46 protein-coding genes, 1 tRNA gene and 3 pseudogenes (1 of these 50 running past the window's edge) are annotated in these 57,671 nt (G+C 63.1%); 26 read left to right on the top strand and 24 right to left on the bottom strand.

The window, feature by feature from the left end:
- The 4 genes from CK221_RS21090 to CK221_RS31105 all read right to left on the bottom strand — a co-directional run.
- Nucleotides 1–21, bottom strand: partial view of an HlyD family type I secretion periplasmic adaptor subunit gene (locus CK221_RS21090; protein ID WP_095779124.1) — the 5' end (the start) only. Its footprint begins 1,320 nt before the window's first position; only the first 21 of its 1,341 coding nucleotides appear in the window; its start codon is at nt 19–21; its stop codon lies off the left edge, out of view.
- Nucleotides 22–34: 13 nt separating this feature from the next.
- On the bottom strand, nt 35–2,224 hold the full coding sequence (locus CK221_RS21085) for a type I secretion system permease/ATPase (protein WP_245430700.1): 2,190 nt from the start codon (nt 2,222–2,224) through the stop codon (nt 35–37).
- 890 nt (nt 2,225–3,114) lie between these two features.
- On the bottom strand, nt 3,115–5,163 hold the full coding sequence (locus tag CK221_RS21080; RefSeq protein WP_141245441.1) for a type I secretion protein: 2,049 nt from the start codon (nt 5,161–5,163) through the stop codon (nt 3,115–3,117).
- A gap of 132 nt (nt 5,164–5,295) precedes the next feature.
- Complete coding sequence (locus CK221_RS31105) at nt 5,296–7,200, bottom strand: hypothetical protein (protein WP_095779122.1); 1,905 nt, start codon at nt 7,198–7,200, stop codon at nt 5,296–5,298.
- A gap of 604 nt (nt 7,201–7,804) precedes the next feature.
- On the opposite strand from CK221_RS31105, the gene CK221_RS21070 reads away from it, so the two are divergent.
- The gene (locus CK221_RS21070) at nt 7,805–8,593 is read left to right on the top strand and encodes a response regulator transcription factor (RefSeq protein WP_067001385.1); all 789 of its coding nucleotides are present in this window, start codon (nt 7,805–7,807) and stop codon (nt 8,591–8,593) included.
- Nucleotides 8,594–8,600: 7 nt separating this feature from the next.
- Nucleotides 8,601–9,083: a hypothetical protein gene (locus tag CK221_RS21065; protein WP_067001392.1), complete on the top strand. Its 483-nt coding sequence runs from the start codon at nt 8,601–8,603 to the stop codon at nt 9,081–9,083.
- 136 nt (nt 9,084–9,219) lie between these two features.
- Here CK221_RS21065 and CK221_RS21060 read toward each other — a convergent pair whose 3' ends face one another.
- The gene (locus CK221_RS21060; RefSeq protein ID WP_095779121.1) at nt 9,220–10,842 is read right to left on the bottom strand and encodes a GNAT family N-acetyltransferase; all 1,623 of its coding nucleotides are present in this window, start codon (nt 10,840–10,842) and stop codon (nt 9,220–9,222) included.
- A gap of 212 nt (nt 10,843–11,054) precedes the next feature.
- Entirely contained in the window at nt 11,055–11,558 is a 504-nt protein-coding gene (locus CK221_RS21055; protein ID WP_245418871.1) for a transglutaminase-like cysteine peptidase, read from the bottom strand.
- Between the two features lie 464 nt (nt 11,559–12,022).
- Between CK221_RS21055 and CK221_RS21050 the strand changes: the two genes are divergently transcribed.
- Both CK221_RS21050 and CK221_RS21045 read left to right on the top strand, forming a co-directional pair.
- Nucleotides 12,023–12,430, top strand: a complete 408-nt coding sequence (locus CK221_RS21050) for a hypothetical protein (RefSeq protein WP_179295178.1) — start codon at nt 12,023–12,025, stop codon at nt 12,428–12,430.
- Nucleotides 12,431–12,848: 418 nt separating this feature from the next.
- Nucleotides 12,849–13,097, top strand: a complete 249-nt coding sequence (locus CK221_RS21045) for a hypothetical protein (RefSeq protein WP_095779119.1) — start codon at nt 12,849–12,851, stop codon at nt 13,095–13,097.
- 56 nt (nt 13,098–13,153) lie between these two features.
- Here CK221_RS21045 and CK221_RS30360 read toward each other — a convergent pair whose 3' ends face one another.
- Together CK221_RS30360 and CK221_RS21035 are read right to left on the bottom strand one after the other, a co-directional pair.
- Nucleotides 13,154–13,330, bottom strand: coding sequence for a hypothetical protein (locus CK221_RS30360; RefSeq protein ID WP_170950440.1), 177 nt, complete (start codon nt 13,328–13,330; stop codon nt 13,154–13,156).
- Nucleotides 13,331–14,562: 1,232 nt separating this feature from the next.
- Nucleotides 14,563–15,423, bottom strand: coding sequence for a hypothetical protein (locus tag CK221_RS21035; protein ID WP_095779117.1), 861 nt, complete (start codon nt 15,421–15,423; stop codon nt 14,563–14,565).
- A 243-nt stretch (nt 15,424–15,666) separates the two neighbouring features.
- Between CK221_RS21035 and CK221_RS21030 the strand changes: the two genes are divergently transcribed.
- Nucleotides 15,667–16,395 (top strand): glycosyltransferase family 25 protein, encoded by a 729-nt coding sequence (locus CK221_RS21030; protein ID WP_067001318.1) that lies wholly within the window; start codon nt 15,667–15,669, stop codon nt 16,393–16,395.
- A gap of 59 nt (nt 16,396–16,454) precedes the next feature.
- Here the strand turns inward: CK221_RS21030 and CK221_RS21025 are convergent, their stop codons facing one another.
- Nucleotides 16,455–17,558 carry a glycosyltransferase gene (locus CK221_RS21025; protein ID WP_067001317.1) on the bottom strand — a complete coding sequence of 368 codons (1,104 nt, stop codon included), beginning with the start codon at nt 17,556–17,558 and terminating at the stop codon, nt 16,455–16,457.
- 90 nt (nt 17,559–17,648) lie between these two features.
- Entirely contained in the window at nt 17,649–21,401 is a 3,753-nt protein-coding gene (locus tag CK221_RS21020; protein ID WP_067001316.1) for a glycosyltransferase, read from the bottom strand.
- Nucleotides 21,402–22,474: 1,073 nt separating this feature from the next.
- On the opposite strand from CK221_RS21020, the gene CK221_RS21015 reads away from it, so the two are divergent.
- The 6 genes and pseudogenes from CK221_RS21015 (at nt 22,475) to CK221_RS20995 (ending at nt 34,170) form a co-directional block, all read left to right on the top strand.
- Nucleotides 22,475–22,789, top strand: a complete 315-nt coding sequence (locus tag CK221_RS21015) for a hypothetical protein (protein WP_143749081.1) — start codon at nt 22,475–22,477, stop codon at nt 22,787–22,789.
- 94 nt (nt 22,790–22,883) lie between these two features.
- Nucleotides 22,884–23,378 (top strand): annotated as a pseudogene (locus CK221_RS30815) (DUF4347 domain-containing protein); the annotation flags it as partial.
- A gap of 237 nt (nt 23,379–23,615) precedes the next feature.
- Complete coding sequence (locus tag CK221_RS21010; RefSeq protein ID WP_245430704.1) at nt 23,616–28,370, top strand: hypothetical protein; 4,755 nt, start codon at nt 23,616–23,618, stop codon at nt 28,368–28,370.
- A 77-nt stretch (nt 28,371–28,447) separates the two neighbouring features.
- On the top strand, nt 28,448–30,913 hold the full coding sequence (locus CK221_RS21005; RefSeq protein WP_245430693.1) for a peptidase domain-containing ABC transporter: 2,466 nt from the start codon (nt 28,448–28,450) through the stop codon (nt 30,911–30,913).
- 79 nt (nt 30,914–30,992) lie between these two features.
- Nucleotides 30,993–32,399, top strand: coding sequence for an HlyD family type I secretion periplasmic adaptor subunit (locus tag CK221_RS21000; protein ID WP_095779115.1), 1,407 nt, complete (start codon nt 30,993–30,995; stop codon nt 32,397–32,399).
- A gap of 43 nt (nt 32,400–32,442) precedes the next feature.
- Nucleotides 32,443–34,170 (top strand): SEL1-like repeat protein, encoded by a 1,728-nt coding sequence (locus CK221_RS20995; protein ID WP_095779114.1) that lies wholly within the window; start codon nt 32,443–32,445, stop codon nt 34,168–34,170.
- Nucleotides 34,171–34,214: 44 nt separating this feature from the next.
- Here the strand turns inward: CK221_RS20995 and CK221_RS20990 are convergent, their stop codons facing one another.
- On the bottom strand, nt 34,215–34,535 hold the full coding sequence (locus CK221_RS20990) for a hypothetical protein (RefSeq protein WP_143749080.1): 321 nt from the start codon (nt 34,533–34,535) through the stop codon (nt 34,215–34,217).
- A gap of 438 nt (nt 34,536–34,973) precedes the next feature.
- On the opposite strand from CK221_RS20990, the gene CK221_RS20985 reads away from it, so the two are divergent.
- Nucleotides 34,974–35,402: a hypothetical protein gene (locus CK221_RS20985; RefSeq protein ID WP_066999225.1), complete on the top strand. Its 429-nt coding sequence runs from the start codon at nt 34,974–34,976 to the stop codon at nt 35,400–35,402.
- Between the two features lie 67 nt (nt 35,403–35,469).
- Here CK221_RS20985 and CK221_RS20980 read toward each other — a convergent pair whose 3' ends face one another.
- The 3 genes from CK221_RS20980 to CK221_RS20970 all read right to left on the bottom strand — a co-directional run bounded on the left by CK221_RS20980 (nt 35,470) and on the right by CK221_RS20970 (nt 39,567).
- Nucleotides 35,470–36,972, bottom strand: a complete 1,503-nt coding sequence (locus tag CK221_RS20980; protein WP_179295177.1) for a PAS domain S-box protein — start codon at nt 36,970–36,972, stop codon at nt 35,470–35,472.
- A 322-nt stretch (nt 36,973–37,294) separates the two neighbouring features.
- Complete coding sequence (locus CK221_RS20975; protein WP_066999231.1) at nt 37,295–38,464, bottom strand: NAD(P)/FAD-dependent oxidoreductase; 1,170 nt, start codon at nt 38,462–38,464, stop codon at nt 37,295–37,297.
- Nucleotides 38,465–38,595: 131 nt separating this feature from the next.
- Complete coding sequence (locus tag CK221_RS20970; RefSeq protein WP_143749079.1) at nt 38,596–39,567, bottom strand: NAD(P)H-dependent oxidoreductase; 972 nt, start codon at nt 39,565–39,567, stop codon at nt 38,596–38,598.
- Between the two features lie 287 nt (nt 39,568–39,854).
- Between CK221_RS20970 and CK221_RS20965 the strand changes: the two genes are divergently transcribed.
- From CK221_RS20965 to CK221_RS20945, 5 genes and pseudogenes are all read left to right on the top strand, one after another.
- A complete protein-coding gene (locus tag CK221_RS20965) occupies nt 39,855–40,160 on the top strand; it encodes an ETC complex I subunit (protein WP_066999298.1) in 306 nt (101 codons plus the stop codon).
- A gap of 117 nt (nt 40,161–40,277) precedes the next feature.
- Nucleotides 40,278–40,354 (top strand) — tRNA-Arg (locus CK221_RS20960).
- 330 nt (nt 40,355–40,684) lie between these two features.
- Nucleotides 40,685–41,314, top strand: coding sequence for an FkbM family methyltransferase (locus tag CK221_RS20955; RefSeq protein WP_143749078.1), 630 nt, complete (start codon nt 40,685–40,687; stop codon nt 41,312–41,314).
- 330 nt (nt 41,315–41,644) lie between these two features.
- Nucleotides 41,645–41,896: pseudogene (locus CK221_RS31265) on the top strand (DapH/DapD/GlmU-related protein); the annotation flags it as partial.
- 95 nt (nt 41,897–41,991) lie between these two features.
- On the top strand, nt 41,992–42,957 hold the full coding sequence (locus CK221_RS20945) for a glycosyltransferase (protein ID WP_095779110.1): 966 nt from the start codon (nt 41,992–41,994) through the stop codon (nt 42,955–42,957).
- 445 nt (nt 42,958–43,402) lie between these two features.
- Here the strand turns inward: CK221_RS20945 and CK221_RS20940 are convergent, their stop codons facing one another.
- From CK221_RS20940 to CK221_RS20930, 3 genes are all read right to left on the bottom strand, one after another.
- On the bottom strand, nt 43,403–43,645 hold the full coding sequence (locus tag CK221_RS20940; protein ID WP_066999301.1) for a DUF982 domain-containing protein: 243 nt from the start codon (nt 43,643–43,645) through the stop codon (nt 43,403–43,405).
- A gap of 437 nt (nt 43,646–44,082) precedes the next feature.
- Complete coding sequence (locus tag CK221_RS20935) at nt 44,083–44,328, bottom strand: DUF982 domain-containing protein (RefSeq protein ID WP_066999246.1); 246 nt, start codon at nt 44,326–44,328, stop codon at nt 44,083–44,085.
- A gap of 115 nt (nt 44,329–44,443) precedes the next feature.
- Nucleotides 44,444–44,662, bottom strand: a complete 219-nt coding sequence (locus CK221_RS20930) for a hypothetical protein (protein ID WP_245299680.1) — start codon at nt 44,660–44,662, stop codon at nt 44,444–44,446.
- A 426-nt stretch (nt 44,663–45,088) separates the two neighbouring features.
- Here CK221_RS20930 and CK221_RS20925 point away from each other — a divergent pair, with 426 nt between their 5' ends.
- Nucleotides 45,089–45,448, top strand: a complete 360-nt coding sequence (locus CK221_RS20925; RefSeq protein WP_066999308.1) for a metalloregulator ArsR/SmtB family transcription factor — start codon at nt 45,089–45,091, stop codon at nt 45,446–45,448.
- A 74-nt stretch (nt 45,449–45,522) separates the two neighbouring features.
- On the top strand, nt 45,523–45,714 hold the full coding sequence (locus tag CK221_RS29895) for a hypothetical protein (protein WP_095784323.1): 192 nt from the start codon (nt 45,523–45,525) through the stop codon (nt 45,712–45,714).
- 247 nt (nt 45,715–45,961) lie between these two features.
- Here CK221_RS29895 and CK221_RS20920 read toward each other — a convergent pair whose 3' ends face one another.
- The 5 genes from CK221_RS20920 to CK221_RS20900 all read right to left on the bottom strand — a co-directional run bounded on the left by CK221_RS20920 (nt 45,962) and on the right by CK221_RS20900 (nt 51,184).
- The gene (locus CK221_RS20920) at nt 45,962–46,768 is read right to left on the bottom strand and encodes an ABC transporter permease (protein ID WP_095779109.1); all 807 of its coding nucleotides are present in this window, start codon (nt 46,766–46,768) and stop codon (nt 45,962–45,964) included.
- A gap of 4 nt (nt 46,769–46,772) precedes the next feature.
- On the bottom strand, nt 46,773–47,606 hold the full coding sequence (locus tag CK221_RS20915) for an ABC transporter permease (protein WP_066999251.1): 834 nt from the start codon (nt 47,604–47,606) through the stop codon (nt 46,773–46,775).
- Nucleotides 47,607–47,629: 23 nt separating this feature from the next.
- Nucleotides 47,630–48,742, bottom strand: coding sequence for an ABC transporter substrate-binding protein (locus tag CK221_RS20910; protein WP_095779108.1), 1,113 nt, complete (start codon nt 48,740–48,742; stop codon nt 47,630–47,632).
- 68 nt (nt 48,743–48,810) lie between these two features.
- Entirely contained in the window at nt 48,811–49,905 is a 1,095-nt protein-coding gene (locus tag CK221_RS20905) for an ABC transporter ATP-binding protein (RefSeq protein WP_095779107.1), read from the bottom strand.
- Between the two features lie 382 nt (nt 49,906–50,287).
- Nucleotides 50,288–51,184 carry a LysR substrate-binding domain-containing protein gene (locus tag CK221_RS20900; RefSeq protein WP_095779106.1) on the bottom strand — a complete coding sequence of 299 codons (897 nt, stop codon included), beginning with the start codon at nt 51,182–51,184 and terminating at the stop codon, nt 50,288–50,290.
- An 82-nt stretch (nt 51,185–51,266) separates the two neighbouring features.
- Here CK221_RS20900 and CK221_RS20895 point away from each other — a divergent pair, with 82 nt between their 5' ends.
- Together CK221_RS20895 and CK221_RS20890 are read left to right on the top strand one after the other, a co-directional pair.
- Nucleotides 51,267–52,853, top strand: coding sequence for an amidohydrolase (locus CK221_RS20895; protein WP_179295176.1), 1,587 nt, complete (start codon nt 51,267–51,269; stop codon nt 52,851–52,853).
- Nucleotides 52,854–52,885: 32 nt separating this feature from the next.
- On the top strand, nt 52,886–53,818 hold the full coding sequence (locus CK221_RS20890) for a dimethylarginine dimethylaminohydrolase family protein (protein ID WP_067330684.1): 933 nt from the start codon (nt 52,886–52,888) through the stop codon (nt 53,816–53,818).
- 104 nt (nt 53,819–53,922) lie between these two features.
- On the opposite strand, the gene CK221_RS20885 is transcribed toward CK221_RS20890, so the two are convergent.
- Nucleotides 53,923–54,252, bottom strand: coding sequence for a hypothetical protein (locus tag CK221_RS20885; protein ID WP_143749077.1), 330 nt, complete (start codon nt 54,250–54,252; stop codon nt 53,923–53,925).
- 220 nt (nt 54,253–54,472) lie between these two features.
- Here CK221_RS20885 and CK221_RS20880 point away from each other — a divergent pair.
- Nucleotides 54,473–55,910: pseudogene (locus tag CK221_RS20880) on the top strand (FAD-binding oxidoreductase).
- Nucleotides 55,911–55,924: 14 nt separating this feature from the next.
- Here CK221_RS20880 and CK221_RS20875 read toward each other — a convergent pair.
- Nucleotides 55,925–56,125 carry a hypothetical protein gene (locus CK221_RS20875; protein WP_095779104.1) on the bottom strand — a complete coding sequence of 67 codons (201 nt, stop codon included), beginning with the start codon at nt 56,123–56,125 and terminating at the stop codon, nt 55,925–55,927.
- A gap of 137 nt (nt 56,126–56,262) precedes the next feature.
- Between CK221_RS20875 and CK221_RS20870 the strand changes: the two genes are divergently transcribed.
- The 4 genes from CK221_RS20870 to CK221_RS20855 all read left to right on the top strand — a co-directional run.
- Nucleotides 56,263–56,523, top strand: coding sequence for a hypothetical protein (locus CK221_RS20870; RefSeq protein WP_141245850.1), 261 nt, complete (start codon nt 56,263–56,265; stop codon nt 56,521–56,523).
- Nucleotides 56,524–56,526: 3 nt separating this feature from the next.
- Nucleotides 56,527–56,787: a hypothetical protein gene (locus tag CK221_RS20865; RefSeq protein ID WP_143749076.1), complete on the top strand. Its 261-nt coding sequence runs from the start codon at nt 56,527–56,529 to the stop codon at nt 56,785–56,787.
- Between the two features lie 123 nt (nt 56,788–56,910).
- Complete coding sequence (locus CK221_RS20860; protein WP_095779101.1) at nt 56,911–57,390, top strand: class I SAM-dependent methyltransferase; 480 nt, start codon at nt 56,911–56,913, stop codon at nt 57,388–57,390.
- A gap of 71 nt (nt 57,391–57,461) precedes the next feature.
- Nucleotides 57,462–57,671 (top strand): hypothetical protein (locus CK221_RS20855; RefSeq protein ID WP_143749075.1); only part of this gene is annotated, 210 nt, incomplete at its 3' end.

The raw sequence follows: 57,671 nt of genomic DNA, 5'->3' as shown, positions 1-57,671 counted from the left end.
TTTTGCGATGTCGGTCGTCATCTTTTCGGCCCCGCTACTGGATCTGATGGCCGAACGAGCCGCCTTCGATGCTCAAGCCCCGGTTTGCAAGGGCCTGCAGCACTTCGTGTCGCATGCCGAACAGGGCGACGGTGCCGTTGACGAGCAGCAGTATCTTGTCGACGCTCTTCAGCAGCGATGGCCGCTGGGTGATGGTGATCACCGTTATCTTGTTTTCCTTGGCGTGCTGGAGGGCTCGTTCCAGTGCCGCGTCTCCGGCCGAATCCAGATTCGAATTCGGCTCATCGAGCACCACCAGGCGGGGATTGCCGAAGAACGCGCGCGCAAGCGCGACGCGCTGCTTCTGCCCGCCGGAAAGCGGCGCTCCGTCGGCGGCGACGAAGGTCTCGTAGCCGTGGGGCAAGGTCGAGATCATCTCATGAACGTCGGCCAGCGCCGCCGCTTGGTAGATCTCGGCGTCGGTCGCATCGTCACGCATACGGGCGATGTTGGCCTTGATCGACGCCGGGAACAGCTGAACATCCTGGGGCAGATAGCCGATATTCTCGCCGAACTGGCGTGGATCCCAGTTGCGAAGATCCATCAGATCCAGCCGTACGTTGCCTGACGTCGGCAGGATCGACCCGACCAGCATCTTGCCCAAGGTCGTCTTGCCGGCGCCCGAATTGCCAATGATGGCCAGCGAATCGCCCGGCGAGAGCGCGAACGAGATTCCGTTCAGCACAACCCGCTTCGTTCCCTGGGGCACGAACAGGAGCCGTTCGACGTCGAGACGGCCCTCGGGACGCGGCAGGTTCAACCGCTCGAAATTGAGCGGCGACGATTGCAGCAGCGATGCGATCCGGCCATAGGCGGCGCGGGCATGCACGACGTGGTTCCAGCCCTCGATGGCGCCTTCGATCGGGCCGAGCGCCCGGCCGGCGATGATCGATGCGGCGATGACCATGCCGCCGGTGAGATGCCCTTCGATCGCCAAATGAGCGCCCCAGCCAAGCATCGTCACCTGGGTCAGCAGCCGAACGGCCTTCGACATGGAGGCAAAGACGATGTTGCGGTCTTGTGCGATCACCTGCGCCCTGAGCGAGTTTGCGGTGTCCTTGCCCCAGATCTTCACGGCCTCGGGGATCATGGCCAGCGCGTTGATGATCTGCGAGTTGCGCGACATCGAATCGAGATGGATGTTGGCTTTGCTCTGGTGCGCGTTCGCCTCGCCGAAGGTCGCGGCCGTCGCGCGCTGGTTGAGAAGCGTGATGATCAACAGCAGCACCGCCGAGGTCATGACGATGAAGCCCTGATGCGGGTGGATCAGAAACACCACCAGCACCATCAATGGAGCCATCGGCGCATCGAGGAACGACAGCAGCGTGCCGGAGGTCAGGAAGGTCCTCAGTTGCTGCAGGTCGCCCAGGACCTGGTACTCCTTGCCGTTGCTGTGAAGCGAGGCTCTGGCCGCCGCGCTGAGGATCGGCGCACCCAATTGGGCCGCCATCTCGACGGCCGTGCGCATCAGGATGAAGCGGCGAAGCGCATCGAACATCGCCTGCAGCATCACCGCGCCGACGATCACCACCGTCAGCATCACCAGCGTGTCGGGGGAACGGCTGGTGAGAACGCGATCCGAGATCTGGAACAGATAGATCGGGATCGCCAGGACCAGTATGTTGCAGGCGACCGTGAACAGCATGACTATCAGCAGGTTTTTCCTGACCGCGCTCAATCCGGCCCTGAGCGAAGCGCCGAAATCGACCGGGCCGAGGCGCTTGTGGAAAGCGCCGCCTCCGCCGCCACCACCGCCGCGCCGGCCCTTGTCGTCCACACCTCCTGGGGGAGATCCGCCTTGCTGCGTCTTGATGGGACCAGTGTCGCCTTCGATGGTGATCATGCCGGGCGACTTTGCCGCGTCTTTCATCTCGGTTACCGACGGCTTGGCTGGCTCGTCGGGCGCGACCTTGGCCTGCGGTTCGGCCGGCCGTTGGGCCGCAGGCTGTGGCCTCGGCGGCGCTGCATTGGCCTGGATATTCTGCCTTTCGGCCGCTGGCATTGGCTTGAGCGTGGGTTCGGCCGGCCGTTGGGCCGCTGGCTGTGGCCTCGGCGGCGCTGCATTGGCCTGGATATTCTGCCTTTCGGCCGCTGGCATCGGCTTGGGCGTGGGTTCGGCTGGCCGTTGGGGCACAGGCTGTGGCCTCGGCGACGCCGCGTCCGCCGGGACATTCAGTTTGTCGATCGTCGGCGCTGTCGTCGCGGGAGGCTCGGTGGCCACCGGCTCACCTTTTGCAACGGCGGCTGAAGGCGGAGCAACAGGTTTCTTGGCCGTCAAAGCTGGCCCCTGCCACTCGGCCGGTCGCGTCTGGAATGTTGGCGTTGGCGGCAGCGGCTCAGGTGCGACAGCCGAACGCGCCCGTGTGGTGCCGAGGATGGAACTTTGGCTTGGCTGCGGAGCTGGCTCCGGCTTGCACAGTTGGCGCTGCGCCATGAAGTTCGGTATGTCAACGGTGGCTACGGGTTTGGGCGCTGCGGAAGAAGCCGGAGGATGCCCCGCATTGGCGCGCATCTCGTTGGTGAGGTTCGGTGGCCCGCCTGTCGTTTGCAGAACTGGATTTGCTCTTTCCTCGGGTCGCCCCTCCTGCAAGGCGGGTGCGATTTTGATGGGGCCGGCCGCGGCCGCCTTCGCTTCGCTGACCTGTGGACTCGTCGTTGTGGGAGGCGTGACGATTTGCCTGACCACGCCGCCCCCGTCCGCCTGCCCAGCCGGGCTGGTCGATGCAGGGGTTCTCGCTGGCTGGTGCGCAGGCAGGGGCGCTCTGGCCTGCTCTGGTTTCGGCTGACTGGTTACTGCGCTCCGGCCGTCGACCTGCGGCAAAGGTCGGTCCTGACCGGCCTTTACCTCGCGATGGGGGACTGCATCGTAAAACTGGCCGACGGCATTGTCGATTGTCTTGATGGTCCGGTCGATCGCCTGCTCATGCTGCCGCAGGGCGTTCGAAAGCGTCTTGCGAGGCACCGCGGAACTCGACGATCCCTGGTCGTCCTCCTGCATCGCCGCCTCTAGGTCTTCGGCAAACGTGTCCCAAGGCAGGTCGCGATCATCGGTCATTGTATCCCCCGGTTCCCGGATCAGCCCAATATTGTTTGCACGCCGTCCGCCTGAACATGATCCGGCGTCGGGACTATCAAATGGTCCATCTGCGTGTCGTCGGCGCCCGCATCGTCGGCCAGGAACGCGATCGCTTCGTTGACCAGCGCGTCTGGATTCTGTCCGCCGAGTTCAGGATCGCTCGAGATGATGTCGGCCTGGATCAGGATCTCCTGCGAATAGTGCTCGCCGCCGACATAGGTCTTGTCGGTTCCGTCGACGTCGATGATCCCCGCGAAGTTCGCCACCTGATTACCGCCGGTGGTGACAGTCCATTCCGCCTCGGGATGGGCGACGAACTGGTTCATCGCCAAGGCAACCTGATCGCTGTCGCCCAGCACGTTCGTCTGCGACACATACTGCACGTTGAGCAGGTCGCCGGAGATGTAGAGAACCCGCAAGGCGCCGATACCGGCGAAGGCTGGGTCGTTCAGTATGTCGCCAGGGCCGGCGTCCTTGCCGGCCGCGAAGTCCTGGGCCGCTTGAAGATAGGACGTCGGCAAGGCCTCATAGTGGTTCTGGCCGCCGACATTGATGATCGTCGCATCGTTCCAGAGCAGGTTGCCGGCGGTCGAGTAGGAGCCTTCTCCGGAAGTCTGGAAACCATCGACCGCGCCGATGAGATCGTTGTCGATCAGGAAATTCATCTGCTGGATGATGTTGGCGTCGTAGATGTTTCCGCCGATGATGATCAGGTCGTAGTAGTGACCGAGCTCGTTCAGCGACACGTCGTTGATCGCCGTGTTGTCGCCGGTGCTCACGCTGGTCCTGACACCCGACGAGGACATAACCGTGGTGTCGTTGTCGGTCATGAAGCAGTACTGCTGGATCCAGTTCGTGATGATGAGGTCGCCGGTGACCTGCGTCACCACCCAGGCGGCGGGGAAACCGTCCGCTGCGGTTGGCGCCACGCTGCCGGCCGACGGGTCGATGTGCTTGAACGCGGCGATGTTGAAGGCCTCGTCGGGGGCGTTGCCCAGCTTCCACCCATTCAGGGAGGAGCTTACGATATCCGTGTCGCAGCGTGCGTTGATCTGGATGATGGCATTGATTTCATAGCTGTTGCCGACAGTGGCGACGACCGATGTCGTCGTCCAGTTGTTGGTCAGCACGGCCGAATTGATCAGCGTGTTGGTGCCGGTGTCCAGTTCAACGCATGGGCTGAGCAGGCCGTTGCCCCAGCCCGACATGAAATCGGAGGAATCCGGCGGCGTGTTGTAGTCGTCCTTGTCGGGTCCAGCGCTGGCAACCTCGTCATCCTGGTGCTGTTCCTTGAGGAGATTGATGTGGTCCTCCGCCTTCGGCGCGTCGGCATCGTCGACCAGCTGGCCGTTGACATAGGTTCCCAAGATCGAGCCGGAAGTCGCGTCTGGGTGCAGGACGAAGACGTTCGCTTCGCCGCTCGGGTCCTCGGTGTAGGCGGCGATGCGTTCGCCCATGGTCACCACCGCGGCCGCCATGTCGTCGGGAGTGCCCAGCAACGTCACATCGTCGATCGGCGACACGTCCGCCGCCGCGTTCATCAGCGAGGCCAGATGGCTGCTGTCGTCGACCGCCGCGGGCGTGAAGATCAGCCCATGTCCGCCGGCGCCGACATAGTCGTTGTCGGACAGGCGGATTTCCTGGTTGATGTAGGCTGCGATCGCGCCTGGAGGTTCGATGTTTGGCAGGACCATGCCGCCACCGAAAGCCGGCAGATGCGGCAGATGGAAGTGATGATGGCCGGGGCTCAGATGGCCGTGCTGAACGATTTCGGGCGGCGTGTACCAGAAGCTCGAACTGACCGTGTTCAGCACCAGGTCCGGCTTGACCCCCATATACGGAACGTGTGGATCGAAGTCGTCGAGGGTATAAGGCGCCTTGACGTTGACATTCGTGTTTGGAAGGTCGGGAGTTTCTTCCTTGGTGGCCGCAGCAATTTTGAACTCGTCGTAGGTCTTTAGCTGCCGTGCCTCCTCGACCGAGATCTCGAACATGCCGATGAAATGCGAGATGACCTCGGTCATCTTGTCCAGCTGCATCGTGTACACGGTAGCCTCCGTATCTTGAGATCATTCGCGCTCGGTCGGGGCGGCATGTCTCCCGGATGGAAGGACTGCGCGGAAACTCCGCGCAGTCCCAAGCTGTCTGATTTCGTGACGAAATCAGTCGTGTGACATCGATCAGGTACCGGTATGGTCGCCGGCGTCCTCGCCAGTCAGCGTGTTGTGGTAGTCGCCGCCAACCACGGTCTGGTCGACCAGGTTTTCCTGAAGGTTGGCGCCCATCACTATCTGCTGATTGAAGGCGCTGACGTCGATCAGGCCGTCGGCCGAAGAGTGGCTCGTGCCGGTCACGTAGCCGTCATCGCCATTCTGCGAGCCCCACATCCCAGCGTCGCCGCCGGTGCCGCCGTCACCGTTGAAGGCTTGGCCGCCAGCGCCGCCGGCACCACCGTAGCCGGAAGCGGTGTATCCACCCGTGGCGTCGCCGCCGGTACCGTCAGCCCAGGCGCCGCTCAGCGCATGGCCACCGTCACCACCAAAGGCCGCTGCGAAGCCGCCGAGGCTGTCGCCGCCGTAAGCGTCGCCACTGGTGGCCGCGCCGCCGGTTCCGTCACCGCTGGATCCGTCACCGCCCGTGCCAGCACCGCCCGTGCCGCCGGCACCGCCGGTGCCGGAGCCCGAGCCCGAGCCCGTACCAGCGCCCCAGCCTGCGCCGAGGGCGTCACCGCCGTACGATTCGGAGTCGCCGCCGTTCGAATTGGCGTTGCCGCCATCCGAATTGGCATTGCCGCCATCAGCGTCGCCGCCGCCGCCGCCACCGCCGCCACCGCCGCCGCCACCACCACCGGTGGCGTCGCCGGCGAGGCTCTTGGCGTCGCCGCCTTCACCGTAGTTCAGCAGCGACAGCTTTCCGTCGACATCGAGGCCATCGCCGCCGTCCGACTTGGCATCGCCGCCGGTCACGTCGCCGCCATCACCGCCATTGCCGCCATTGCCGCCATCGGCCTTGGCATCGCCAGCATCCGCCTTGGCGTCGCCAGCATCCGACTTGGCGTCGCCGCCGTCGTCAGACTTGGCATCGCCGGCTTCCGCAGCGCCGATACCGAGGCCCAGTCCGAGGCCGAAACCGAGGCCGAGGCCATCGCCACCGTTGGCGTTGCCGCCGTCGCCGTAGCCGCCCTTGGCGTCGCCTGTGTCGACTTCGCCGCCCTTGGCGTCGCCGCTATCGCCGTCGCCGGCCTTGGCGTCGCCCGCGTCGGCCTTGTTGTCGCTCTTGGAGTCGCCGCCGATAGCCGCGCTGAGAGCCAGGCCGCCCTTGCCGTCGCCGGCTTCGACGTCGTCGGACTTGGCGTCCCCGCCATTGCCGCCTTCGCCGCCATTGGCCTTGGCGTCACTGCCGCCGTCCGCGGTCCCACCACCTGCCGAGATGCCGTCACCGGCTTCGGAGTGGCCGCCCTTGGCGTTCAGATCAAGCTTGAAATCGGCGTCGTTCTTGACGGTCGCGTTGTCGAGCTTGTCGTTGTCATACATGTTCAGGGTCTGGTTGATGATCGACGCGGTGTTGGTGCCGGCGCCGGTCATCGAATTGTTCAGGATGTCCTTGAAAGTGACGTCGTCGCCAGGATCATAAGTGACGTTGCCGTCCTTATTGTTGATCATGGTGTCGATCTTCATGTCGTCGTTGGCATAGATATCGGCGAAATCATCGTCGGAATTGCCGAGCTCACCTTCGAGCTTGACGCCAACGTCGACGTCGACGTCGACCTTGGTCTCGTTGACGTTCTTGTTCTCGTTCGAGTTTTCGTTCTTGGACTCGTTCGAGTTTTCGTTCTTGTTCTCGTTCGAGGCCTTGTTCTCGTTTTCGTTCTCGTTCGAGGACTTGTTCTCGTTCGAGTTGTCGTTGTCGCTCTTGTTTTCGTTCTCGTTCGAGGCCTTGTTCTCGTTTTCGTTCTCGTTCTTGGCGTCGTTGGTATTGTAGTTCTTGTTTTCGTTTTCGCCACCGCCGTCACCGATATCGAATTCGCTGTCGACGATCTGCAAACCGAATGCGTTGATGTTGTTCTTGTCGAGGTCGAGAGACATGGTCGTGTCCTCTGTTTGAAGGCCGCGACTGCCGAACCGCATTCTTCTCTTACGCGGCTATGGGCTGTACGCGGACGTTGCGTTTAATGCGGTGAATGGACTGCCGGACCGAGGGGACTGAGGTCCGCAATCCGAATTTCGTCATGACTTGCTTGAGTACCTCCCTTTGACTTCGGGAGAGGCGGCCGTCCCAAGGCAAAACCCGGGGGAGCGCCGGATCACCAAGGATCCGGTCGTTCAAACGGGAGAGTCCTGGATATGCCCCAATCCCACATGGAACCCGGGAAAGTCTGGAACCAGAGGGCGGTGATTGTAAGCTGACAGTTCGGGCTAGCCCGTTCGGCCGGACCGCTGCCCGGACGTGCTCCGGCCGCGCAAATGCCGAGATTCCTGCCCAGATCAGGTGGCGGCGACTCTGTCGAACGTCTCCAGTCGGCAGCGACGACGGAGAAAATTAGCTATAGCTCATCCGAACTATATCAGTCCGGTCTAATTTGGTGTATAAGTCGTTAAGGCTAGCTGTTTACGGGGGTGGCGGCCCCCGAAAATTTGAAGAAGGGAAAGAACTAAACCGACAGTATTCGTCTAGGGTGGGGTGGCAACCATGTCCAGAGTTAACGTGCACAGCACCGTAGGTAGCGGTGCCGGAGAGAGTTGGGCGGCGCGTAGAATTATCCTGACTGTTTCCTCTACTGACAGCTTTCCAGAATGTCTAGTATACGCCATCGAGAGGGAATTTCCCTCGATAGTCGTCGAGCAGGCTACAGGCATCGAAGCGGCCTGCGCGCCGTTCGAGCATCCCGTCTGCCTGGTCCTTATCGACACCGAGCTCCTGCATAAGATCGACGGCTATGCCGCCGAACTGATGCGGCATCATCCGGCAGCGCCGATCGTCCTGGTGCAGCACGACAGCCGAGCTTCCGTCTCAATGCACGACGTTCTCGATCTCAAGATCGTGCGCAGCGTCCTGCCCATGGATTTGAAGCTTGATGTCTGGCTTTCGGTCATCCGGCTTATGCTTCGCGGCGGCGAATATTTCCCCTTGGCGATGTTCCAGTCATACGCACGCAGCCTCTCGCAAAAGGCGTCGGATCATTCGACGCCTGCCGAACAACCAAGGCCGGACCGGTCCGGTTTCGAGGAGATGGGCGAACTGACCGACCGTGAGTTCCAGATCCTGGAAATGGTCGCTCGCGGATTGCAGAACAAGATCATAGCCGCGACCCTTCGCCTGTCGGAGCACACGGTCAAGATCCATCTGCACAACATCATAACCAAGCTGGGGGCTCACAACCGGACCGAGGCGGCCGCGGTGTTTCATGCGCGCAAGGATAGCTTTCACGGCGGCTTGGAACGATCCGGTTCGCCACAGTCCGTCCAATCTTCGCCGTGAGCCGATGATGCCTCGGTTTCAGGAGATACTGCTCCTCGTTGGCCAACTGAATTACACATGGACCAACACCGAGAGTCTGCTGATCTATCTGATTGCCGGTCTTGCGAAGGTCGACAAGGAAACGGCGATCATCATTTTCCTGACGCTGAACACGACCCGCGCGCGCATCGAGCTGGTAGAGCGGCTGGCGAAAATCCCGAAGACGCCGGCCGCCTGCCGTCGGGCGGTGCTGACAGTCACCGGCAAGCTCACGCGCCAGGCGAAGCTGCGAAACAAATACAGCCACTGCATCTACTCGTTCGACGAGGCGGGAACCCACGGAAGCACGCAGCTGATGCGTATCGTTGACGGCAAGGACGAGGTCAAATACGGAAAGATCGAAGCGCTCGATGACGAGGAGATGAGAAGAATCCACGGTTCCATCGAGGACATCAGAGAAATAAACAAGGATATCTGGTCGATCGTTATCGACAATTCGTTCCCGAGATAGGCCGCGGATCTCGTCCGGATTGGTTGCTCCCTGCTAATGCATGTCGCCCGGAAATGTGCGCAGTTCTACGACGATCACATGCATCAAAACAAAGACTTGAAGCAGGTCGCCGGAATCCGTTTCAGCGCGACGCGCTTCAAGCAACCGAGGCAGGGATCCGCCCGATGGCTTTCAGCGCCTCGGTGCGAAGCGCCAGGGCCTGGCTGTGGCCCGGCTCCAGCGCGATGCATTCGTCAAGGCTTGTGAGCGCGTCCTTTGTTCGGTCGAGCTTCATCAGCGCCAGGCCGCGATTGTAGTGCGCGGCTGCGATGTTCGGATTGATCTCGATCGCCTGGCTCACCTGCCGCTCCGCGTCGCCATAACGGTGCTGCTGCAGGCAAATCACGCCGAGAAGGTAGCGCACGTCAAAGCGCCCGGGTTCGACGTCCAGGATCTCGCGGTAGATCTTTTCCGCCTCGGCCAGGTTTCCGGCCTGGTGCAAACGGGCGGCAACGCTGAGCTTTTGCGGCAGAAGGGACTGTCGCGCGGCATCCAGTTGTCGAAGCAGCGATAGCGCCTCGGCATGGGCCGGATCGGCAGCCAGGATCTGCCGGCAACCACGCAGAGCCGCCTCAAGATCGCCAGCCTGATGAAGCGCTTTGGCGCGCGCGAGCACGACCGGCAGGCTCCGGCTCTCCAGGCGGTCGCGCAGATTGCGGCGGCTGGCCGTGCTGACGAGAAGGCATTCGACCCGGCGCTCGAGCCCGCCGAAATCATATTTGTAAGAGAAATCCCCGGTCTGCAGATCATAGACGGCAAAGCCGTTCTGAATGGCCCAGCGTATGCTGTAGAGATGAAGCGCGAAGCCGGGCGCGGGCTTCTTGACCGCGAGATCGCGCCCGTTGAGCATCCCGATTAGTGCCCGGTTCTTCCGGTCGATCAAGGTGGCCTGCACGCCGATCGGGTTGTCGTCCCGCCACAGGACCGGGAGATAGAGGGCGTCGTCCTCGAAGGCACAGCGCAGCATGTTACGGAAGTTGTTGATCATCGCCTGCGGCAGGCCTGGGTGATATCGCGCCGCCAGTTTCGCGCCCCACTGACTTTCCCAGAACCGGAGTAGCGTCTGCAGATCGCGCTCCAGCGTTGCGGCGGTCACGTTGGTGACGCGATACTCGGATGCGTCGTCGATTGCCCTTAGCGTGCGCCGCGCGGTCTTGCGGGTCGCCGCGCCAAGCCGGTCATTGAGAAAGTCCTCCCAGTCGCCCGGCAGGTTCACATAGACATAGATGTCGTGGTCGATGCCATCGCCGTCGTCGGGACGCCTCACCTTGCCGGTCACGAATTCCGGCGCGGAAAATTGCTCGAGGAACGTATTCAGCCGCGGCGGCGATGCAAATATGTTCTCAAGATGCAGCTTGGCCCAGTTCAACCGCTTCGTATGCTCGGCGAAGGCCCGGACAACGGCATCCTGAACCTCCGGTTTGCAAAGGAAGCCGGCATATCCGGCGAAGTAGCCGCCGCCCGTCCGCAATTCGTTTTGGAACGCACCGTCCCTGGCTCGTTCCGTTCGGAGCTGAAGCGGGAAGAAACCGACATAGCTGGCTGAATCGTCTTCCTTGGCGGCCAGGACGAGCCATTGGTAGCGAAGCCGCTTGAACCAGCCCGCCATCCATGGCCAGGACATGAAGTAGTGAGCCTCCGGGTCAGCAGCGTAGACGGCATCCCAATTGTCCCTCAGCTCAACGAGAGCATCGAAACTGTCGATGACATCCACACGCATGGCGTTGCCCTTTGCTCGTGGAGCGTCGGCAATAGTCGATGGTCCTTGTATCGGCTATTCCCCAATCCTTGGACAAAGCCAAGGAATGCCCCCGATGATGGTTCCACGGCGGAATTGGCCGTGCAAGCCGATCAAAGGATTGATGGATCTCTGCGCGGCGCGAAATTGCGCCGGCGGTCAAGGCGCGGCACTGCGCCGACGGGGACAATCGATCAGGAAGCGATCCGCAGCCACTTGCCGTTTTCGGACTGGGATTGCCGCGCAAAATAGCGATAGGAAGTCTGCGCCCAGTTCCTGACGGCGTCGGTTCGGTTGTCGAGGATCAGGTCGCCCTTGTCGGTGCGAACGGTAAGCACGGTGTGGCCCGCGCCGCCCGATGTAACGACCGTCAGCAGCAGGGCTGAAGCCGGCCAGCCGCGCTTCATGAACTCGCTCTTCTTCAGGATCGCGATATCCTCGCAATCGCCGGCGTTGGTCGGTACCCGCCAATCGTCGCCGAGGCCGGTGGAACGGTCGTCACGTTCGATGATCCTGGCATTGACGGAACTGTTGACCGCCTTCAACTCGGCCATGCGCCTTTCGGTGAGCTTCACCTGCTTGACGTGTCCGCCTGGGCTGCAGAGCCTTGGCTGCCTGGCGCAGAAGCCGCGGGCGGCCGGCGGGGCGAAAGCGTAACCCTTGGTGACCATCATGGACGCAGTGCCGGAAGTCTGCATGGTTTCGCTGCAGCCAGCCATAGCCATGACTGCGGCAACGAGCGCTGCCAAACGAATCACGTTCCATCCCCTCGGATCGATAGACCGAGATCATCTTCGCCGGTTTGGTAAATCAAGACTCGCTATTAGCGTTTGCACAGATTCTAAAACAATGTATGCTTAACAAATTGTTTCCGATGGTCGGAAACTTTGACATAGCGCCCAGTTTGGGGACGGGAGCGCCTTTTTTCCCTTCTTAGGAGGAAGAAATGCACCTGTACCCAAGGTGCGCGAGCAGCGCTCGCGCAATTCTGCTTGTCTCATCCGCCCTTATGGCGGTGAATTCGACGCTTCCGGCATCGGCACAGAGCAATGTTCGACCGCGTTTGACGGCCGCCCAATGCCAGCCGCTGACGGAATCCAACTACGCGCTTTGCTGCATCGCCAGCAACCGCGCAAGCATCCTCACGCGCGCACAAATCGCAATGTGCCCGCCAATCACAACGGCTCTCATCGCTTCCGTCCTTGCCAGCGACGGCGAGGGCGGCGGTTCCGGCGGCGGTAATGGGGGTTCCGGCGGCGGCAATGGGGGCTCCGGCGGCGGCAATGGTGGTTCCGGCGGCGGTGATGGCGGCGGTGATGGTGGCGGTGACTCCGGTGGTGGCGATGGCGGCGGGAGCGGTGGCTCCGGCGGCGGCGGAGGCTCGGGTGGCTCCGGCGGCAGTGGCGGATCCGGCGGCGGCGGATCAGGCGGGTCCGGCGGTGGCAGTGGCTCTGGCGGCGGCTCGGGCGGTTCCGGCGGCAGCGGCGGCTCGGGCGGTTCCGGCGGCAGCGGCGGCTCGGGCGGTTCCGGCGGCAGCGGCGGATCGGGTGGCTCCGGTGGTGGCGGCTAAGTTCGGCCCGCGTTCATGTCATGACGAGGTTGGATGGGCGTCCGCCTGGACGCCCATCCACTTCAGCCCATTCGCCCTTCCATCTGCCCGGGACGTGGCGACATCGAGCCTCGGTCCATCTGTCCGTGCCTGGAGGAACTTCGGGCGGCGAGCATCCGGCACAAACAGTGCTGAAAGCGCCTCCCGGGAAAGCAGAGCGATCCGTGACGTCGCAGGCCTACCTTGCCTGGCCGCCTTCTATTGCGATCACGACTTTCTGGTACAGTACTCCTCAGGAAAAACGTCGTTTCCACGGGAGGTGATTTACGAAGATTGTGGGATTCCCCGAAATGGGCTTCCCATTTCTGATCAATCGTGATTGGTTTTCAGCCACTTGTGTTGCGCAGATCGCCGGAGGGGGCTTGTGCGACTCATATCGATGATGGTCGAACTCGGCGTGATTGTTGGCGGTCTCGGTTTTGAAACCGATGCCAGGTGCCGTGATCTGGCCGCCATGGCTACCACTTCCATCTCTGATCCAGATGAAGCCCGGCGTCTGCAGGATGAACTGGCGCAACAGTTCTCTCTGCTGTCCTACGGCGCTGGTCTCGGCCTAGACCTTTCGCCCTACTGGGATGAACTTCTTAGCCTCGTAGAGTCGGTTCGCTGCGCATCTCGCCTGAATTGACCAGGCGATCAAGGCGCTCGCCGCAGCGGAACACAGCTGCCAATCAACGGCGCTAGCTACGAGCGCTGCGGTCTTGCCATCGCAAGGCCCCGTTCCAGCGCCTCCTTGAGGCTCGTGGTATAGTGCGCGGTGTCCTCCAGGCCGCCGAAGAAGTTTATGCGGTGGACATCGCCTTTCTTGCTTATGACGATTCCAGCTGCACGGAGGGTTTCCTGAACCGACTTGTATGTCATCTCCGATTACCTTAGCCACCCAGAGATTAAGGTTGCATCTTAATGTAACAAAAACGTGTCGCTGACTGTGAAAAAAACAACATAGGCTGCTGCCGGCTAGAGCGCATCGCGGCGAAATGGATCGAGAAATACGCTTTTAAGTCTTTGTTTTGTGCATGTCTTTTTCGAAAAACCGCTGCACAAGTTTGCGCGACATGCATCAAGTCCTTCTTTTGATGCATGTCTTCGCCCAACCCACTGCACTTTGGGGAGGCGACATGGTAATCTGATCGAGCTAAAGCCCATTGAGCTAATTGAGCGAGCGGCGAGAAAAGCGCACTGTTCTGTTTGCCGAGCCTCAGCATCAACGCCAGCTGAGATTGCCTCGGATAGTTTGTCGAACCCAGCCTTCTTCCCCGAAGCCCGTCGGCAGACAAGGCGGACCCGGTATTCCCTGGTCCGCCTTTTTGCGTCCTTCTAATGGCGAGTTCGCGGGTAAGCCTTACGTCTTCGTTTCGGGGGAGAAAATGGAAAAGCGAAACGAACGGCGTACTGCGGCAGGAATCGGTGCAGAAAGGCCCACGCAAAGTCCCCACACATCTTCGTCAGTCGCTCACTCCCCGGCGGGTGTGTACGCGCTGGCGACCTTGTTTGATATCGCCACCCCGCCGGACATCCGCTCGCCTTCCAACTCGGAATTCTCCTAGGAACACGTCATCCTCCAAGCTTTCGACCTGACGTTCCAGCGTCTTCCGTTACCGTGCTGCTCGAATGAGAAACTCGGTGCTGCGTCGAAATTGGTACAGATGGCGATACTTGCTCGATTACTAAAATAGTGAAATTTTCGCCTCGAGTGCCTGGAAGCAGGATTGGGGAGATGTACTTTCCTCAGTTTCTGGTCGGAATGCTTATCACGTCGAGCGTAGTCGGAACCTGGGCCTATGAGGCCACGAGGTCCGTGTGGATGAGCATTGCCTGGAGCCTCCTAGCCGCGCTTCTGTTGCAGGTCGGCTATCTCGCGATTGTGTTCAGGCTTGTATATGGTCGGCGACACTCCGAGCCGAAGGCGAAGGAGACCGATCCGGACGCTGCCAAGCAACAATCCCTTCCACATCAGCCACGACATACGGACGGCCGCTGACCAACTGCCGGCTTGGGCGTTCTCGTCCCTGCTTTTTTGGAGACCCGTAGCGTCCGCGCAGGCCCCGGTATGTGTCCGATCACAAGATTCCCGCCACATTGCCGAGCTTTGGTTAGCGTCGCTCCCGGGTGACATGCAACAATTGCTGGAGTCGGACCGGCAGGTGCGGCGAGGCCTGCAATTCGGTACAGCTCTTTTTCCATCGGCGGAGATATTCGGCGATTGGAACCCCGCTGCGGCCAGGCCAGCGGTTGAGCGCGCCCAGCGCCTCAATGCAATCGGGAACCTGTTCGTATTCTGCGAGAATGGTCAGGCACATTGCTTGCGCGAACGGATTGAGACCTGGAATTTCGATCTCGTTTCGGTGGTCGGCGAACCACCTCGCAGCATCTCGGGTAAGTCCCTGGCTGTCGGCGAGCGCGGTATAGCGTTTGATGATGTCCGCGCGATATTCGGCAATGGCATCGCCGAAACCGCTGTCACCTGCGAAAGGGGGGTCCTGTTTCCAGTCTTTCGCTAGGCGTCCCAGGCCTCGCAGCGAGAAGGCCTCCACCATGGCTTCCTCCAGCCATTGGCAAGGCGGTGCCGGCTTCGCATCGGCCTGCCAGCTGTTGGCAAGCACATGGCCGAGTTCATGGCCGAACTGGTAGGCAAGCTTCGACCAGTCCCGTTCGCCGATGTCGACAATGATCCAGGCCATACTGCTGCCGTCGGGATGCAGCCAGATCGCCGGCTGTCCGGTGCCATGGCGGTCGACGCGGAGCCTTGCCGGCTGGCGATCAGACAGCAGTCGGACGCCGTCCAGGCAGGCGCGCCGCGCCTTTTCAACGACCTGTTCTGCCGCTTGCGGGAGCATGCGGCCCCAATTGCCCGCGAGTTCGAGGGGGGCGGACAGAAGCGTCGCGGGTGTCTTATTCCGGGGGGATGGCATAGCTGCATAGCCCGGGTCCAGGATGGCCGAAAACTTTGCCATTGCGGTAGCCGATGCTGCCGCAACGATGATGCCAACCGCCAAATCTCGGCGCCTCATAGCCTCTCCAGTTGGCGGACGCAAATCCTCCAAAAGTTCGAATGCCTGGTCCAGGCCGTCTCGCCAGCTATCACCGATCCGGCTAGACTTGAAGTTCTCTCAAGTGGAGGCCGGGGCGCAAGCTGGTTCGCTCGATGCAAAGTGATTGAATGGACGAACCATCGCCAAAATGGGGCTAAAAGCGTCATGTCGGAGATTTATGTAATCAATCTCGATCGAAGTGTCGGGCGGCTGGATAAATTTCGCAAGTTGAACTCGCACCTGCCGGAAGTCCGGAGGTTCTCCGGATTTGACGGAAAATCCATCGACCGCGACAAGCTGATAGAGCGTGGGGTTATCAGTTCGGATTTGGAGTATGCGCCTGGGAGTCTGGGCTGCGCCATCTCGCACGTGACGCTCTGGAGAGAGGCCGTCGGTCGGCACAAGGTGATAACGGTTGCCGAAGATGATGCGATCTTCTCTCGCGAGTTCGAACGACATACGAACGCGCTCTTGGCGAACATCCCGGCCGATTGGGATTTCATCCTGTGGAGTGCAAGTCTGCGATGCTATGCTTGGCTAGATGCCCTTCCTGGCGGAACCGGTGCCAGGCTGGAGTTCTTTCCGGGCGAAGTCATGACGCATATTGCTGACTTCCAGGAGGCGGCAATCGAACCTGCTCTGCTTCGAGCGCGCTATCTGCTCGGCACGGTTTGTTACTCCGTCTCGCCACGTGGCGCGCGCGCGCTGTTGGAGTGGTGCCTTCCGATACGGCCGATGATCGTGGATTTTGCAGGCTTCGGCCTAAGGCTGAACAATGCAGGCATCGATTGCATCATGGCGGGCGTGATGCCCTCGCTCAAAGCCTATGTGTGCTTGCCGCCGCTTGTCATCAGTGACGAACGGCCGGAGGAATCGGTACGGATCAATACGTGAGCGAGAGGCTGGCGTTGACCGCAGTCGGCCAGTCCGTCCCATCAGGCAACCGATAGCCTTCACCGGACACCCACTTCGCCGAGCGGCGATGCTCGATCTTCGTGCCGGCGCCGAATGAAGAAATCGAGGTTGTTCCTGAGACGCTCATTGCCCGGGTCAAGCTCGAGCGCCATCTGCCCCCATTCCACAGCGCGGTCCATCGCATTCAGGTGCCATGAGGCGATGGCGCCCAGATCAAACAGCCGAAAGCCCCAGCAGTTCGGGTCATCGAGATAGCTTCCGGTGCGGCGAGTGTTTTCGATTCCGTTGCTGCACGCCCAGAACAGATTCAACCAGTCGGCCCTGCCGTGGAGTTCCTCCGCAAGGTCGGCCCAGATCTCGCGCCGATGCGGCGCTTCCATTCGCGCTTTGTCCAACCACACCAATCTCTGGTCCGGCATCATGCGTGCGATGTAGCGCATCGCTTCTGACCGTTCCTCGCCCCAGGTGCTTGTCGGCAAGCCAAGGTAGCGCTCAAGCAATTGAACGGCCTCGTCGGGCCGGTTGGCCCACATCAGGTCCCGCCCGAGCCAGAAACACATCTGTGCGTCGTCGGGATCTTCCTTGTAGGCAACCTCCATCAGAGGCAGGTAGCTGCTCCTGGTTGGCTTGGCCAGGTCCTGCACCTCGAACATGACCAGGTCGTTGCTGGTCGTGACCACCTCCCTTTCTCCGGTGAAGACGAGGGCCTCATGGACGGGGCGCTTGAAGCGATATCCCCAGCGATGGTGAAAATTCTTGGTGGCCCATTGCCGCAACGGTCTGGGGTCGTCGACACTCGCTCTATAGATCGTCTGACAATAGAGGGCTGTCGTTTCGGGTCTCCAGGCCGCCTCCAGCTTGGGGCGCCAGCCGGCCTCGAGGAAACGATCCATATCCATCGTGCAGCACACGTCGACGTCGGCGGGGATGAGCGCCAGGGCGGCATTTCGGGCGTCATCGAAGCGCCATGGGCGGACCGCGATCCGGTGCACGGTAACGCCGGCGTTGATCAGTCGCGATACCGTGTCGTCGGTGCTGCCGGTGTCGGCGACTATCCGATAGTCGGCGCCGACAGCCGAATTTGCCCACCTCTCGACATGTGCGGCTTCGTTCAACGCGATGGTGTAGACCGCGATCTTCAAGGAAGGGGTCCGCGATTGGACGCAGTCGCTAAGCCACCTCCCGCTGAACGGCTGGACTCGCCCGAACCCGACCGCACCGCCCTGTGACGCTCATCGAACAAGGCCGACGCCTCCGCGCTTGCGGATCGCCACTAGCCCTCCGAGCAATTTTGCCTGGCTAAGCTCGAAGTGGCTGTCGAAGAACCGGATTTCGGCAAACTGATCGGCAAGGTCGCTGATACCGACCGGGTCGATTGATCGGGCCGTGCCGTGCTGTTGGATTTCTCGCAATAGATGCTTGGTGAGTGTAATTTCACTGGCATTTTCGCCTGTTGGCTGCCAGTCGAGGTCTTCGATGAAATACCATCCACCCTCTGCGAGCAGCGGGAAGAATTCGCGCAGCGTCAGTTGCTCGTCGAACGAGGCGTGGCTGCCGTCGTCGATAATCACGTCAAGCGAGCCCGGTTCCAGCTTCGCCGCGACGGAGCGCAGATCCTCCAGCTTGGATTGATCGCAAACGAAAGACTTGAACCTCTCATTGTTGAACTGAGAAAAATCCGTCAGGTCGACACCGATCACCTCGGCGTAAGGAAAATAGGACTGCCAGAGCGAGACCGAGGGCGTCTCGGACTGGTTGCCTTCCGCCGCGATGCGACAGAGGCCGATCTCTAATAGCCTCCGCATGGAAAGTCTCCGGCTCGACAGCAGCCGCTCGTAGACGCGTGCGTAAGCATGCCGGTTGCCGGTATGGCGGTTCTTGTCGGTGTTGAAGCGATCAGCAAGATCGATGAGTGTGGGAAAGCTCCGCAGCGGCTCGACCAGCAAGGAGATGAGCGGCGCTCCTTCCCCGCCCGAGCGAGCCTCATTTCGTGCCGTCCACAGGTGTGTTCCGAAGACACGCTCATCATTCAGGTAGACAGCCACATCGGCGAGCGGCTTTTCGAACTCGCCTATCTCGGTCCAATCGATCGCGTTAAAGAACATCGGCCCGAAGACCCAATCGCGCAGCTCGGCGCCTTGATCCGAAGCAATGTAGTCGGAGAGCAGTTTCGGGCCGATTTCGCCAAATCCCTTGCCGCTTGCACCGAAGAAGCGCTCGATTGACATCTCGTAGAGCGCTCTCAAATGGGGGCTGAAGGCTTCGGCATAGATGACGTTGCCGCAGACGAAGTGGCCTTGGTGCCCGCCGCGCCATTGCAGATTGAAAAAGTAATCGCCGCGGAACGGAAACGGTCGCAGCATGACCACGTCGCAATCCATCCACAACCCGCCATGTTCGTAAAGCACGGCGTAGCGAAAGGCGTCGCTGAAATAGCGGATCTCGGAGCCGGCGACCATTCGCTCGAACAAGCTGCGCGGCATCACGTCATCCGCGGCGCGTACCTCGACGCCGAATGGCACGAGGAATTGAAGCTTGTTCGGCGAGTAGCTCCAGACCCTCACGGGATGGCCTGCCGCGCGCATCGACGTGGTGGCGGCAATCAGGGTCAGATGCTTCGCAGTGTCGGAAAGCACCTCGTAAAAGCAGTGGATCTGAGGCAGCGCGGCATCTCCCCAGTCCAGGAAGGGGGCTATCCGGCTATCGAACGCCCAGGATTGATCGCGACGCTCATGCGGCGAGTCTGCGAAGCGAAGGAACGGCGCCAGCTCGAGCAGGACCTCCTCTGTGCCTTTCGCATTGCCGGAGAGGACAATCCTGCTCGCCTCCTTCGGGAGTCTGCTGTCAGGCCGGGTTTGTTGATGGAGGTCGCCGGGTTCTTTGCGCTGCTGAGCCGCCACAATTTGTATGGTCGCACCGTCCGCCGACGTCGTCGCAAGTGAGCTCCAATATGCCTCGCTTGCGAACAAATACTCGGTCCTCTCCAGCAGCGAGCTTACCTCCGAGGCATCGACGGCGGCGATCCACGCTTCGCTCTCGGCGACGCCGTACGAAATCAGCAGGCGCTCGTCTTTTGGGTGCCAGGCTAGGCCGGCGGCAAATTCAACCCCCTTTTCATTGAAGAAGAACGGCCGGCTGATCTTTGCCAAGCAGCCTGTTTCGTCCAACCAGACGAAGCGGTGCTGGCAGTATGGCTGAGCCCCGTCGGGCCTTGCCCGCGTCTCAAGCGCGAGTGTCAGCCATCCGCCTTCGAAGGCAATCGCCTGGGTGCCTCCCTTGAGCTCGTCGGCAGCGACGGAAGACGGCTTTTCCGATATCGTCTGCCCTTGATCGCCGACGATGCGGATAGAATCTCCCATAGAAAGGAACTGCAGCCGCTCCCGGTCGGTGCCGATGCCAGCCGGCTTGACGAGGGGGAGCCAGTTGTTGCCGTTCACCTTCGCACCGATCGGCCGGAGCACGCGCCAGTCAGTCATCCGGTATGGTGCAGGCCCGCCATCGTCGATGCGCGCGATGACCGGTTCGCCTTCTGCCGCCGGCGCGCGCATATAGGCGCTGCTCCACAATTGCCCCTCCCAGGCAAACAGGCGCATAGCCTCGAGGCCGCAGCCGTAGGCAGGTCGCGGCAAGTCGGTCGGCTGTGAAATCTCATCGGCCGATGCGATCCCGAATTCGCTGTCGATGCGCAGCAAGAAATTGCGTGTGTGCACCGCCGCTCGATCCGGCGCTCGAGCCCGGAGATTCTCTTCCGCCGCCGCCAAGGTGATGGCCCCCTGCAACACTACGATCTGGTTGTCCCAGCGAGCCACGGAGGGGTTTGAGAGCCGATAGCCGTCGGGGGGCATGAACCCGACCGGTTGCGCAGTGAACGACGGCATCATCGTCTTGGCGGGCTGGATGTAGAAGAACAGGTTGGAGCGCGCCAGATCGCGGGAACCGTCGGCGATGCCGCGGCTCAGCGCCAGCCAATTGCACACTGCGAACCCGCGGTCCTTGCGCAATGGATCGCTCGCGTAGTTTGCCGCGATCGCGTATTCCTCGCGAAGGCCCGTCGTGTAGATGAAATCCTCGAGAAACAGGATGTCTTGCTCGGGTTTCTTGATCGCCAGACCGGCTTCCGAAAACAGCACGCTGGCGTCATTCATCCCCTTCTCGCGATGGAACCGCGCGAGGTCGTAGAGGGGTTCGGTACGTTGCGGGCGCTGATTGAAGGCAGCAAGCGCCTGGCGAACGAAGCCTGCATCGTCCCCGAGTTTTTTTAAGCAGCGCGCCTCCTGCAGCCGGGCGTTCCATGCTTCCTCGTCCCAGCCGCCCATCGCCGCGCGTTTGGCGTAGGCCACCGCCGCCTCGGCCGCGCGTCCGGCGTCGCGGTAGGACTGCGCCAAGTAAAACCAGTATCGGTGGTTCTCCGGGTCTTTTTCCAGCGCTTCAAGTAGGAGCTTGATGTCGCGCTCGAACTTGTCGACGCGGTTCGATCCGCTGGCATGGTCCTTGTACCAAACGCCCTGCAGTTCCTTCACGTCGCCGGGAACGTCGAGATATTCATGCGTCACGCCACGGTAGCGGGCACCGGCATCGCGCCGGACGATACGGGTGTTCCAATAGGCGAGGTTGGAACCGGAGCGCTGGAGCAGCCGATAGCCGGGACAGTCGAGCTGTGCTCGGAAGCCCGCGTCCTCGACGACCAACTCCATATCGGCGTCGTCGAAAAGCAGATAGTCATACGCGAGCGACGAAGCATATGCATGATCGAGGGCGGCGTTGCGGGCCTGCTCGAAATTCTCGAAGGGGAACTGATGCAACTCCCCGGGCAGGCCGCGATCGGCGAAGAAAGCCCTGATGTAATCCTGGGTCCCGTCGGTCGATCCGGTGTCGCCGATGACCCAGCAGTCGATGTGGTCGACGACCGCCTCCAGACAGCGCTGCAGGTTCGCCGTCTCGTTCTTGACGATCATGTTCAGGCAAAGTCGCTTGCCCGTGGTCATCCGTGAAATTGCCATCTCTCGCTCTGACGTTGCGCGACGTTCAGCAATGCCATTCTTCGTGCCGCGGATGAATTCGCGGAGCCGTCTCGAAGCTCCTATTATCTACTTGTCCCGCCACTGGAGCGGGTAAGGTCCTCAGACGATCTCCGCCCACTTCACCGCCATTTGCCGAGCGACGTCAAGATCGACGAAGCGGTGGTTGGCGTCGACCCCGTCGCGACGCCCCAACGGGGATGACAGTGCTCAAGCTCGATCACGTTTCCGGGCTTGACGCAAATGCCGCGGTGAGGGTTAAGTTATGGATTTAAAAAATATTTTCTAGAGTTTCGGTTTGTAATATTTCCCGACCTAATACTTTAGAGGTAGGCCGGTTTAGTCGCTTCCATAGTTTACAGATCGCTAATTTTCAAATTTACTAATTTGCTGCTGTGAGGGGGGGCCCACAGGTCGTGGGTAGCTGGCATTCTGCGGAAGTCGTAGGGGAGTCAAGCCAGAGGGTTCCGGAGTAGCTAAGGCCAAAGTCGCGGACGACTAAGGCACGTGCGTTTAGTGAGCGCGCGGCCGCGTAAGCGTTTGTCTTTTTTGTTCGGGTCGATCGGGTTTTCCACTCCGGAGCTCTCTCGCGAGTTTTCGCCAAGAGATCGGCGTCGGCTGTGACGGGAGTGGATCGTGTATCACGTGATATCACGTGCGTTTCCCAGGGAGTTTGAAGCCCGCCGCTTCGACAAACTTCAAACCTATCCGCAACTGAGCGCCGCAGGCCGTGCCTATCTATGCGCCGGCGGGAAATTTGTTGCTGCAAGGTGCTGCGGATTGCTCCCGTGCCCCGTATCCAAACCAAATCTCAACAGAGCTATTCAGGCCGAGTGCCGTCCGCGAACGGCGCCGTCTGCGACTTCCTGCCCGCCGATCGGACCGGGAGTCGTCTGGAGCAAAGGCTGCAGCCCATCACGTCTTCGCGCGCGAGCTTGCGGCCAAGCCCGTCGGATCGAGGGCGGTACTGCGGTGATTGAAAATCAAGTGTCAAGCAAGAGAAGCCGCGGCACCAGCCGCCGCCAATCGGGGAGTGCATGATGACCTACGCAACTTTGTCTACTGGAATGGATGTGACCGTTAGGGGCGTTTTGCCCATCGGCGACGCGACCGAGCATATAACCTATTTCATTCTGGATGCCGCCAAGAACGCGATCGTCGGCCAGGTCATTCTTCCCGCTGCCGTCAAGCGAAGCCACGCTGTCGCAATAACTGTCAAGGTTCCAAGCACCGCCGGCTCTCTCGCGATCGGGACATTTGACGAAGGCGGGAATTTCCAAGCCTCCGGTTTCCTCCGCGTGGAGGCCCCTGCCGTTGGCCGTCCAAGCGGCGCCATCGGGCCGTCCGGAAGATGACCGCGGCCAAGCGCCGTTTCCGCGCCGCTCGCCGACTAAGCCGGTGGGCGGTTTCCCTTTTTTGAAATGAATTGGAAGCGAACAGGAGCCAGTCATGGCCCGTGCCTCTGAAATTCTCTTTGTGGATCCTTCGATCTCCGATCTCGAGACTGTTCTGAGCAACGTGCGGCCGGGGGTCCAGGCCATCCTGCTCGATGGCCGTCAAGGGCCGGCGGCGCAGATGGCTGCGGCGCTGAGAGGGCACGAAGAGCTCCGCGCGGTCCACATCATCGCGCATGGCGCGCCGGGTCGGGTTAATTTCGCTTCAGGAGAATGGTCGGTCGGGACATTGAAGGGCGCGGCTGAGGAATTCGCCGCAATCGGCAGGGCGCTCGCTGCGGACGGCGAACTGCGGCTATGGAGCTGCGAGACGGCGCTGGGAAAGGCCGGCGATGCGTTCGTCGACGCTTTGGAAGCGGCCGTCGGCGTGGATGTCTGCGCGTCCAGTTCGCTTGTTGGTGCGGCAGTCCTGGGCGGTGCGTGGGAACTACCCGCACGTGCGGGCGCGTCGGCGCCCCTGCCGCCGCTGACCCCAGTTGGCGTAGCAAGTTACATCGGGCTCCTGGTCGCGGGTGATCTGACGCTTACTGGCACGATTACTGGCCCCGGCAATAGCAGTAACGTCAACACATACTACTTGGTGGATACAACAGCCACTCCTGACACGGTGGTCGGTAGCTTCCAGCTTCCATCTGCAACCAACGGTTTGGTATTCAGATTTGCTGCAACGATAACAGTTCCAGACACCACGCATAACTATACCATTTACAACCAGAATTTTGGCGTAATGGGTACACTTACGCCTGGCCCCGGTAATACGTATATTTTCACATCCGGCGCGGCTAATCCCACCAATAACAATAACTTCGATGGCGGGAGTTTCGCCATCACGAGTCAAGTAGGCCCGACCGGCCCGGCTGGCGCGACCGGAGCCACGGGTGCGACCGGCGCTACGGGCGCGGGTTCAACAGGCGCGACGGGCGCCACCGGAGCAACAGGCGCGACGGGCGCAACCGGCGCGGGTGCGACGGGCGCCACAGGTGCGACCGGCGCGACCGGAGCATCAGGCGCGACGGGCGCTACCGGCGCGGGCGCGACGGGCGCCACAGGTGCGACCGGTGCAACGGGCGCCACCGGCGATACCGGAGCTTCGGGTGCGACCGGCGCTACGGGTGCGACTGGAGCAACCGGCGCTACAGGTGCGACTGGCGCCACGGGTGATACCGGTGCAACCGGCGCTACAGGTGCGACTGGCGCTACGGGTGAAACCGGAGCAACGGGCTCGACTGGAGCGGCCGGCGCTACAGGTGGGACCGGCGCCACAGGTGCGACTGGTGCAACCGGCGCCACAGGTGGGACCGGCGCCACCGGCGATACCGGAGCAACGGGCTCGACCGGAGCAACCGGCGCCACAGGTGCGACCGGCGCCACCGGCGATACCGGAGCGACGGGCTCGACGGGCGCGACCGGAGCAACCGGCGCCACAGGTGCGACCGGCGCCACCGGCGATACCGGAGCAACGGGCTCGACGGGTGCGACTGGAGCAACAGGCGCGACTGGCGCCACCGGTGATACCGGAGCAACCGGCTCGACCGGTGCGACCGGTGCGACCGGAGCAACCGGCGCCACAGGCGCGACCGGAGCAACAGGCGCGACTGGCGCCACCGGCGATACCGGAGCAACGGGCGCCACCGGCTCGACAGGTGCGACCGGCGCAACCGGCGCCACAGGTGCGACCGGCGCCACGGGTGATACCGGAGCAACGGGCGCGACCGGTGCGACCGGAGCAACCGGCGCCACAGGTGCGACTGGCGCCACCGGCGCCACAGGTGCGACCGGCGCCACGGGTGACACCGGAGCAACGGGCTCGACTGGAGCAACCGGCGCCACAGGTGCGACCGGCGCCACCGGTGATACCGGAGCAACGGGCGCCACCGGCGCGACGGGTGCGACCGGTGCAACCGGCGCCACAGGTGCGACCGGCGCCACGGGTGACACCGGAGCAACGGGCTCGACGGGTGCGACCGGAGCAACCGGCGCCACAGGTGCGACCGGCGCCACGGGTGATACCGGAGCAACGGGCTCGACGGGTGCGACCGGAGCAACCGGCGCCACAGGCGCCACCGGCGCGACCGGCGCCACCGGCGATACCGGAGCAACGGGCGCCACCGGCGCGACGGGCGCGACCGGAGCAACCGGCGCCACAGGTGCGACCGGCGCCACCGGCGATACTGGAGCAACCGGGGCCACTGGCGCGACCGGCTCGACTGGAGCAACGGGTGATACCGGAGCAACGGGTTCGACCGGGGCCACTGGGGCGACTGGAGCAACCGGCGCCACTGGTGCTACGGGCGATACCGGCTCGACCGGCGCTACGGGTGCCACAGGCGCAACCGGTGCAACTGGCGCTACGGGCGATACCGGCTCGACCGGAGCAACCGGCGCTACGGGTGATACCGGAGCAACGGGCTCGACTGGAGCAACCGGCGCCACAGGTGCGACCGGCGCTACGGGTGCCACAGGCGCAACCGGTGCAACAGGTGCAACTGGCGCTACGGGCGATACCGGCTCGACCGGAGCAACCGGCGCCACAGGTGCGACCGGCGATACCGGAGCAACGGGCTCGACGGGTGCGACCGGAGCGACCGGCGCCACAGGCGCGACCGGCGCCACCGGCGATACCGGAGCAACGGGCGCCACGGGTGCAACAGGTGCAACGGGCGCGACCGGCGCCACCGGCGATACCGGAGCAACGGGTGCCACCGGCTCGACAGGTGCGACCGGCGCCACCGGCGATACCGGAGCAACGGGTGCCACCGGCTCGACAGGTGCGACCGGAGCAACCGGCGCCACAGGTGCGACCGGCGCCACCGGCGATACCGGAGCAACCGGCGCCACCGGCGCGACGGGTGCGACCGGAGCAACGGGTGCGACTGGTGCCACGGGCGATACCGGAGCTACAGGCGCCACCGGCGCAACAGGCGCGACCGGCGCTACGGGTGATACCGGAGCAACGGGTGCGACTGGCGCCACCGGTGCCACCGGCGCAACTGGTGCAACCGGCGCTACGGGTGATACCGGAGCAACGGGTGCGACTGGCGCCACCGGCGATACCGGCGCTACCGGCGCAACAGGTGCAACCGGCGCTACGGGTGATACTGGAGCAACGGGTGCGACTGGTGCCACCGGCGATACCGGAGCAACCGGCGCCACCGGTGCGACCGGCGCTACGGGTGATACCGGAGCAACGGGTGCGACTGGTGCCACCGGCGATACCGGAGCAACAGGTGCGACTGGCGCCACCGGCGATACCGGAGCTACAGGTGCCACCGGCGCCACGGGCGATACCGGCTCGACTGGAGCAACGGGTGCCACCGGCTCGACCGGCGCTACCGGCTCGACTGGTGCGACTGGCTCGACCGGAGCAACGGGTGCGACCGGCTCGACCGGAGCGACCGGGGCTACGGGTGCAACCGGCTCGACTGGGTCGACAGGTGCGACCGGCGCTACGGGTGCCACAGGCGCTACCGGCTCCACAGGTGCGACCGGCGCGACCGGAGCAACGGGTGCGACAGGTGCCACCGGCGCAACGGGTGCGACTGGAGCTACCGGAGCAACGGGTGCCACAGGTGCGACCGGCGCGACTGGAGCAACGGGTGCCACCGGCGCAACAGGTGCGACCGGAGCCACCGGCGCGACTGGAGCAACGGGTGCCACCGGCGCAACAGGTGCGACCGGCGCCACGGGTGCGACCGGCGCGACTGGAGCAACGGGTGCCACCGGCGCAACAGGTGCGACCGGCGCCACGGGTGCGACCGGCGCGACTGGAGCAACGGGTGCCACCGGCGCAACAGGTGCGACCGGCGCCACGGGTGCGACCGGCGCGACTGGAGCAACGGGTGCCACCGGCGCAACAGGTGCGACCGGCGCCACGGGTGCGACCGGCGCGACTGGAGCAACGGGTGCCACAGGTGCCACCGGCTCGACCGGAGCGACAGGTGCAACTGGAGCAACGGGCGCTACCGGCTCAACTGGAGCAACGGGAGCAACCGGCTCGACCGGAGCGACCGGCGCTACGGGTGCAACCGGAGCAACCGGTGCGACTGGAGCAACGGGCTCGACCGGAGCAACCGGTGCGACCGGAGCCACGGGTGCGACTGGAGCTACCGGAGCAACTGGCGCGACCGGAGCGACCGGCGCTACAGGTGCGACCGGAGCCACAGGTGCCACGGGCTCGACGGGTGCGACCGGAGCCACCGGCTCGACCGGAGCAACGGGTGCTACCGGCGCGACTGGAGCAACGGGTGCGACAGGTGCGACCGGCGCTACGGGTGCGACAGGTGCGACCGGCGCCACGGGTGCGACCGGCTCGACCGGCGCCACGGGTGCCACCGGCTCGACTGGGGCGACCGGCGCTACCGGCGCGACCGGAGCAACGGGTGCGACTGGCTCGACCGGCGCTACAGGTGCGACCGGAGCGACAGGTGCAACCGGCGCCACGGGTGCGACTGGAGCAACCGGAGCTACCGGCTCGACGGGTGCGACCGGAGCCACCGGTGCGACTGGAGCAACTGGCGCGACTGGAGCGACCGGCGCTACGGGTGCCACTGGCTCGACCGGAGCAACCGGCGCGACTGGAGCAACGGGTGCGACTGGAGCTACCGGAGCAACGGGCTCGACCGGAGCAACCGGCTCGACCGGAGCGACCGGCGCTACGGGTGCAACCGGAGCAACCGGCTCGACAGGTGCGACCGGAGCCACCGGTGCGACTGGAGCAACGGGCTCGACCGGAACAACCGGTGCGACCGGAGCCACCGGTGCGACTGGAGCTACCGGAGCAACTGGCGCGACTGGAGCGACCGGCGCTACGGGTGCCACGGGCTCGACCGGTGCGACCGGAACTACCGGCTCGACCGGAGCGACCGGCGCTACGGGTGCAACCGGAGCAACCGGCTCGACAGGTGCGACCGGAGCCACCGGTGCGACTGGAGCTACCGGAGCAACTGGCGCGACCGGAGCGACCGGCGCAACGGGTGCAACCGGCTCGACGGGTGCTACTGGGCCGGGCGGCGCAACGGGCCCGACCGGAGCGACCGGCCCCGGCGGCGAGACCGGTGATCGCGACAAAGGCAACAACGGCCATGGCAATGATCCTGACCACAACGACAGCAGCAATCCTGGGAAGGGACATCCCAAAGATGGCACTGATGCCGATGGCTCGCCTGGCCATCGCACCGCCGCGGTCACGGCCAACTCGCTCGGGCTCAAGGACACGACGCAGTTCCTGCAATCCGGCTCGACCGACAGTGATGCCGTCAGCCATGCGTCGTTCCGTCAGCTTGTCAGCCAGGCCGCCGGTTCGGTGACGACCGACCTCCTGAATGTTCTCACCACGATCAGGGGATTTGGTCAGAACCAGAACAAGCCGTTGGGTGCAAGCACCGACCTGACCTCGGATCAGAACAAGCAGGGTGCCGGCTTCGCCAACAGCGACGACACGGTGAAGAAGGCGCTGAAGGACATTCTGAAGCCGCATGACTGAGCATGAGTGAAGAGGAATGGCGACCGGACAGACGACGATAGAAACCGGTCCAAAGCTGAGAAGCGGGCGCGCGGGCTTTGCCGAAAGGCAAGGCCTGCGCGTTCGGCCTTTCCGAGTGGTTAAGGGGCTCGCGCGACCGGCCGCCGTGGAGTATCATCAGCGCCACCAGAGATTCCGGCGGGAATGGTCCGCCGCGGGCAATGTCGAGCCATCGCCGCCTACCCGAAGGGGAGTCCATGGTGAACGTTCCTGGGAGTGCTGAAATCCAGCCTGTGGAGCTGCGTGCCGGGACCGCGGCCGACCCGACCGGCATGCCCCGCGGCACCAGCGAAACGGGGCGGAGCCCCGGTGGCCCCGCCGAGTTCGACCAGGTCGGGCCGCGCCTCAAGGCGATGCTGCGGGTCGCCCGCTATCACGGTATCGAACTCGATCCCAACGAATTCAGGGCAGCGAGCGCAGGCCCGTTTCCAAGCGCTACCGACCTGTCGGAATGGGCGCAGAACGGCGGCATGTGGTCCCGGGCAGTGCGTGTTCGCTGGTCACACCTGTTGCGCTTTCAAGATACCGGACCGGTCGTTCTCTTGTTCAGCGACGGCGGCGCCGGTCTCCTCACCGGGGCGAGCGCCGAGCGCAACGTGGTCTTCCTCAAAAGTCCGGAAGCGCCCGACGATGGTCCATCCACCGCTGTCGACGAGTTGCGCCTGTCGCAGGTGTGGACGGGCGAGGCGGTGCTGCTGCGAAACGCGCGATCCTATGTTGCCGCGGATGCGCCTTTCACCCTTCGCTGGATCGCCGAACTGGTGCGGCTCGAAAGCCGGCCGCTTCGCGACGTGGCCATCGCCTCCTTCACACTCAGCGTTCTGACCATTTTGCCGCCGCTCATCGTCATGACGGTGGTCAACAAGGTATTGCAGTTCAACAGTGTCTCGACGCTGATACTCTTGTCGGCCATAGTCGCTGTCGTCTTCGCATACGAGACGCTCCTGGGCCACGCGCGGCGACTGATCATCAACGTCGTCGGAGCCCGCCTGGACACCAAGCTGCAGCTGCACGTTTTCAGCCGGCTGCTGCGCCTGCCGCTCGACTATTTCGAGCGCCATCCCGCTGGCGAGACAATGTACCACCTCGCGCAGGTCTATCGGATCCGGGAGTTTCTGACGGGCAAACTGCTCGGCACGTTCCTGGACCTGATCACCCTCTGCGTGCTGCTGCCGGTGATGTTCTATATCAACGTGACGCTTGCTTGGATCGTCGTTGCCTGCGCAGCGGTGATCATGCTGATCATCCTTGCTTTCCTGAAGCCGCTGCGCCGAAGGTACCAGCGGGTGATCGAGGCCGAGACCTGGAAGTCGGCGGCGTTGGGCGAAACCGTTGTCGGCATAAAGACCGTCAAGGCGCTTGGGCTCGAGCCGCAACGCAAGGCGCTTTGGGACGAGCAGGTGGCGGAGGCGGGAAGCGCGCGTCTCTCCTTCGGGCAGTTCGCCAGCTGGCCGCAGACCCTGGTTACGCCCATTGAACGCGTAATGGTGCTCGGCACCATGCTGATTGGCGCCTATCTCGCGATGAACGACAGTTCCGGCTATATGGTCGGCGGTCTGTTCGCCTTCATGATGATCTCTCAACGCGTCGCGCAACCGCTGGTCGGGTTGGTGCGGCTGATTGAAGACTACGAGGAGGTGGGGGCGGCAATCGGCGAGGCGGCATCCGTCCTTAACCGGCCGTTGGAGACGAGCTCGAACTCCCTCGGTCTGCGGCCAAGGCTCCTCGGCGAAGTTACGTTCAGCGATCTGACCTTCAGCTATATCGGTACCAAGACGCCAGCGCTCGACCGGGTCAGCTTCCACATTCCGGCTGGGACCATGTTCGGCATTGTCGGGCGGAGCGGATCGGGAAAATCGACCATCGCGCGCCTGCTGCAGGGGATCAACCGGGATTACAGCGGGTTCCTGAAGCTGGACGGCGTCGATCTCAAGGAAATCAACCTGCGTCATCTTCGCCAGGGGCTCGGAGTGGTCCTGCAGGACAATTTTCTGTTCCGCGGCTCGATCCGCGACAACATCATCGCCGGGCGCGCAGGCCTGACGCTGTCCGATGCCATGCGTGCCGCGCATCTCGCCGGCGCGGAAGAATTCATCGAACGCATGCCGAACGGATACGACACTTACATCGAGGAAGGTTCGCCCAACCTTTCGGGCGGTCAAAAGCAACGGCTGGCGATCGCGCGCGCCCTCATCCACGATCCGACCATCCTCATTCTCGACGAAGCCACCAGTGCTCTCGACCCGGAAAGCGAAGCGGTCGTCAGTGCCAATCTCATGCGCATCGCCAGCGGCCGCACCATGATCATCGTCTCGCATCGGCTGTCCTCGCTCACCGACTGCGACCAGATCCTGGTTATGGAGCAGGGCAAGGTTCTCGATGTCGCTTCGCACACCGTCCTGCTCGAACGATGCGCGCTCTATCGTCAGCTGTGGTCGCAGCAGAACCGACATTTGGATAACCGCGGCGGGCGGCCCGCGGCCGTACCGTCGCGATTGGTTTGATGATGCCGTGCCGCAGCGGGATCGAGATTGAAATGGTGGTTCTCGCCAAAGATGAGTTGGATACGAGGTCCGGTAAGCCATGAGTAGCACCTCGCTCACCGTCCGCCAGGCTCGCTGGGGCCGAGCGAAAACGAACGATCCGACGACGCCGGCCATACTCGAGTTCCAGTGGCCGTCGACAGCAGTCTCGAATGCGCCGATTCCTCGGGCGGCGCGCGGCATCGTATGGATGATTTCGAGCCTCGTGATCGTCTTGATCACCGTGGCCGGACTGATACCGGTCGACCAGGTCGTGACGACGAGGGGGCTCGTGGTTTCACAATCGCCCAACATCATCGTGCAGCCGCTGGAGACGGCGATCGTCCGCTCGATCGAAGTGCGCGAGGGACAGCATGTGCAAGCCGGCCAATTGCTTGCACGTCTCGATTCGACCTTCGCCTCGGCAGACCTGCAGGCCTTGGCCATGCAGGTCTCTACGCTTGAGGCCGAAGTGGCACGGTTGAAGGCGGAGGCCGACGGCAAGGAGTTCAACTATGACGGCCTCGACCCCAGCTGGACCCTGCAGGCCTCGATCTTCGAGCGCCGCAAGGCGGTCTACGAGGCTAAGCTGGAGAATTTCGATCGGCAAAGCGATGAACTCACTTCCGTGATCTCGCGCGCGCAATCTGATGCCGCTGGCTACCGGCAGCGGCTCTCCGTCGCGGCATCGATAGAACAGATGCGCAAGCAGCTGGAAGAAAGGCAAGTCGGGAGCCGCCTCAATACCCTGCTGGCCGAGGACAATTCGGCCGAAATGTCGCGCGCGCTCGGCAACGCCGTGCAGACGGCGGAAGCTGCCAGGCGCCAGCAGGCTGCGGTGGCCGCCGACCGCGCCGGCTACATTCAAGGCTGGCGCGCGGAAGTCTCGCAAGGTTTGTCGGAGGCGAGCTCTCGCATGTCCGACGCTCGCGAGCTCTTCAACAAGGCAAAGCTGCGCAAGCAACTGGTCGAGCTGAAAAGCGAAGGAGATGCCATTGTCCAGTCCGTGGCAAAAGTGTCGGTCGGCTCGGTCCTACAGTCGGGCGAGCGCCTGATCACGCTGGTGCCCGCCAAGGCGCCGCTCGAGATCGAGACAAATGTCGTCGGCCGAAGCAGTGGCTTCGTCCACGTCGGCGATCCCGTCGTCATCAAGTTCGACACCTTCCCCTATTCGCAATACGGCCTCGCTCACGGCACCGTGCGCACGCTCAGTCCGGATTCCTTCTCCGCTCAGGAGAAAGCCCGCGATCCAGACAGTTCGCTGGCAATGCTGCCCTCGAACACAGAACCGTTCTATCGGACGCGCATTTCCATCGATCAGGTCGCGCTGCATGACGTACCCGCCGGGTTTGCCCTCACCCCCGGCATGCCGGTGACCGCCGACGTTCAGGTCGGCCGGCGCACGGTGCTCAAATATATTCTTGGGGTGATGCTCCCGATCGGTCAGGAAGCGATGCGCGAGCCGTAGTCCGCAGCTCGACAGGAACCGGAGCAGTCAAAGGCTGGCCTCGATGACAATTCTGGATCGCCTGACTGGTTTGGCTAGCCCGTCCCTAGCATTGCGCCGGGCGATCCAGCTTTCTGAAAATGGCAAGCCCACGGAGGCCTTTCCGCTCTTCGCGGCGGCTGCGCGTGCGGGCATCGGCCAGGCCGAGTATCGGGTCGCGCGTTGCTATCTCGAAGGTTCCGGCGTGCCGCCGAGCCGGGCAGAGGGGACGCGCTGGCTGCGGCGAGCAGCGGATCACGGGAGCGCTGATGCGCAGGCGCTCCTCGCCGCGCTCTACGTGACCGGGATGGCGGCAGCCGAAGCTGACAAGGGCTCCGAATCGGAACGGTTGTTCGTGGAGGACACCACGAGCGAGCCAGACTTTGCGTCAGCGCTCGATCTTGCCACGAAGGCGGCCGAGGCGGGCTCCGCCACCGGCCAGGCACTCCTCGGCTACATCCTGACCAGCGGTCCCGAACCAATGCGCGATGCGGATGCTGCCTACAGGTGGTACGAGCGGTCGGCCGCGGCCGGCTGCGCCGAAGGAAGCCTTGGTTTTGCCCTGTCGCTGGCACGGCGGGGTTTGTCGGCAGACCGGTCCAGGATTGCCGATGAGGTCCGGCGGGCGGCGGACGCTGGCTTGCCGACGGCAATCTATCTTCTCGCGATCCTGACCGAACACGGCCGCGGCGTCGCAGGCGACATTGCGGGTGCGGCGCGATTATACCAGTCAGCTGCGGAGAAAGGGCTTCCTGCGGCCCAATTCCGATTGGGTCTGGCGCTTATCGACGGAAGCCTCGGCGATCAGGATCCTGTGACCGGAGAGGCCTGGATACGGCGTGCGGCATTGGCGGGCAACGTCGAGGCGGCGAATCTTCTCGGGGATCGTAACGTGAAGAGCCGGCCGCCGGACTTTTCAGAGGCGGCAATTTGGTATCGTCGTGCGGCCGAGGGGGGTCACCAGGCCGCCGCTCGCGCGCTGGCCTCTCTCTACCTGACGGGAAACGGTGTCGCCAGGGACGAGCAAGAGGGGGCGCATTGGCTGCGCACCGCCGCAAGCAGCGGGAACCGGGCAGCGCAAGTCGATCTGGCCAATCTTGTTCTTCAGGGAGCCGGCGAGCCGGACGACATCACGAGCGTAGCGGGGTGGTTCGAGGCGGCCGCATTATCGGGCGACCTTATCGCCGCCTTCAATCTCGGGCTGTGTTTCGCCAAAGGCGTCGGCGTGCACCAGGATGAAACTCGCGCCGCGCAATGGCTGAGGCGCGCGGCTGAAGGCGTGGCTGAGGCTCAGTACATGTATGCGCGCATTCTCAGGGACGGGCGCGGCGTGGCTGCCGACGCGCAACAGGCTCGTGCCTGGTTTGCCCAAGCGGCCGAAGGCGGCATGCTCGATGCGCAAGTGGCACTTGCTGAGATGCTGCTCAATGGGAGCGGAGGCAAACGCTCTCCCGAAGCCGCAATACAGCTGTTCCGACGGGCTGCTGCCGACGGCCATGCCGGCGCAATGTTTGCTCTCGGCGCGCTGCAGAGCTCCGGCGAGGGACTGCCGGTCGATCACGTGGCGGCGCAGAAATGGTTTGCGGCCGCGGCCGAGCGTGGGCACGGGCAGGCCCAACTGATGCTCGGCCGATATTTCTCGAAGGGCCTAGCCGGAGAGCACTACCCGGCAGTCGGCCGCCTTTGGCTCGAGCGAGCGGCGGCGCAGGGTCTTGAGGAAGCGGCCGACGAACTTTCCGAATTGGCCGGCTGAGGCATTCATTGCCAAGGCTTAGCACCGGCATCGGCCGCGCCCGACTACTGCGCGCCGGGCGTCCACTCAGGCAGCGGCGCAAGGCTGTGGTTGAACTGTTTCCACCACATGGACTTATCGATCTCGCAGCAGGCGAGAAGCAGGTTATGCGCCTTCTCGAAAGCCTGGGTAGCGATTTCATCAAAGGTCATCTGCGCGTCGTACGGGACTGACACCACCAGTTCCTGACCGGTTTGCGTGCCGCCTTCGTCGACCTGAAGATAAAGCCAAACGACAAAATGCGCGCCCTGGCCACTCGCGTCGGCGTTGCCGATCTTGATACGGTCGATGCCTGCTGCAGTGACTTTCATGCCGAAGTCCTTCATTTTGGGATTCATGGAACTCCAGAAGTTCGCAGCAATGAGAAAGGTTCCGGGACCGCTGTTCCTATGGTGAAGCATTGATAAAGAGGTACCACCTGGCTGCCGGGCGGGACGCAAGCGGCTCACGCGCGCACAAAGCCCTGGTCGCCCGATCGTCGCCGACCCAGCAGCGGTCGTTCGATGATGCGCGTTGCGATGGCCGCTGACGGCGCGATCTAAGACAATCCAGCGTCTTGCCCTGCTGGCGGCGCCGTCTGATGGCGAGCCAGGAACGCGCCTTGCCAGCGAAGTTTCGCGCGTCGCCCCCGTCGACCCATCAACCGCGCTGCGAAGGCTTGTTAGCGGTCATTGCAACGCACAGCGATGGCACGCGTTTTGTTGATGGCAGAGCGGTGACCCTTGTGAGCACCGCTTCATAGGCTGACAAAACGGAGGCGTTAGGTGGCTAAGTTCAAAGAAGCCCTTGAGCGCGGCAAGAAAGCTCCTCGCCATGAAGAGGAGGATGCGAATGCCACGGTGCCGGATTTCGGCACCCAAGCCAGGGCCTGGCTGGACGATGTCGTTGTTGCGTCGTTGGTAGCGGCCAAGGCAGAAGTGTCGGGCGAGATGACGATCGACATAGACACCGCTCCGCGGGGCCGTGACAAAGCGCTGACGCCCTCAGTTCGGTTTCGAATCTACCGAAAGCCGGAAGTGAAAAACACCGCCGGAAGGGTATTCACCGTCAACGTTCACGTCAGTGGGGAGGTTTCGGTTTCTTCACCCGGTATGGTGGCTGAGGATGTTGGAAATATAGGGAACAGGTCCGGCGAGAGGTTTCGCAATTTGGTTGTCAAGCTGATCGAAGACGCTGCTAGGGACTTGAGCTAGCCCGACTGTCATGCTCGATTGGTCGACCCGGCCGAGGAGATCCCACCTCAGCTCGGCCTTCTGGTCGTCAGGCAGAAAATCTTTCACCGTCAAGCGTGACTTCGATAGTGACGCCGGCCGGGTCCCAGTTTCGCTCGACTTGGCCAAGCTGGCTCGCGGCGACGCGGACCAGGCGGCTCCCGAAACCTTCTTCTTCGGTTGCGACGGGAGGTGGTCCTCCAACCTCTCGCCATTGAATAAGCACCTTGCCGTCCCGATTGGCGCAAGCGATCTCTATTGAGCCGGCGGCCGCCGAGAGGCTGCCATGTTTGGCGGCGTTGGTGGCGAATTCGTGCAGCAGGAGGGAAAGTGGCGTGATCATTGCCGCGGGCACGGGAATATCGATGCCGGTGATCGCGAAGCGGGGATGCTCATCGGCCGCATGGCGGTATGGCGCGAGGATCGCGTTCACCAATGTATGCAGGCTCGTGGAGACCTGAGCAGAGCGGCCACCAGACGTGAGCATCGTCAGCGCATGCGCCCGCGCCAAGGCGCCGAGGCGGTCAGACACGATCGAGGCGAGCGCCGCCGGCGTTTCGGCGGCCGAAGCGCTCAGCTTGACGATCGAGCTTGCGATGGCGAAGAGGTTCTTCACACGGTGGTCCATCTCGCGGAGCAGTATCTCCCGCTGCTCTTGCGCGCGCAGCCGCTCGGAGATGCCGCGGGCGATCTTGGAGGCACCGACAATTGCGCCCGACGCGTCCGCGATGGGGGAAACGGTCAAAGAGATGGGAACGATGCTGCCGTCCTTGCGCAGGCGAACGGTCTCGAAATGCTCGACATGCTCTCCATCTCGAATGCGCGCCAGAATATCCCGGTCCTCGTTCCGGCGATCGGGCGGTATCAACAACATGAGCGAACGACCGACAATTTCCGCGCGGGGGTAGCCGTAGAGCCGCTCGGCGCCACGGTTCCAGTCCGTGACGATGCCGTCCGGATCCGTCGCGATGATCGCGTCGTCCGAGGATGCGACAAGCGCGCTCAGCCGCGTCGCAGTGGTTTCCGCCTGGTCCCGTTCGATCGCAAACCCGAGCTGGCGGGCAATGGTCAACGCAAGTTCGCGTTCACGATCGGTGAAGCTATGGGGTGCTGGGTAGTAGACCATGAACTTGCCGATGAGCTCGCGGGAGCTGGCAAGCGGGATAAAGGCGAGCGCTTCGATACCTTCGCCGAGGACCGTTTCGATGAGTTGCTGAGATTCACCGCTGAAACGAATATCCTCGACAAAGATCGGCTCGGCGTCGCGCTGATCGCTTGTCCACGGCGTGTGGCCGTTGACAGCCTTGCGGTATTCTTCAGACAGTGAGCGCCACGCGACGAAGCTCATGACGCCGTGGTTGTCAAATCTCAGGATCGAGGCGCGCGACGAACCGAGGGCGTCGCATATGGCATCGAGGGCCGCATCGTAGATCTCGACGAGGCCATGGGCGCGGTAAAGTCGGTCGGTGAGGCGAAAGAGGACGGTTTGCTCGCGGGCAATATCGCCGTCGGCTTGCTCACGCTGGCCGCGCCCTGTGGCCGTAACACTCATAGCCCCTTGCTGCATCGAGTCCTTGACCCAACCGCTTAACGCAGCACCGCGTCGATCGCTCCCTTCGACCGCCGGGTACGATCCCCGACCATGCCCGACAATATGCGCTTTGCGCGGTTTCGCAATAGGACTTGTCGCGTTGCGGCGCGGCGGCTGGTGTCGCCGACGAGCCGCGAGCGGCGCGCGTCTAGCGGCTTGAGCCAAATGGCAATTCGCGATCCCAAATCAGGTGCCTACCAGGCCGCGCCGTACTCCGACGCTCGCGGCATTTAAAGCTTCCGCGGCCGGCCCAAAACGGAAGCCTCGCGCGCAGACTGGCGCCTCAGCGCCTTTGCTTGGCAATCCTGCCGGCGATCGCCGCGCCCTGGATGCGCGCATTGGCGAAGCAGCCGCGAATGCTCGGCCGCATGCCGGTGAACCAGAGGCCGGGCAGTTTCGGGTCGTTCGCCGGGCCGTTGAACAGCGGCACCCCCTTGGCATCGAGCACCCCGAGCCTGCCCACCATCGCCTCCAGCCCGGTGCGGTAGCCGGTGGCGGCAATGACGATGTCAGGCGCGATCGACTGGCCGCTTTCGAGAACGACGCCGTCGTGCCTGAATTCCTTGACCTGCGGCACGACGATGATGCGGCCGGCCTTGATCGCGTCGACCGCACCGTCATCGGCGGCGATCGCCGTATAGTCCGAGCCGAGGCGGCTGGCGCCGCCCGACGGGGCGGGGGGCAGGCCGTACCTCCCGAGATCGCCGAAGACCAGCCGCTGCGTCGCCGCCATCACCGCATCGGCGAGCCGGGCAGGCAGTCTCGCCATGACGGGCGAGAAACGATGCACGGCGATCTTGCCGATGCGCTTGGGCAGCAGCGACGGCCCGTTGCGCGCCGAGAGCCACATCTGCCCGGTCTCGACCCCGGAAAGATGGTTGAGCGCGTCGAAGCCGGAATTGCCGGCGCCGACCACCAGCACTTTTGTCCCAGCATAGTCGCTCGCCCGGCCGAAATGCGCCGAATGGACGATCTTGCCCGAAAAATCCTTCATGCCTTTCCAGGCCGGGATAAAGGGTTGTCGGTCGCGCCCGGTGGCGATCACCACGTGGCGCGCCGCTCGCGGTCCCGTGCTGGTCTTCAGCAGCCAGTGATCGCCGCGGAAATCGATTTCCTCGACGACGACGCCGAAGGCGATCGGCAGCCGGTGCGTCTGGGCGAAGTCGTTGAACAGGCGGATCACCGCGCTGCGGTGCGGAAAGGCGGGCGTGCCTTGCGGAAATGAAACGCCGGGCAGCGTTGAGAGGTCGCGATGCGTGTTGAGATGCAGGTTCTCATGGCGGTGGTGCCAGGGCTCGGCCAGCCGCCCCTCGCGCTCGAGGATCTCGGTGGCGATCCCGGCTTCGATCAGGGCGTAGGCCGCCGCCAATCCGGCCGCGCCGGCACCGATCACGATCGCGCCTTCGAGGATCGCCGGCTCGCCGGTCCAATCCGACGAGATTTCCGCTTCCATGCCCATTCTTGTCTTTATCGTCGTCATGGCTCTCACGTGCCACGGCCATGTATCCGACATATGCCGCTGACGAGGCAATGGGAATAGGCCGTGGTTGCAAAGAGCCCGGCATTGTGTCGCGGATAGGGAGATTATCCGTTGGCGGGGTCGGCGTGGCGATGCACCAGCTTGAAGGCGCCGTCCTCCAGCCGGAACACTTCCGTCACCCGCAAGGTCATCTCGGCCGGCTGTCCGTTCTTGCCCATGCGCGCCTTCGCATGCTGCAGTCCAGTCCAGAAGGCGAGATCGCCGCTCGCGGAGGCCTGCAGCACCTCGATGTCGGTGCTGCCGCCTTGGTGGAAGCTGGCGGCGTCGCGCTCGTATCGGCCGGCAACGGCATCGGCGCCTTTGAGATGGTCGCCGCGCGGCGAAAAGAAGGTGGCCGGCTCGCTATGCGTCACGATTGCCTTCAACGACGTAGCATTGCCGTTGACATAATCCTCGGCGATCTTCTCACGCTGCTTCATGAAGGCGTCGAAGGACGAGCCGCCCGGCCGCACGGTTCTGATCCACGTCTCCAGCGCCTCGATGAAATCTTTCAGGAGGGCGGCCGTGTCGCTGTTCTTAACCGCGCCGCTGTCGTCGAGCAGCTCGGCGACATTTCCGATATAGGCCTCCGGCTGCTGCATCACCGGCATGTCGAGGAAGACGAAGGTCTGCCTGAGTGCCTGGTTGGAACCGAAGGCGCCGATCTTGCCCGGGCTGACGCTGACGACGCCGGCGGGCAGGCCTTTGAAGACGCTCTTGCCAGAGGGGCGTGAGCCGACGTCGAGGGCGTTCTTCAGGCAGCCCGGGATCGAACGGTTGTATTCCGGCGTGACGAACAGCACCGCGTCGCATTCCCCGATGGCGGCGCGGAACGCCGACCAGGCGGCAGGCGGCGTCTCGCCGTCGAGATCCTGATTATACAAAGGCAGCTCGCCGATCTCGATGAAGCGGCAGCGCAACGAATCCGGTGCGCGGGCCGCCAGCGCCTTGGCGATCTTGCGGCTGTAGGATTGGGCCCGCAGACTGCCGACAAGCAGGGCCAGCTGCAGGACGGGATGTTCGGTTGTCATAGTCATGGCGGACTGTCCAGGCTTGTTGACGGGGATCGCGACGCAAGGCGCGCAGGGCGACGGCCCGCGACTTTGGACCTTTGGTCGTAGCGGCTGTGCTGGTCGCCTCTCTTTTCGGTTAATGTCCGGGCTAGCGCGAGGTTCCGCCCTCCGCTGGCCGAGCCCTGGCTGCGTATGGCCTTGCCGCCGGCGCCGTTGCACAGTATTGACGGGCTGGTGCGCGGTCGAGGGTTCCGGCCTTTTGGGCGCGCGGCTAAATGATTGCCCGGTCTTCGGGCGGCAAAGAGGTGGCCATGTCCGCGCGCATTTTCAGCCCAGCCAAAACCGCGATGCAGTCCGGCAAGGCCAAGACCGGCCACTGGGTGCTGGAATTCGATCCAGCCCAGCGCAAGAAGATCGACCCGCTGATGGGTTACACCTCGTCCGGCGATATGCTGAGCCAGGTGCGGCTCACCTTCGATACCAGGGAAGAGGCGGTCGCCTATGCCGAGAAGCAGGGCATTGCCTATCGTGTCGAGGAGCCGAAGGAGCCGAAGCGCCGGCAGATTTCCTATTCGGACAATTTCCGCTATGACCGCAGGACGCCCTGGACCCATTGACCAATCCGAGCAAAAGTGCACAGCGGTTTTCCGTCCGGAATTGCGTAACAAAATCGGAGCGGATCATCCTTTTAGATCGATCCGCATAGTCGCATCAGCCGGCTCCGGCCGGCCAGCGGTCCCGTAGCTCAGCTGGATAGAGCACCGGCCTTCTAAGCCGATGGTCGCAGGTTCGAATCCTGCCGGGATCGCCATTAATTTCAACCACTTAGCACTTCCTGGCTAAAAGGTTCCAACTCGAAAAAAGAACCGATTTCCAACTTTCAATCCGTTTCGCGGTTGCGGCCGAGGCGGCGGCGAGTTCGCGCTGAGTGCCTCCTTCGACACCCACCGAACGGTCGATGATGGCATGAAAGCGATCGTTCCCGAGGTGATCGCCCGCCGATGACCTGAATGTCTGATCCAAGTGGAAACACGGCGCCTTGACGAATTTGGATGCTTGAAGACGCGCGCGGTGCCCAGTATATCCGCGCCGAAGGGCAGACGGACTTAGAGTGTTACAGGAAAGTTATCTCGAATTTGTATTGCGCTGGCATCTGTATCGCAGATGGCATCGTCCGCCGCGTCCGAAGAGGCAGGCTGAGTTCGACTTTCATCAGCTGATGAAATCCCTTCCGCGCCATGGCCTTTTCATCGACCTCGGGGCCAATGTAGGCGACGTTACCCGGCACGCTCTCAGCTACGGCATGAAGGTAATCGCCTTTGAGCCGGACCCTAGGGCTCTCAAGATCTTGAAGGGCCGGTTCGGCAATGACGAGCGGGTAACGATCATTCCAAAAGCGGTAGGCGGCTCCGCGAGGACGGCAATCCTTAATCAGAGGCCCGACACGAAAAATGTTCGGATGACCGAGTGGTCATCTCTTTTCGAGGTGCCCGAGCACGCGAACGGCCCCGCCGTTGAAGTCGAGGTGATCGATCTCGTGCAGTTTCTGAGAGGGATCGAGGAACCGATTGCCGTTATTAAGATGGACATTGAGGGTGCGGAAGCGGAATGCATCGAGTCCATGCTCGATGACGGCATCTATCGGTCCATCGGTCATGTTCTGGTGGAGACGCACGAAAGGCTTTCGCTGGATTTGGCCAATCGGATCGCCGTGCTTCGCGACCGCATCAGTAGAGACGGGATTACCAATATAGACTTGGGCTGGGGCTGATCTCAGGCTGAGAATCACGAGAGCTATGGCTGGCTCATTTACTGCTAAATCGCAGAAGGGCTGCGGGGAGCTCTGCATATGTCTATCTTTTCCAAATGGTTGCGGGATGCCAGCTCTAAACTTCCGGAGAATGTTGCTATCGGCCGCCACACTTACGGCGTGACGTGGCGAAAGGTTCTGTTCCCATCGAAGGAATCACCTTTGCAAGTAGGGGCCTTCTGCTCGATCGCGGGTGACGTGCTTTTCATGTGCTCCGGTCAGCATTCGACCGGCAGCGCCACCTCATTTCCAATCCACAGCCGGATACTGAACCAACCGGAGCCGATCGGAAATGGCGGCAAACCAGGCGGCATCACGATCGGCAACGACGTCTGGATCGGCCACGGCGCCATAATTTTACCAGGAGTTGAGGTCGGCGATGGCGCGGTGGTAGGCGCCGGGGCGGTGGTCACTAGGGCCGTGCCGACCTATGCGATCGTAGGCGGGTCTCCGGCCCGGCTCATCAGATATCGCTTTTCGCAAGACGTCATCTCGAAGCTGCTGGCAATCCGGTGGTGGGAGTGGGAGGACGATAAAATAAAAAGAGAGGCGGGCGCCCTCACTGGTCCCATCGAAACTTTCATCGAGAAGCATTTTGTGACAGGCACCAGGCCTAAATAGGCCTACAAACGGTTCAAATGACCAATTCGTGTTTTTTTCTGGCGGCAGATGCCAAGTACTTTCCGTATGCATGCCTAGCAGCGCGCAGAATTCTCGACGTTTCGCGCAAAACGACGCCTGGTTTCATCATGCATCTCGGGGCAAATGAGGACGATGTCGGCATTGCGTATCGGTTGCTGAAAGACCGTGTCCGGATCGTGGACGTGACGAACTTCATGGCTGACTCGGGCTACCGTTTTCGGCCGGGGAGCGTCGCCACCTTCATCCGCCTGTTCGCCGACCGGTTCAGCGAATTCGCGATATACGATCGCATCGCACATATCGACTGCGACGTTCTGTTCAACCGCGACATTGCCGATCTGGTGGACCAGCCTATCCACGCGCACCTGCTAGCGGCCCACGACGACTACATGTACTTCCGCCCGGGTTACCGAGACGAGATGTCGATGCAACCGGGCGCGCCCTATTTCAATGCCGGCATTATCGTCTTCAACATGCGGCCGGTGCGAGAGGAAGACCTGTTGAAGCAGGCCCGAAAGCTCGCCGTTGACGGACAAATGAACGACCAGAACGCGCTCAATGTCGCCTTCGAGGGCAAATGGCAGACGATGCACCCGAACTGGAATCTGATGTCGAACGGGGCCCGGGATTATCGGTTTTCTCAGGCCTATGCACGGCATTTCGCGGGCGGCAAGCCTTGGGGCAGCCAGATTGGAGTCGAGCTTGAAGCCCTCAAGATCTGGCGCGATCTGGCAGAGGATACGCCTTGGAATAAGCCCTTCCGGCAGCGGCTGCCGTTCGAGCGCGGGATAACGAAACGCTTCCTCCGCCGCTTCGATGCCGTCGGCGGTCTCTTCGGTAACGACGTGCATCGCCGCCGCGCGCGTTACGACGCGGCGAAAATGCACCGGATCTACGCAAGGCAAGCGGAAGAGGGCGCGATGGCCGTACAATTCCCGGAGGTGCTCGGCGGGTTTGGCTGATCTTCTTTCCAAATCGGCCGCATCCTGTGGATATTAGCCGCCCGTTCACCATGACACTCTCTTTGCATTGAGCGCCGGCGGCCGGCTCGTTGAAATGGCACGGCCTGAACAACAGGCGCCCCGAAAGTCCAGCGGCCGGCGTTTTCATGTAGCCCCGTCAGGATGTCCGCAAGGGCGTGCTGAAGAGTATGCGTCGGTCGCTGCTCTCACTCGCCGGGATGCCGCAACCGATACCGCACAAAATCAAGCCCGCCCCGGCGATGGGAAGCCGGAACGGGCTCGGCTTGGGTCTGGAACCCTGTAGTCAGGAGACTACGGGGAAGTAACAGGTCGGCGGCTGCAATGTTCCGAATTTTCTGGCTTACGGGCTGCCGGGAGCAAGTCCTTGGCGGTAATTCGACACGATCCGGGTGGCGGATTTTTCCGCACGGGATCGCGACACGCTTCAGGCCAGCAGGCCGGCGGCCTTCGCTGCCTTGCGCAGTGTTTTGCGGGCTTCGGTAGGACTTCTCAAGCCGTCGAGCGCGTCGCGGCAGACGCGGCTTGCCGACCGCCAGGCGCGGTCGCGCGCCCGCCTTGGCCAGCGCAGGTCGAGGCACTCGACTGCCTCGAAGCAGCTTGAGACCTTGCGATGTCCGCTTGGTTCGAAATCGATCACGACCGGCTCGGAAAACCAGACGTCGTTCATCACATGCTCCGTTCGTATGTTGGTCTTTTGATAAGCAACGGCGCCGGCAGGCGCCTGTTGGGATGCGGGCCCGGGATGATCGGCGGACCCGCGCATTAACCAAAAACTGCCGATAATGTTCCGGAGAATTTTAGAGATCAGCGATGGGCGGCCGGAGTTGGCTCACGCAGCGGATTCGTTGCGCCGGCGCGCCGCGCAAAAATATGTGCCGACAGGCGGATGAACGCGGGAAGCCTTCTATGGTGATTGCCGCGCCCGCACCCACCATTACCGTCGCCACGCTGATGGGGACCGCTTTCGGGCTCTATTGGGAGGTTGGGCGCAGCCAGTTTTACATCGAACCGGACAGCAAGCAGCGGTTTCGGCCGGCGCGGAAGCGTCCGGTCAATTCGCGCGTCGTGTCGCTCTTCTACAGAAGACAGGATGCCGCCTTGGGACTATTCGACCAGCACATGCGCTTCGCGGGCAGCGCTGATGAAGGCTTCCCTGGCATTGTCGGCCGGAACGTCGCCGCTCATAGCCCGGCGGCAGGCGCGCAGCGCCGCGCCATGCTGCACGCTGCCGGCGTCGCGCCATTGGCCCGTCAGCAGTTCCACAGCCTGCTGGGCGTTGGAAATGTGTCGGATCGAGCCTGCCACGCCGACGGCGACTTCGACCGGCCTGGAAAACCATCCCTGGATCATCGCGAAACCCCTAATGCGTTGTGAGCGGATGATAAACGCGCCACCGCGCGGCAAGTTTCATCCCGATATTTCAACAGGATGTGAGCAGCGCGCCGGTAACGGGCGTGGCTGCCGCCTATCTTCCGAGCGGCTTGCGGGACAGTTCGATGAGTTCCGTCTCATCGGTGATCCCGGCCATGTAATTGGCGATGATGCGGGAGGCGCGCGCCTCCTTCTGCTCTTCGGTTTCTCCATCGATGCGGCCGCTCTCGAAGACACGCCCCAACAGCGCCGTCTCGGCGGGCGTGAATGTGTTTCGCGACATATTGGACACGGGCTTCTTCCTCCAGCTCATGTCCCCCTTGCTCCCCGGCTAAACATTAGCACGGGTTCGGAAACGAGAGTGAGTCCTCAAGGAAACGGCGACAACGCGAGTACTTTTCGCGGCGCCCGGCCGGTCTGGTTTTCGTCTCGTTGTCTGCCCGACGGCATGCCGGAGATGGGGCGAGCTTCGCTATCTTGCTGAAAGGACGAAGCGCTGATACTCATTAGCGGCGCGGAATTATTCCGAGTCTGCGCCAACTTGCGTCGCGCAACAACGCGGCGCAGGCTGTCCGAGACCAAGATCCCGACGTGGTGGCAACCGGGTTACGGAGGGTATTGGTCGAACAAAGAAGCAGGGCAGGTTCCGACTGCGTGTCGGAGCAGGCCCATCAAATGCTCTGGAATTCCGAAGCCATTGCCCCCGTGGCCTCGGAAGAGCATGAACATGGGGAAACCGATGGTGACCAAGAAACTTACCGCCAACGCAGAAAGCGCGGCAGCCTTTCTTGCGGTGATGGGCAACGAGAAGCGTTTGCTCATCATGAACTACCTGGCCGAGGGCGAATTGTCTGTCGGCGCGCTCGCCGACAAGGTCGAACTCAGCCAGTCCGCACTCTCCCAGCATCTGGCCAAACTGCGCAGGTTTGGCCTGGTCGACACCCGCCGCGACCGCCAGATGGTCTATTATTCCTGCAAGTCGTCCGCAGCGCGTGAGCTCCTCGTTCTGCTCGACGGGCTGCTGACCATGGACAGGCCGCTCGCCGGCCCGGCCCGGCAGGCTCTTGTCGAAAGAATGCGGCCGCCGCAGGCCGCCTGAACGGCTCCGACGCAGGCGAGGGCGAGCAGCCTTCGCCTGCACGGCGCGCCCTCTGAAGGCGCGATGCAAACAAGATGGCAATGCGCCGGCCGGGCATACCTGCCCTGGCCGCACTTTATCATCACTTCATTCGCCGGGACGCGATCCTGGCCAGAATGCTGCTGCCGGAGAAACCGGTAGCGGCCGGATTTCGTCATGTCGTCACGGGCTGGCCGCCGTCGTCGCCGATCCGGCCCGACTTCTCGCAGTCCTCCCATCACTTTTGATTGAAGGATGATGCGCCGGCGCGGTCGCGGATGCTCACAAGCCGATGATATTATAGCACTTTTCTGCCGCCGCCGCCTGCTCCCGGCACGCCGAGGTTTACGGATTTGTAAATCGCGCGCCGGACTTCGGGTGGCTAGACTTTTACGCGATCCACACCCCCGGATCACCACGGGCCAGACACTTTGGCACCGTCAGAGGCTCGCCGCTCCCGGCGGGCCTCTTTCGTTTTGGGACAAAGCCGCGGATTTACGGTGCGGCTCGCCGGCGCGCAATCACGCTGCGCACGGCGAGCACCAGCACGGTGATAATGATCAGGATCACCGAAAGGGCTGCAATCGCCGGATCGATGTTGTCGCGCAGGCCCATCCACATCAGGCGCGGCAGCGTGATGGCGTTCACCGAGGTGATGAACAGCGTCACGCCGATCTCTTCCCAGGAGAGCACGAAGGAGAGGAGCGCCGCGGTGACGATGCCGAACTTGATGTTGGGCATGATGATGCGCGTCGCGCGCTCCCACACACTGGCACCCAAGCCTCGTGCGGCGAGGTCGATGCGCCGATCGAGCTGGCTGAGCGAGACCAGGATCAGAACGGTGGCGAAGGGCACCGTCATCACCGAATGCGCCATCGCGACACCCAGCCAGGTGTCGTAACCGAAGAAGGATGAGATGCCGGAGACCGAGGTGAGCAGGAAATACAGCGTCACCGCCGAGACCACCGGCGGCACCACCATTGGCAAAAGGACGAAGCCGACCAGGGCGGCGGTGAAGCGCGGCTGGAACATCCACACGCCGAGGCTGAAGGTGAGCGCGAGCACCGTGGAAAGCGCGCTGCTGACCACACCGATGCGGATCGAGAGCAAGATGGACTCCAGCCAGCGCGGATCCTCGATCAGCGAACGGTAGTGGCGCAGCGACAGTTCGCCGGTCGGCATGGTCAACATGCGGCTCGGCGTCAGCGACACCGGGATGACGGCGAGCAATGGCATAAGCAGGAACAGCGCCACCAGGACGGCGAGGATGAGCGAGACGGGACCGGGGCGGTAGGTGGGCATCTTGCTACACCAATTGCTTCGGTTTGACGTAGCGGAACAAGAGCGCCATCAGCGCGCCGACGAACACCACCAGCACGACGCTGATTGCCGCGCCCAGTCCCCAGTCCGGACTCTGGAAGATGCGGAGATAGATGAGTTCGGCGATCATCACGCTGCGGCCGCCGCCGAGGATCGCCGGCGTGACGAAGAAGCCCAGAGAGAAGACGAAGGTGATCATCGCCGAGCCGATGATGCCCGAGCGCGTCATCGGCACGAACACCGTCCAGAAGGTGCGCATGCGGCTGGAGCCAAGCCCGCGCGCCGCGAGCAGCACGCGCTCGTCGAGGCTGCGCATGGCCGAAGCCAGCGGAAATACCGCAAAGGGGATGAGGAAATGCGACATGCCGACGATGACGCCGAACTCGTTGCGCACGAGCGTCAGCGGCTCGGAAATGAAGCCGATCGATTGCAGCCAGGTGTTGACGAGGCCGCGGTTGGACAACAGCGCCACCCAGCCGAAGGCGCGCGTCAGCACCGAGATCCAGAACGGCACCAGGATGCAGAATTCCGCAAGCACGCGCTGCACCGGGCTGCCGCGCACCCAGACGACCGTGATCGCATAGGCGGCGGTGACGGAAACGATGGTGACGATCGCCGCGATGCGCAACGTGCGGACGAATACCGACTGCACCAGCGGGTCGCTGACCAGCGCGCCATATTGGCCGAGTCCCGGCGTCGGCAAGGTGAAGCTCCACTTCACCACGCCGAGGAAAGGCCAGGCATAAGCAAGGACCAGGAACAGGAGCAGCGGCGCCATCAACAGCGCCGCGCCCGTCCTGTCGGAGAGGGTGCCCCTCATGTCAGTTCAGCATCTCCGCCCGCTCAAGCCGAGATGATCTTGGTGTATTCGTCGAGCGCCGCACCGTAGTTCTTGGCGTACCACTCCATGTCGAGCGGGATCTGCTTCTTCATGTTTTCCGGATCGACCGGGTTGATGCGCTTCTTGTCGGCCGGGATCAGCGCGTCGGCGGCCGGGTTGGCCGGACCCTGGCCGAGTTTGTCGAACATCACCAGTTCCTTCTGCGGATCCTGCGTGCTGGCGATGAACTTCATCGCAGCTTCCTTGCCGCCGGGATTGTTTTTCAGAACCGCGAGCGCGCCGGGCGAGATCAGGCCCTGGTCCCAGATGAACTTGATCTGGCCGCCCGAGTCCTGCTCGATCAGCGAGGCGCGCGTCGACCAGACGATCGCCATCGAAGCCTCGCCGTTGAGCAACACGCTCTGGCTTTCGGCGCCACCGCCCCAATAGGAGACGACGTTTTCCTTGAAGGCGGCGATCTTGTCATGCGCGCGCTTGAGGTCGAGCGGGTAGAGCGAGGCGGGCGCCACGCCGTCGGCGAGCAGGGCGGCTTCCCAGCTCGACACGCCCCATTTGTAGAGCGAGCGCTTGCCGGGGAATTTCTTCACGTCGAAAAAGTCGGCCATGCCGGTCGGCGCATTGGAGCCGAACTTCTGCGAGTCGTAGGCGATCACGTAGGAGAAGAAGTAGGTCGACGCGGCAAATTCCCATCCGAAGCCCGGCCGCATCTTGCTCTTGTCGACGATCTTGTAGTCGATCGGCTCGAGCATGCCCTGGCCGCCCAGCGTAATGGCGGAGAACGGATCGACGTCGACCAGGTCCCAGGTCGGCGCGCCGCTCTTGAACTGCGCGGCGATCGCGCCCTCGGTCGGGCCCGAGCCGTCCATCTTCACCGGGATGCCGGTATCCTTGGTGAAGGCCTGGCCGTAGGCGGCGTCGTAAGCGGTGATGGCGTCGCCGCCCCAATTCACCAGCACCAGCCCCTTGGTCTCGGCTTGAGCATGGGTCGAGCGCAGCAGCATCGGCGTGCCGGCGAGCACGAGGCCTGCAAGCTGCGCGAATTGCCGGCGCGAGATCTCGCCGCGTTTTGCCCTCTCTGCGAGGGAGTCGATGGTCTGTTTCTTGGTCTCGTTCATGTCAGTTCCCCTTGTTTTAATTGATCTGATCCGGAAACCGACGCGGCGAATTCACGCCGCTTCGGCGCTCATTGTCCTCCGTCCGGCAGGAGGAAGCCCTTTTCCGCCGGCCAGGTCAGCCAGACGGAATTGCCCTTGCTCAACGCTGCCGCGGCCACCTCGTTCGGCACCGAGACGGTGACCTTCGCACCCTGGCGCGTGGTTAGGTCGAGCTTGGTCGCCGCACCCAGATAGGTCGAAGCGACAGCAGTGGCGGCGATGCCGTTTTCGCCGGCCGCTGCCTCCGGCGCGATCGACATGTGTTCCGGCCGGATTGCCAGGATAGCGTCGCCGCGGACCTTTTCTGCTTTGCAGCGCATGTTGACCGCCCGGTCCTCGCAGACACCGGTGGCGCCATTATCGGCGGACTTGACGCCCTTCACGGGCAGCATGTTGATCTCGCCCAGGAACTCGGCGACGAAGCGGCTGGCCGGCCGGTCGTAGACCTCGTCCGGCCTGCCGACCTGCAAGAGCTTGCCGTGATTGAAGATGGCGACGCGCGAGGAAAGCGCCAGCGCCTCGCTCTGGTCGTGAGTGACGAAGACAAAGGTGGTGCCGGTCTCCTGGTGCAGCCGCTTCATCTCGGCCTGCATCTGGCCGCGCAGGCTCTTGTCCAGCGCCGAGAACGGCTCGTCGAGAAGCAGCACGCCCGGCTCGAACACCAGGGCGCGGGCGAGCGCCACGCGTTGCTGCTGGCCGCCGGAAAGCTGCGCCGGCAATTTCTTCTCGTGGCCTTTGAGACCGACGCGCTCGATCATCTCGCCGACACGGCTTTTGATCTCGGAAGCCGATTTCTTGCGCACCTTGAGCGGAAAGGCGATGTTCTGTTCCACGCTCATATGCGGGAACAAAGCATAGCCCTGGAATACCATGCCGGCGGCGCGCTGTTCGGCCGGCCGGTCGGTAATGTCGGTGCCGTCGCTGAAAAGCCTGCCTTCGCTCGGCTGCACGAAGCCGGCCAAGATCATCAGGAAGGTGGTTTTGCCGGAACCGGATGGCCCAAGCAGCGTCAGGAACTCGCCGCGGCCGATATCGAGCGTGAGATTGTCCAGCGCCCGGAACGAGCCGAAGCTCTTGCCTATCCCGTTCGCCTTGATCTCTGCGGCCCGGCCGGGTTGCTGCATCCTGCCTTCGTCCTCACGCTTGTTTCAAATCGTATGCACGGCGCGCGTTCACCGCAACCGAATAGTTTTCCTCTGTTCGGCAAATTTGATTCACGGATGGGCAGGTGGCGGGAGCGTCTCCCGGACTCGGGCGTTCGGCGCGCTTCGCGATTGGCGAAAGCGTTCATGCCGTCGTCATTCCAGGGCGGAGCAAGGAGCGGAGCGACGCGCGCAGACCCTGGTTGCCATGCCGTGACCTCTGGGAGTTGCAACGGTGCAGAATTCTGATCAAGCGTGCCTTTCGCGATCGCCACGGAATGGATCCTCGGGTCAAGCCCGGGGATGACGACCGGACGGTTGGCACTCCGAGGGACATCCTAGGGCGTGCCGGCGTCCCCCGCCTTCAATACTTCGCCAGCCTGCTTTCCAAAAGCTTCGCCCGCAGCCAGTCGCTGAAGGCATTGAGTACCGGGTGGCCCGCCTTGGCATGCTCGAAGACCAGATAGTAGGAGCGCGGCGAGGGCACCGTCGCTTCGAACGGCTTGACCAGCCTGCCCTCGCTCAGCGCCCGGCGGCCGGTCAGCTCGTCTCCCATCGCGATGCCCTGGCCGGCGATTGCCGCCGAGAAGACGAGGTTCATGTCGGAAAAGAAGATGCCGCCTTCGGTGTCGGGATTCTCCACCTTCGACAGCGCCAGCCAGCGCGCCCAGTCCTCGGTATCGCTGAGATGCAGCAGGTTGGCGCGCAGCACGTCGGCGGGCTTGGAAAAGCCGCCCACCTTGTTGAGCAACGTCGGGCTGCAGAGCGGGGTGAAGGAGACCTCGCAAAGCAGCTCCACCGCGCGGTTCGGCCAGTTGCCGACGCCGAAGGCGATGAAGGCGTCGGCCTCCGGATTGCTGACATCGTCGAGCCGCCGCGGCGTCAGCACCGAGAGCGCGACGTCCGGATACATCTGCTGGAACTCGCCGATATGGGTGCACAGGAACATCGAGGCGAAGCCCGGCGGACAGGAGATGCCGAAGGAGCCGCCGACGCCGGCGCCGCTGTTCTGCGTCCCCGCGTCGCCGAGCACGGTCAGCGCTTTCCTGACACCGGCGGCGTAGCGCTGGCCGCGCGGCGTCAGCGCCACGCCCTTGCCGATGCGCTGCAAGAGATCGAAGCCGAGGTCGCGTTCGAGCAGCCTCAGCTGATGCGAGACGGCGCTGCGGGTGAGGTGGAGTTCATCGGCCGCGCGCCAGACGCTGCCGTGACGAGCAAAACTGTCGAGGGCGCGAAGCGCCTGCGTGGAAGGTATGCGCAAGAGGCCTCAGGTGAACCGAATTTGCACGAGCCGGGAAAACATATCACTTTTTGAAGAGCCGCTTCACTGCTTTCTTTGCGGCATGGAGAAACCGGTGACGACATCAGCGCAGGAAACGGCACTGGCCTGCATCGACGGCATCCAGCCGCTCTTGTCGGCCTGGACGCGCACCATCTTCGACCTCGGCGAGACCGCCTGGCGCGAGTACCAGTCCGCAGCTTGGTATGTCGACCGGCTGAAGCGTGAAGGCTTTTCGGTGGAAGAGGGCTCGGGCGGAATGCCGACCGCCTTCTGCGCGCATTGGACGAATGGCGAAGGACCGACGATCGGCATGTATGCCGAATACGATGCCGTGCCCGGCAACTGCCAGGATGCCGCGACGGTCAAGCAACCGCGGGCGGGGCTTAGCGTCGAGGCGGGTGGCCATACCGATCCGCATTCGGGCCTCGGCATTGGCAGCCTCGGCGGGCTGCTCGCCGCCAAGGCCGCGATGCAGCAGCATGGCATTCAAGGCACGCTGCGCTTCACTGGCGAGCCGGCAGAGAAGGTGAGGGGCTCGAAGCCGATCCATGCCGCCAAAGGCTATTATGACGGCCTTGCCGGCATGATCTCCTTTCATCCCTTCTATATGCTGCCGCTCTGCAACACCGCGCGCTGGGACACGCATTGCGGTGCGGCCTATGCGATGATCTACCGCTTCATTTGCGACGAGCCTCAGAATTGGGGTCGCGCAAGCGATGGCGCCCCGATCCCGCAGGCGCATTCCGCGGTCAGGGCGCCAGGTGCCAACGACGCGCTGATGATGATGTACATGGCTTCCAAGGCGCTGCGCGATTCCATGCTGACGCACCAGGGCGGCTGGTCGATCAGCGAAGCGATCCTGACCGCGGGCCAGGCGACCGCCGACAATCTGCCGGCCGGCCTTGCCGAGATCCAGTACATGATCCGCGTGCCTACCATCGCCATGGCCGAGCAGGTGACCGCCGTGCTCGACCGAAACGCGGAAGCCGCCGCCAGGATGAGCGGCTGCCGCTACGAACGCCACTGGGTGTCGAAGTCGCGCCCGGGACTGGCCAACCACGCCATGGCCCGCATCACCTATGAAGCGCTCTCTACCGTCGGTCCGCCACAGTGGAACGAAGAGGCGAGGGCGATCGCCCGCGAGGTCCAGGTCAATGCTGGCGGCGAGGCGACCGAGAATCCGTTCATCGACGAGCTGGAGCGCCTCATCACGCCGCAGGAGGCCGAGGCGGTTCTGCGGCGCGACCTGCCGCCCTCGCAGGTGAATTCGACCTCGGACGACTATACCGACATGAGCTGGCACGCGCCGACATCGCGCTTGTACGTCGCCCGCCCGGCGCTGCGCTCGGCGAACGGCCACGCCTATCCCGCCTGGGTGATGAATGCGTTGGGCGGCATTGCGGCCACCATCGACCCGATGGTGACCTGCGCCTCCAAGACCGTCGCGCTCACCGCGCTTCGCCTGCTGGAAGACAAGGCGGCGCGCGATGCGGCCATGGACGAATTCGTCAGGCGAACCGGCGGCGGCGCCGGCGGCTCGAACTGGATCGCGCCGCTTTGTGACTACGAGCCGCCGATAAACTTCCGCTGGCCGGAATATGTTACCACCGCGCGCGGGCGCGACTGGTGGATACCGAGCAGCCAATGATCTCAAGCAGACCGACCCACGAGGAGAACACCATGACCGTCCATGACCGCATCGTCGCCGAGCCGTTCTCGCTGCAGCGCCGCAATCCCAATGGCGGCACCAAGCCGCTCACTGCCTGGGGCTTCGCCAACGAGACCGACGTTCTGACCGACGTGCTGCTCGGCTCACCCAATTTCCTTCGCCATCTTTCGACCAGTTCGCTGTCCAGAAAGCATCTGCGCGAGGCGCCCTGCAACATCCAGATCGCCCAGGCGCAGCACAAGGACCTCGTCGCCGCTTACGAGCATTTCGGCGTCACCATCCACTGGCACGAGCCGACGCCGGAACTGCCGATGCAGGTCTATTCGCGCGACTCCAGCGTCATGACGCCCTACGGCGCGTTCATCACCGCAATGGCCAACTGGTGGCGGCGCGGCGAGAACTACGCCGCCATCCGCACCTATGAGAAGCTCGGCATCCCGATCTACGACATGGTGACCGCCGGCACCTTCGAGGGCGGCGACTTCAACGTCATCGAGGAAGGCGTGGTGCTGATCGGCTGCGGCGGCGCCCGCACGCAGGAGGAGGGCGCGCGCCAGGTGCAGGCCTGGTTCGACAAGGAAGGCTGGGAGACGCGCATCGCCTTCATCGACGAATACTACGTGCACATAGACCTGATGGTGGTGCCGATCGCCGAAAAGCTCACGGCCGTCTGCCTTGCCTGCACCGAGCCCGGCATCGTCGACTGGCTGAAGGGCAAGGGCCACGAGATCATCGACGTGCCCTTCCAGGATACGATGGCGCTCGGCTGCAACTTCATGTCGCTCGGCAAGGACAGGGTGATCGCGCCGACCTCGAGCAAGACGCTGATCGAAAAGCTGAAGGCACGCGGCTTCGAGGTGGCGGCCGTCGACATGAGCGAGATCTCCAAGACCGGCGGCGGCATTCACTGCATGGCGCAGGCGCTGAAGCGGGTGAAGGCGTAGGAGCACGGCGCCGAAGCTGCCAATCTCCCCCGTTGAGGGGGAGATCTCCAGCAGGACAGAAGGGGGCGCGAAAGAGCGTCGATCTGTCCCGTTTCGCTCCCGCTCTACGCTGCGCCGGTCCGTTCAGCGTATCGCCTCAGGCCCATGCCGGCGAACAGCATAATCATCATGATGGTGAAGAAGAAGGCCATGCCGAGGTAGAAGAAATTCGCTATGGGCGAAATCTCGACATACCGCACCTGCTTGAACGGCACGCCGCTCGGCTTTGTCGCCGCCAGTCCGAGCCAGAAGAAGAGGGTGACGGCAACGAGCACGCCGATATAAGGATCCATCCAGTCCGGCACTCTGACGAAGCCGAAATTGAACGCAAACGCCCGGTTCGCTGACAATAGCAGAACAGACGATATCGAACAGGCAAACAACATGCGTTTCATGCGGCGTTGCCCCATATCCGCAGCGATAATCTCTCTTGATTGAAAGCCTGTTATTCCTGCCCGTCAAGATTGCAGGCAAGGCGCGTGCCGTTCTTGCCAATCGTTTGTTGAGCAAGGCCCGCACGGCCGGCTCGCTGCCCGCGATAACTTGCGGGACGCCGAACATGAGCGCACACTAAAATTCGGGCGGAGGGGGCATCAACAAGAACGGGAGGAATTCATGAATGCCATGAGCTTCACTGCCCTTGATGGCGGCAAGACCACGGTCGATGCCGCAGCCCTGGAAACTTTCGACGCAAATACGCGGCACGGTGCTGCGGGAGGGTGACGCCGGCTACGACGGTGCGCGCAGCATCTGGAATGACATGATCGACCGGCGGCCCGGGCTGATCGCGTGCTGCGTCGGCGCCTCCGATGTCGTTGCCGCGGTGAATTTCGCCCGTGAGAACGGACTTCTCGTCTCCGTGCGCGGCGGCGGTCACAACATTGCCGGCAGCGCCATCTGCGAGGGCGGCCTCGTCATCGATCTCTCCATGATGAAGTCTGTGCGGGTCGATGTCGCGGCGCGGCGCGCCTGGGTCGGACCCGGCGCCACGCTTGTCGATGTCGACCGCGAAACGCAGGCCTTCGGGCTGGCGCTGCCGACCGGCATCAACTCGACCACCGGGATCGCCGGCCTGACGCTGGGCGGCGGCTTCGGCTGGATCACCCGCAAATACGGGCTGACCATCGACAATCTCGTTTCGGCCGACGTGGTAACCGCGCACGGCAAGCTGCTGCGCGCCAGCGAGACCGAGAACGCGGACCTGTTCTGGGCGCTGCGCGGCGGTGGCGGCAATTTCGGCGTCGTCACGGGGTTCGAGTTCAAACTTCACCAGTTCGGGCCGCAAGTGCTGTCGGGCCTTGTGGTCCATCCCTTCGCCGATGCCGGGAAGGTGCTTCGGGAATACCGCGCCGCGCTCGAAACCGCCCCCGACGAACTGACCTGCTGGGTGGTCATGCGGCAGGCGCCGCCGCTGCCCTTCCTGCCGGCCGAATGGCACGGCAAGGAAGTGCTGGTGCTGGCCATGTGCTATTGCGGCGATATCGAGGCTGGCGAAAAGGCGACGCAAAAGCTCCGCGCCATCGGCACGCCGATCGCCGACGTCGTCGGTCCCAACCCTTTCACGGGCTGGCAGCAGGCCTTCGATCCGCTGCTCGCGCCTGGCGCCCGCAACTATTGGAAGAGCCATGACTTCACCGAGCTTTCCGACAGCGCGATCGAGATCACCACGACCGCGATATCCAGGCTTCCGGGTCCCGAATGCGAGATATTCTTCGGCCATGTCGGCGGCGTCGCTGGCCGCGTCCCGGCGGTTGCGACGGCGTTTCCGCAGCGGAGCTCGCATTTCGTCATGAACGTTCACGCCCGCTGGCGCGAACCGGCCATGGACAAGGCCTGCATCGAATGGGCTCGAGACATCTATGAAGCATCAAAGCCTCATGCTGCCGGAACGGCCTATGTGAACTTCATGCCGGAGGATGAGATCGACCGTGTCGAAGCGGCCTATGGCGGCAATTATCGCCGGTTGCTCGAGATCAAGCAGCGCTACGATCCGCAGAACCTGTTCCGCATGAACCAGAACCTGCGTCCGAAGGAAGGACTGCGGGCCGCCTGACGGGGCAGCATGCCTCAGCCGCGCCGTCCCGACGCGTCTCGTTGACGAAGCCTTGAAGCCTGGAGCGCGTCGAGCCGTTGCTGGAGATGGCCGTTGAACACGATCATCTCCTTCAGCGCCTTCACCGGGTCGCCCTTGTGCCGGGCGATGAACCGCTCGGCGATTGCCTGAAGCGCCGCTTCCTCGCGGCTGTCGAGCCTGACGATGTGATCCATCTCGGGTGCTCCGCAAGTTTCCACTAGCATGTGAACAAAAAGGGAACAAAATTGTCAACGACGAATTGACTCAGCGAGGAACGGGTTCCTATTTTGTCAGCAGATGGGGCGGTTGCTCAGGATCACGGAGAGCCGCGTTGGGCAGACGGAAAAGCCGCTATGACAGATTGTTCCGGTCGAACGCGGAGGCGATCATTCGCGATGCGTTGGAACTGCGCCAGACCGTGCTGGCGGCGCAGCTCAATCTCAAGACCAACGGCGAAATGTACTGGCGGCTCAACGGGTTGGTGGAGAGGCTGCATGAGATGATGGGCGCGGTGGCGGGCAGGGACCTCGATTTCCGCGCCGCCTGGCTCGGCCTGCTGCCGCTGCCTGAGGATTATTCAGACCGGACATGAGAAATGGCCGGACCCATGGACAGCGTCGGCCGGGCGGCCAAGGCCAACATGCTGCTGATAGTCGAATGCCGCCACTGCTACCACGCCGGCCGCTTCAAGGCGAACGACGTGGCCAAGGTGGTCGGCTGGAACAAGCCGCTCGAAACCATCCGCTTCCGCTGCAAGCGCTGCGGCCGCAAGGACGCTGAGGTCAAGACCCAGTTCATCGACCAGGATCACCCGCCCAAGGGTTATATCTGGGTGCTGCAGAAGGCGAGGGGATAGCAGCTGTCACTCAACACGCGAGCTATTTCTGAGACCTGGTTTTGCCGCGTTCGGGATCGACGGTGTCCCTGGCCGAAGCTACAGTGGCGGCCCTCGACACCATCGAGCCTGCCCGGAGCGCCCATGGACAGCCGCCTCGACCGCATGATCGCCCGCCTCACCACCCAGCGCCGGGCGCTGGAGCGGGCGGCGGAGGAGACCCGGGGCTTGCCCGGCCCGGTGCTGGAGATCGGCCTGGGCAAGGGCCGCACCTACAGCCATCTGCGCAAGCTGTTCCCGGACCGTCGGATCATCGCCTTCGACCGCGACCTGCACGCCCCGGCTGATGCGGCGCCGGCCGGCGCCGACCTTGTGCTGGGCGATTTCCGCGAAACGCTGTCCGCCTTGTCCGGCTGCGCGCCCGCAGCCTTGGTCCATGCCGATTTCGGCAGTGAGGACCGCGCCCGCGACACCGCCCAGGCCGGCTGGCTGGCGGCGCTCATCGATGCGTTGATGGCACCGGGTGGCCTAGTGGTCAGCGACCGGGCGATGCAGTCGCCGCGCTGGACCCCCTTGCCCTTCGACACGCCGGACTGGCCTTATTTCCTCTGGCGCGTGAACTAGCCGCCACCACAGCTCACTTCACATCCGGCATCCGTTTCCGCGGCTTCGTCGGCCGGGCGGCCAAGGCCAACATGCTGCTGATAGTCGAATGCCGCCACTGCTACCACGCCGGCCGCTTCAAGGCGAACGACGTGGCCAAGGTGGTCGGCTGGAACAAGCCGCTCGAAACCATCCGCTTCCGCCGCAAGCGCTGCGGCCGCAAGGACACTGAGGTCAAGACCCAGTTCATCGACCAGGATCACCCGCCCAAGGGTTATATCTGGGTGCTGCAGAAGGCGAGG

The organism is Mesorhizobium sp. WSM3868, from assembly GCF_002294785.1.
Classification (GTDB): domain Bacteria; phylum Pseudomonadota; class Alphaproteobacteria; order Rhizobiales; family Rhizobiaceae; genus Mesorhizobium.
The sequence above is the reverse complement of the archived record's forward strand: the minus strand, read 5'-3'. Positions and strand labels throughout refer to the sequence as shown.

Coding starts and splice junctions, on each gene's coding strand:
- CK221_RS31105 (WP_095779122.1), bottom strand. CDS start 7,200: ATGTCTCTCGACCTCGACAAGAACAACATCAACGCATTCGGTTTGCAG.
- CK221_RS21070 (WP_067001385.1), top strand. CDS start 7,805: ATGTCCAGAGTTAACGTGCACAGCACCGTAGGTAGCGGTGCCGGAGAG.
- CK221_RS21065 (WP_067001392.1), top strand. CDS start 8,601: ATGCCTCGGTTTCAGGAGATACTGCTCCTCGTTGGCCAACTGAATTAC.
- CK221_RS21060 (WP_095779121.1), bottom strand. CDS start 10,842: ATGCGTGTGGATGTCATCGACAGTTTCGATGCTCTCGTTGAGCTGAGG.
- CK221_RS21055 (WP_245418871.1), bottom strand. CDS start 11,558: ATGCAGACTTCCGGCACTGCGTCCATGATGGTCACCAAGGGTTACGCT.
- CK221_RS21050 (WP_179295178.1), top strand. CDS start 12,023: ATGTGCCCGCCAATCACAACGGCTCTCATCGCTTCCGTCCTTGCCAGC.
- CK221_RS21045 (WP_095779119.1), top strand. CDS start 12,849: ATGATGGTCGAACTCGGCGTGATTGTTGGCGGTCTCGGTTTTGAAACC.
- CK221_RS30360 (WP_170950440.1), bottom strand. CDS start 13,330: ATGACATACAAGTCGGTTCAGGAAACCCTCCGTGCAGCTGGAATCGTC.
- CK221_RS21035 (WP_095779117.1), bottom strand. CDS start 15,423: ATGGCAAAGTTTTCGGCCATCCTGGACCCGGGCTATGCAGCTATGCCA.
- CK221_RS21030 (WP_067001318.1), top strand. CDS start 15,667: ATGTCGGAGATTTATGTAATCAATCTCGATCGAAGTGTCGGGCGGCTG.
- CK221_RS21020 (WP_067001316.1), bottom strand. CDS start 21,401: ATGACCACGGGCAAGCGACTTTGCCTGAACATGATCGTCAAGAACGAG.
- CK221_RS21015 (WP_143749081.1), top strand. CDS start 22,475: ATGACCTACGCAACTTTGTCTACTGGAATGGATGTGACCGTTAGGGGC.
- CK221_RS21010 (WP_245430704.1), top strand. CDS start 23,616: ATGGGTACACTTACGCCTGGCCCCGGTAATACGTATATTTTCACATCC.
- CK221_RS21000 (WP_095779115.1), top strand. CDS start 30,993: ATGAGTAGCACCTCGCTCACCGTCCGCCAGGCTCGCTGGGGCCGAGCG.
- CK221_RS20995 (WP_095779114.1), top strand. CDS start 32,443: ATGACAATTCTGGATCGCCTGACTGGTTTGGCTAGCCCGTCCCTAGCA.
- CK221_RS20990 (WP_143749080.1), bottom strand. CDS start 34,535: ATGAAGGACTTCGGCATGAAAGTCACTGCAGCAGGCATCGACCGTATC.
- CK221_RS20980 (WP_179295177.1), bottom strand. CDS start 36,972: ATGAGTGTTACGGCCACAGGGCGCGGCCAGCGTGAGCAAGCCGACGGC.
- CK221_RS20975 (WP_066999231.1), bottom strand. CDS start 38,464: ATGGAAGCGGAAATCTCGTCGGATTGGACCGGCGAGCCGGCGATCCTC.
- CK221_RS20970 (WP_143749079.1), bottom strand. CDS start 39,567: ATGACTATGACAACCGAACATCCCGTCCTGCAGCTGGCCCTGCTTGTC.
- CK221_RS20965 (WP_066999298.1), top strand. CDS start 39,855: ATGTCCGCGCGCATTTTCAGCCCAGCCAAAACCGCGATGCAGTCCGGC.
- CK221_RS20945 (WP_095779110.1), top strand. CDS start 41,992: ATGACCAATTCGTGTTTTTTTCTGGCGGCAGATGCCAAGTACTTTCCG.
- CK221_RS20940 (WP_066999301.1), bottom strand. CDS start 43,645: ATGAACGACGTCTGGTTTTCCGAGCCGGTCGTGATCGATTTCGAACCA.
- CK221_RS20935 (WP_066999246.1), bottom strand. CDS start 44,328: ATGATCCAGGGATGGTTTTCCAGGCCGGTCGAAGTCGCCGTCGGCGTG.
- CK221_RS20930 (WP_245299680.1), bottom strand. CDS start 44,662: ATGAGCTGGAGGAAGAAGCCCGTGTCCAATATGTCGCGAAACACATTC.
- CK221_RS20925 (WP_066999308.1), top strand. CDS start 45,089: ATGGTGACCAAGAAACTTACCGCCAACGCAGAAAGCGCGGCAGCCTTT.
- CK221_RS29895 (WP_095784323.1), top strand. CDS start 45,523: ATGGCAATGCGCCGGCCGGGCATACCTGCCCTGGCCGCACTTTATCAT.
- CK221_RS20920 (WP_095779109.1), bottom strand. CDS start 46,768: ATGCCCACCTACCGCCCCGGTCCCGTCTCGCTCATCCTCGCCGTCCTG.
- CK221_RS20915 (WP_066999251.1), bottom strand. CDS start 47,606: ATGAGGGGCACCCTCTCCGACAGGACGGGCGCGGCGCTGTTGATGGCG.
- CK221_RS20910 (WP_095779108.1), bottom strand. CDS start 48,742: ATGAACGAGACCAAGAAACAGACCATCGACTCCCTCGCAGAGAGGGCA.
- CK221_RS20905 (WP_095779107.1), bottom strand. CDS start 49,905: ATGCAGCAACCCGGCCGGGCCGCAGAGATCAAGGCGAACGGGATAGGC.
- CK221_RS20895 (WP_179295176.1), top strand. CDS start 51,267: ATGGAGAAACCGGTGACGACATCAGCGCAGGAAACGGCACTGGCCTGC.
- CK221_RS20890 (WP_067330684.1), top strand. CDS start 52,886: ATGACCGTCCATGACCGCATCGTCGCCGAGCCGTTCTCGCTGCAGCGC.
- CK221_RS20885 (WP_143749077.1), bottom strand. CDS start 54,252: ATGAAACGCATGTTGTTTGCCTGTTCGATATCGTCTGTTCTGCTATTG.
- CK221_RS20875 (WP_095779104.1), bottom strand. CDS start 56,125: ATGGATCACATCGTCAGGCTCGACAGCCGCGAGGAAGCGGCGCTTCAG.
- CK221_RS20865 (WP_143749076.1), top strand. CDS start 56,527: ATGGCCGGACCCATGGACAGCGTCGGCCGGGCGGCCAAGGCCAACATG.
- CK221_RS20860 (WP_095779101.1), top strand. CDS start 56,911: ATGGACAGCCGCCTCGACCGCATGATCGCCCGCCTCACCACCCAGCGC.